56 protein-coding genes (2 of these 56 running past the window's edge) are annotated in these 55,243 nt (G+C 66.9%); 29 read left to right on the top strand and 27 right to left on the bottom strand.

From position 1 onward, the window contains the following. On the top strand, nt 1-846 hold the 3' portion of the coding sequence (locus ACQ3DC_RS12980) for a LacI family DNA-binding transcriptional regulator (protein ID WP_430752419.1). 207 nt of this gene lie to the left of the window's left edge; 846 of the gene's 1,053 nt are visible here — the last part of the coding sequence; its start codon lies off the left edge, out of view; its stop codon occupies nt 844-846. A 47-nt stretch (nt 847-893) separates the two neighbouring features. On the opposite strand, the gene rsgA is transcribed toward ACQ3DC_RS12980, so the two are convergent. Beyond that, nucleotides 894-2,033 carry a ribosome small subunit-dependent GTPase A gene (rsgA, locus tag ACQ3DC_RS12975; RefSeq protein WP_430752418.1) on the bottom strand — a complete coding sequence of 380 codons (1,140 nt, stop codon included), beginning with the start codon at nt 2,031-2,033 and terminating at the stop codon, nt 894-896. Nucleotides 2,034-2,331: 298 nt separating this feature from the next. Further along, nucleotides 2,332-2,568, bottom strand: coding sequence for a zinc-ribbon domain-containing protein (locus tag ACQ3DC_RS12970; RefSeq protein ID WP_430752417.1), 237 nt, complete (start codon nt 2,566-2,568; stop codon nt 2,332-2,334). 143 nt (nt 2,569-2,711) lie between these two features. Here ACQ3DC_RS12970 and ACQ3DC_RS12965 point away from each other — a divergent pair, with 143 nt between their 5' ends. Beyond that, nucleotides 2,712-3,863 (top strand): diguanylate cyclase, encoded by a 1,152-nt coding sequence (locus tag ACQ3DC_RS12965; protein ID WP_321214943.1) that lies wholly within the window; start codon nt 2,712-2,714, stop codon nt 3,861-3,863. 105 nt (nt 3,864-3,968) lie between these two features. Then, nucleotides 3,969-5,567, top strand: a complete 1,599-nt coding sequence (gene mptB, locus ACQ3DC_RS12960) for a polyprenol phosphomannose-dependent alpha 1,6 mannosyltransferase MptB (protein ID WP_430752416.1) — start codon at nt 3,969-3,971, stop codon at nt 5,565-5,567. Here mptB and ACQ3DC_RS12955 read toward each other — a convergent pair. Genes ACQ3DC_RS12955 through acsA form a run of 5 tightly spaced genes read right to left on the bottom strand, consistent with a single transcriptional unit; the run spans nt 5,558 to nt 10,973 of the window. Next, the gene (locus tag ACQ3DC_RS12955) at nt 5,558-5,800 is read right to left on the bottom strand and encodes an acyl carrier protein (RefSeq protein WP_430752415.1); all 243 of its coding nucleotides are present in this window, start codon (nt 5,798-5,800) and stop codon (nt 5,558-5,560) included. The genes mptB and ACQ3DC_RS12955 overlap by 10 nt on opposite strands. Continuing rightward, the gene (locus tag ACQ3DC_RS12950; RefSeq protein WP_430752414.1) at nt 5,797-7,197 is read right to left on the bottom strand and encodes a 2-oxo acid dehydrogenase subunit E2; all 1,401 of its coding nucleotides are present in this window, start codon (nt 7,195-7,197) and stop codon (nt 5,797-5,799) included. The genes ACQ3DC_RS12955 and ACQ3DC_RS12950 overlap by 4 nt, the downstream gene beginning before the upstream one ends. After that, the gene (locus ACQ3DC_RS12945) at nt 7,190-8,170 is read right to left on the bottom strand and encodes an alpha-ketoacid dehydrogenase subunit beta (RefSeq protein ID WP_430752413.1); all 981 of its coding nucleotides are present in this window, start codon (nt 8,168-8,170) and stop codon (nt 7,190-7,192) included. The genes ACQ3DC_RS12950 and ACQ3DC_RS12945 overlap by 8 nt, the downstream gene beginning before the upstream one ends. Next, complete coding sequence (gene pdhA / locus ACQ3DC_RS12940; protein ID WP_430752412.1) at nt 8,167-9,165, bottom strand: pyruvate dehydrogenase (acetyl-transferring) E1 component subunit alpha; 999 nt, start codon at nt 9,163-9,165, stop codon at nt 8,167-8,169. The genes ACQ3DC_RS12945 and pdhA overlap by 4 nt, the downstream gene beginning before the upstream one ends. Further along, nucleotides 9,162-10,973: an acetate--CoA ligase gene (gene acsA, locus ACQ3DC_RS12935; protein ID WP_430752411.1), complete on the bottom strand. Its 1,812-nt coding sequence runs from the start codon at nt 10,971-10,973 to the stop codon at nt 9,162-9,164. The genes pdhA and acsA overlap by 4 nt, the downstream gene beginning before the upstream one ends. Nucleotides 10,974-11,165: 192 nt before the next feature. Here acsA and ACQ3DC_RS12930 point away from each other — a divergent pair, with 192 nt between their 5' ends. Together ACQ3DC_RS12930 and ACQ3DC_RS12925 are read left to right on the top strand one after the other, a co-directional pair. Then, a complete protein-coding gene (locus ACQ3DC_RS12930; RefSeq protein ID WP_157239994.1) occupies nt 11,166-11,498 on the top strand; it encodes a CU044_2847 family protein in 333 nt (110 codons plus the stop codon). A gap of 63 nt (nt 11,499-11,561) precedes the next feature. Further along, nucleotides 11,562-12,878, top strand: a complete 1,317-nt coding sequence (locus tag ACQ3DC_RS12925) for a phosphoribosyltransferase (RefSeq protein ID WP_157239993.1) — start codon at nt 11,562-11,564, stop codon at nt 12,876-12,878. Here the strand turns inward: ACQ3DC_RS12925 and ACQ3DC_RS12920 are convergent. Continuing rightward, complete coding sequence (locus ACQ3DC_RS12920) at nt 12,875-14,131, bottom strand: glycosyltransferase 87 family protein (RefSeq protein WP_321214953.1); 1,257 nt, start codon at nt 14,129-14,131, stop codon at nt 12,875-12,877. The two genes, ACQ3DC_RS12925 and ACQ3DC_RS12920, sit on opposite strands and share 4 nt — an antisense overlap. 28 nt (nt 14,132-14,159) lie before the next feature. Then, a complete protein-coding gene (locus ACQ3DC_RS12915; protein ID WP_430752410.1) occupies nt 14,160-15,551 on the bottom strand; it encodes a glycosyltransferase family 87 protein in 1,392 nt (463 codons plus the stop codon). A 245-nt stretch (nt 15,552-15,796) separates the two neighbouring features. Between ACQ3DC_RS12915 and ACQ3DC_RS12910 the strand changes: the two genes are divergently transcribed. The 5 genes from ACQ3DC_RS12910 to ACQ3DC_RS12890 all read left to right on the top strand — a co-directional run bounded on the left by ACQ3DC_RS12910 (nt 15,797) and on the right by ACQ3DC_RS12890 (nt 19,357). Continuing rightward, complete coding sequence (locus ACQ3DC_RS12910; protein WP_157239990.1) at nt 15,797-16,000, top strand: hypothetical protein; 204 nt, start codon at nt 15,797-15,799, stop codon at nt 15,998-16,000. Between the two features lie 184 nt (nt 16,001-16,184). After that, the gene (locus ACQ3DC_RS12905; RefSeq protein ID WP_157239988.1) at nt 16,185-16,475 is read left to right on the top strand and encodes a hypothetical protein; all 291 of its coding nucleotides are present in this window, start codon (nt 16,185-16,187) and stop codon (nt 16,473-16,475) included. Nucleotides 16,476-16,556: 81 nt separating this feature from the next. After that, nucleotides 16,557-16,826, top strand: a complete 270-nt coding sequence (locus tag ACQ3DC_RS12900) for a hypothetical protein (protein WP_430752409.1) — start codon at nt 16,557-16,559, stop codon at nt 16,824-16,826. 362 nt (nt 16,827-17,188) lie between these two features. Then, nucleotides 17,189-18,706, top strand: a complete 1,518-nt coding sequence (locus ACQ3DC_RS12895) for an FAD-dependent monooxygenase (RefSeq protein ID WP_430752408.1) — start codon at nt 17,189-17,191, stop codon at nt 18,704-18,706. A 132-nt stretch (nt 18,707-18,838) separates the two neighbouring features. Further along, complete coding sequence (locus ACQ3DC_RS12890) at nt 18,839-19,357, top strand: flavin reductase family protein (protein WP_430752407.1); 519 nt, start codon at nt 18,839-18,841, stop codon at nt 19,355-19,357. Nucleotides 19,358-19,395: 38 nt separating this feature from the next. Here ACQ3DC_RS12890 and ACQ3DC_RS12885 read toward each other — a convergent pair whose 3' ends face one another. Both ACQ3DC_RS12885 and ACQ3DC_RS12880 read right to left on the bottom strand, forming a co-directional pair. Then, complete coding sequence (locus ACQ3DC_RS12885; RefSeq protein ID WP_430752406.1) at nt 19,396-20,781, bottom strand: MBL fold metallo-hydrolase RNA specificity domain-containing protein; 1,386 nt, start codon at nt 20,779-20,781, stop codon at nt 19,396-19,398. A gap of 153 nt (nt 20,782-20,934) precedes the next feature. After that, entirely contained in the window at nt 20,935-21,402 is a 468-nt protein-coding gene (locus ACQ3DC_RS12880; RefSeq protein WP_430752405.1) for an Hsp20/alpha crystallin family protein, read from the bottom strand. Between the two features lie 329 nt (nt 21,403-21,731). Between ACQ3DC_RS12880 and ACQ3DC_RS12875 the strand changes: the two genes are divergently transcribed. The 3 genes from ACQ3DC_RS12875 to ACQ3DC_RS12865 all read left to right on the top strand — a co-directional run bounded on the left by ACQ3DC_RS12875 (nt 21,732) and on the right by ACQ3DC_RS12865 (nt 24,160). Further along, entirely contained in the window at nt 21,732-22,199 is a 468-nt protein-coding gene (locus tag ACQ3DC_RS12875) for a DUF4383 domain-containing protein (RefSeq protein WP_157239976.1), read from the top strand. A gap of 105 nt (nt 22,200-22,304) precedes the next feature. Then, a complete protein-coding gene (locus ACQ3DC_RS12870) occupies nt 22,305-23,633 on the top strand; it encodes an erythromycin esterase family protein (RefSeq protein ID WP_430752404.1) in 1,329 nt (442 codons plus the stop codon). Nucleotides 23,634-23,704: 71 nt separating this feature from the next. Then, complete coding sequence (locus tag ACQ3DC_RS12865) at nt 23,705-24,160, top strand: universal stress protein (RefSeq protein ID WP_323057945.1); 456 nt, start codon at nt 23,705-23,707, stop codon at nt 24,158-24,160. Nucleotides 24,161-24,848: 688 nt separating this feature from the next. Here ACQ3DC_RS12865 and ACQ3DC_RS12860 read toward each other — a convergent pair. Next, on the bottom strand, nt 24,849-25,730 hold the full coding sequence (locus ACQ3DC_RS12860) for a F510_1955 family glycosylhydrolase (protein ID WP_430752403.1): 882 nt from the start codon (nt 25,728-25,730) through the stop codon (nt 24,849-24,851). A gap of 392 nt (nt 25,731-26,122) precedes the next feature. Here ACQ3DC_RS12860 and ACQ3DC_RS12855 point away from each other — a divergent pair, with 392 nt between their 5' ends. The 7 genes from ACQ3DC_RS12855 (at nt 26,123) to ACQ3DC_RS12825 (ending at nt 32,808) form a co-directional block, all read left to right on the top strand. Then, on the top strand, nt 26,123-26,563 hold the full coding sequence (locus ACQ3DC_RS12855; RefSeq protein WP_370460497.1) for a hypothetical protein: 441 nt from the start codon (nt 26,123-26,125) through the stop codon (nt 26,561-26,563). Between the two features lie 111 nt (nt 26,564-26,674). Continuing rightward, nucleotides 26,675-26,947 carry a DUF2933 domain-containing protein gene (locus ACQ3DC_RS12850; protein WP_430752402.1) on the top strand — a complete coding sequence of 91 codons (273 nt, stop codon included), beginning with the start codon at nt 26,675-26,677 and terminating at the stop codon, nt 26,945-26,947. After that, nucleotides 26,937-27,608 carry a methyltransferase family protein gene (locus ACQ3DC_RS12845; RefSeq protein WP_157239969.1) on the top strand — a complete coding sequence of 224 codons (672 nt, stop codon included), beginning with the start codon at nt 26,937-26,939 and terminating at the stop codon, nt 27,606-27,608. The genes ACQ3DC_RS12850 and ACQ3DC_RS12845 overlap by 11 nt, the downstream gene beginning before the upstream one ends. Before the next feature lie 37 nt (nt 27,609-27,645). Next, entirely contained in the window at nt 27,646-28,752 is a 1,107-nt protein-coding gene (locus ACQ3DC_RS12840) for an ABC transporter permease (RefSeq protein ID WP_323057941.1), read from the top strand. Next, nucleotides 28,749-29,477, top strand: coding sequence for an ABC transporter ATP-binding protein (locus ACQ3DC_RS12835; RefSeq protein WP_321214965.1), 729 nt, complete (start codon nt 28,749-28,751; stop codon nt 29,475-29,477). Before ACQ3DC_RS12840 ends, ACQ3DC_RS12835 begins: the two co-directional genes overlap by 4 nt. Continuing rightward, a complete protein-coding gene (locus ACQ3DC_RS12830; protein ID WP_321214966.1) occupies nt 29,474-30,151 on the top strand; it encodes a TIGR00730 family Rossman fold protein in 678 nt (225 codons plus the stop codon). Before ACQ3DC_RS12835 ends, ACQ3DC_RS12830 begins: the two co-directional genes overlap by 4 nt. Nucleotides 30,152-30,339: 188 nt before the next feature. After that, nucleotides 30,340-32,808 carry a heavy metal translocating P-type ATPase gene (locus tag ACQ3DC_RS12825; protein WP_430752401.1) on the top strand — a complete coding sequence of 823 codons (2,469 nt, stop codon included), beginning with the start codon at nt 30,340-30,342 and terminating at the stop codon, nt 32,806-32,808. Between the two features lie 17 nt (nt 32,809-32,825). Here ACQ3DC_RS12825 and ACQ3DC_RS12820 read toward each other — a convergent pair whose 3' ends face one another. From ACQ3DC_RS12820 to ACQ3DC_RS12805, 4 genes are all read right to left on the bottom strand, one after another. Continuing rightward, nucleotides 32,826-33,224 (bottom strand): nuclear transport factor 2 family protein, encoded by a 399-nt coding sequence (locus ACQ3DC_RS12820; protein WP_157239960.1) that lies wholly within the window; start codon nt 33,222-33,224, stop codon nt 32,826-32,828. A gap of 73 nt (nt 33,225-33,297) precedes the next feature. Beyond that, nucleotides 33,298-34,566, bottom strand: coding sequence for an alkaline phosphatase family protein (locus tag ACQ3DC_RS12815; RefSeq protein WP_323057937.1), 1,269 nt, complete (start codon nt 34,564-34,566; stop codon nt 33,298-33,300). After that, nucleotides 34,563-36,224: an alkaline phosphatase D family protein gene (locus tag ACQ3DC_RS12810; RefSeq protein ID WP_430752400.1), complete on the bottom strand. Its 1,662-nt coding sequence runs from the start codon at nt 36,222-36,224 to the stop codon at nt 34,563-34,565. Before ACQ3DC_RS12810 ends, ACQ3DC_RS12815 begins: the two co-directional genes overlap by 4 nt. A gap of 124 nt (nt 36,225-36,348) precedes the next feature. Beyond that, complete coding sequence (locus ACQ3DC_RS12805) at nt 36,349-37,152, bottom strand: IclR family transcriptional regulator (protein ID WP_157239956.1); 804 nt, start codon at nt 37,150-37,152, stop codon at nt 36,349-36,351. Between the two features lie 135 nt (nt 37,153-37,287). Here ACQ3DC_RS12805 and ACQ3DC_RS12800 point away from each other — a divergent pair, with 135 nt between their 5' ends. The 8 genes from ACQ3DC_RS12800 to ACQ3DC_RS12765 all read left to right on the top strand — a co-directional run bounded on the left by ACQ3DC_RS12800 (nt 37,288) and on the right by ACQ3DC_RS12765 (nt 44,479). Continuing rightward, nucleotides 37,288-37,791: a tripartite tricarboxylate transporter TctB family protein gene (locus ACQ3DC_RS12800; RefSeq protein WP_430752399.1), complete on the top strand. Its 504-nt coding sequence runs from the start codon at nt 37,288-37,290 to the stop codon at nt 37,789-37,791. Nucleotides 37,792-37,793: 2 nt separating this feature from the next. Beyond that, nucleotides 37,794-39,296: a tripartite tricarboxylate transporter permease gene (locus ACQ3DC_RS12795; protein WP_323057934.1), complete on the top strand. Its 1,503-nt coding sequence runs from the start codon at nt 37,794-37,796 to the stop codon at nt 39,294-39,296. 46 nt (nt 39,297-39,342) lie between these two features. Further along, nucleotides 39,343-40,347 carry a tripartite tricarboxylate transporter substrate binding protein gene (locus ACQ3DC_RS12790; RefSeq protein ID WP_430752398.1) on the top strand — a complete coding sequence of 335 codons (1,005 nt, stop codon included), beginning with the start codon at nt 39,343-39,345 and terminating at the stop codon, nt 40,345-40,347. A gap of 30 nt (nt 40,348-40,377) precedes the next feature. Then, nucleotides 40,378-41,007: a methyltransferase gene (locus tag ACQ3DC_RS12785; protein ID WP_323057932.1), complete on the top strand. Its 630-nt coding sequence runs from the start codon at nt 40,378-40,380 to the stop codon at nt 41,005-41,007. 21 nt (nt 41,008-41,028) lie between these two features. Then, a complete protein-coding gene (locus tag ACQ3DC_RS12780; RefSeq protein ID WP_421093146.1) occupies nt 41,029-41,808 on the top strand; it encodes an NAD(P)-dependent oxidoreductase in 780 nt (259 codons plus the stop codon). A gap of 79 nt (nt 41,809-41,887) precedes the next feature. Then, on the top strand, nt 41,888-43,225 hold the full coding sequence (locus ACQ3DC_RS12775) for a TRAP transporter large permease subunit (RefSeq protein WP_430752397.1): 1,338 nt from the start codon (nt 41,888-41,890) through the stop codon (nt 43,223-43,225). Between the two features lie 13 nt (nt 43,226-43,238). After that, the gene (locus tag ACQ3DC_RS12770; protein WP_157239946.1) at nt 43,239-43,493 is read left to right on the top strand and encodes a hypothetical protein; all 255 of its coding nucleotides are present in this window, start codon (nt 43,239-43,241) and stop codon (nt 43,491-43,493) included. Further along, a complete protein-coding gene (locus ACQ3DC_RS12765; protein ID WP_430752396.1) occupies nt 43,490-44,479 on the top strand; it encodes a cyclase family protein in 990 nt (329 codons plus the stop codon). The genes ACQ3DC_RS12770 and ACQ3DC_RS12765 overlap by 4 nt, the downstream gene beginning before the upstream one ends. A 17-nt stretch (nt 44,480-44,496) precedes the next feature. On the opposite strand, the gene ACQ3DC_RS12760 is transcribed toward ACQ3DC_RS12765, so the two are convergent. From ACQ3DC_RS12760 to ACQ3DC_RS12740, 5 genes are all read right to left on the bottom strand, one after another. Further along, nucleotides 44,497-45,222: an SDR family NAD(P)-dependent oxidoreductase gene (locus ACQ3DC_RS12760; protein ID WP_430752395.1), complete on the bottom strand. Its 726-nt coding sequence runs from the start codon at nt 45,220-45,222 to the stop codon at nt 44,497-44,499. Nucleotides 45,223-45,491: 269 nt separating this feature from the next. Further along, nucleotides 45,492-46,064, bottom strand: a complete 573-nt coding sequence (locus ACQ3DC_RS12755; protein ID WP_321214971.1) for an MOSC domain-containing protein — start codon at nt 46,062-46,064, stop codon at nt 45,492-45,494. Next, entirely contained in the window at nt 46,061-48,472 is a 2,412-nt protein-coding gene (locus ACQ3DC_RS12750; RefSeq protein ID WP_157239942.1) for an ATP-binding cassette domain-containing protein, read from the bottom strand. The genes ACQ3DC_RS12755 and ACQ3DC_RS12750 overlap by 4 nt, the downstream gene beginning before the upstream one ends. A 24-nt stretch (nt 48,473-48,496) precedes the next feature. Then, nucleotides 48,497-48,919: a VOC family protein gene (locus ACQ3DC_RS12745; protein ID WP_157239941.1), complete on the bottom strand. Its 423-nt coding sequence runs from the start codon at nt 48,917-48,919 to the stop codon at nt 48,497-48,499. Beyond that, a complete protein-coding gene (locus ACQ3DC_RS12740; RefSeq protein ID WP_323057924.1) occupies nt 48,907-49,365 on the bottom strand; it encodes a helix-turn-helix transcriptional regulator in 459 nt (152 codons plus the stop codon). The genes ACQ3DC_RS12745 and ACQ3DC_RS12740 overlap by 13 nt, the downstream gene beginning before the upstream one ends. Before the next feature lie 265 nt (nt 49,366-49,630). On the opposite strand from ACQ3DC_RS12740, the gene ACQ3DC_RS12735 reads away from it, so the two are divergent. Then, nucleotides 49,631-50,005 (top strand): CBU_0592 family membrane protein, encoded by a 375-nt coding sequence (locus ACQ3DC_RS12735; protein WP_157239939.1) that lies wholly within the window; start codon nt 49,631-49,633, stop codon nt 50,003-50,005. Nucleotides 50,006-50,043: 38 nt separating this feature from the next. Here the strand turns inward: ACQ3DC_RS12735 and ACQ3DC_RS12730 are convergent, their stop codons facing one another. The 6 genes in view from ACQ3DC_RS12730 to ACQ3DC_RS12705 are tightly spaced (at most 54 nt apart) and all read right to left on the bottom strand, a layout consistent with a single transcriptional unit that may run on beyond the window. Further along, on the bottom strand, nt 50,044-51,171 hold the full coding sequence (locus ACQ3DC_RS12730; protein ID WP_430752394.1) for a Gfo/Idh/MocA family protein: 1,128 nt from the start codon (nt 51,169-51,171) through the stop codon (nt 50,044-50,046). Beyond that, a complete protein-coding gene (locus ACQ3DC_RS12725) occupies nt 51,156-51,854 on the bottom strand; it encodes a ThuA domain-containing protein (RefSeq protein ID WP_430752393.1) in 699 nt (232 codons plus the stop codon). The genes ACQ3DC_RS12730 and ACQ3DC_RS12725 overlap by 16 nt, the downstream gene beginning before the upstream one ends. Before the next feature lie 54 nt (nt 51,855-51,908). Next, entirely contained in the window at nt 51,909-52,913 is a 1,005-nt protein-coding gene (locus tag ACQ3DC_RS12720) for a sugar phosphate isomerase/epimerase family protein (protein WP_430752392.1), read from the bottom strand. Between the two features lie 37 nt (nt 52,914-52,950). Further along, a complete protein-coding gene (locus ACQ3DC_RS12715) occupies nt 52,951-54,141 on the bottom strand; it encodes a Gfo/Idh/MocA family protein (protein ID WP_430752391.1) in 1,191 nt (396 codons plus the stop codon). A 12-nt stretch (nt 54,142-54,153) separates the two neighbouring features. Further along, a complete protein-coding gene (locus ACQ3DC_RS12710; protein ID WP_430752390.1) occupies nt 54,154-55,059 on the bottom strand; it encodes a carbohydrate ABC transporter permease in 906 nt (301 codons plus the stop codon). 1 nt (nt 55,060) lies between these two features. Continuing rightward, nucleotides 55,061-55,243 carry the end of a carbohydrate ABC transporter permease gene (locus ACQ3DC_RS12705; RefSeq protein ID WP_430752389.1) on the bottom strand. It continues 756 nt past the right edge of the window, so the window shows 183 of its 939 coding nt (coding positions 757-939); the start codon falls outside the window, past its right edge; it ends in the stop codon at nt 55,061-55,063.

Below are 55,243 nucleotides of genomic sequence, written 5' to 3'. Positions count from 1 at the left end.
CTGGTGACCAGGCGCACCGGATCCATTGCGCTGGTCATCCCGGAGCCGGACGCACGGGTGATGATGGACCCCTTCTTCGCCGCCGTCATCACCGGCGTCAACGAGGCACTCCGGGGCACCGACATGCAGCTGGTGCTGCTGATGTCCCGGGCGGGGGATGATTCCGCCCGGACCATGCGGTACCTGCGGGGCGGGCACGTGGACGGCGCGATCGTGGTCTCGTTCCACAAGGCGGACGACTGGGCGGAGACCCTTGGCACAACCGGCCTGCCCACTGTCTTCATCGGCAGGCCCTGGGCCGCGGGTTTCGGCGTCCCTTATGTGGACCTGGACAACTTCGAGGGCGGCCGGCTTGCAGCCCGCCACCTGGCCGCCACCGGGTGCACCCGGCTGGGAACCGTGGCAGGACCCGCCGACATGACAGCGGCAGTCGACCGCCTGGACGGATGGACGCAGGGTGTCCGGGAGGCCGGGCTGCAGCCCGGGCCCGTCATCCATGGGGACTTCACGACGGCGGGCGGCGCCGAAGCGGCCAGGAACCTATTCTCCGAGGCGCCGGAGCTCGACGGCGTTTTCGCCGCCTCGGACCTGATGGCCCTGGGTGTAATTGAAACTGTGCGGGGCGGGGGCCGGAGGGTTCCGGAGGACGTTGCTGTTGTGGGATTCGACAACCATTCCCTCCTGGCGGCCAATGGCATGGGCCTGACCACGGTGACGCAGCCGATGGTGGATATGGCCGTGACAGCCGGACAGCTCCTGATCCGCGCGATCGAAAACCCGGACGAGCAGCTGGAACCGGTCATCTACCCGGCCGAACTGGTGGTCCGGGGCAGCACCGCCCGCTGACCCGGACGCCGCCGGGACGCGCATCAGCGCCGCGGAGCCACCGGCCGTCACCGCCGCTTCCGGCCCGGCCGTTCCTTCCTCTCCGCCGTCTCGCGTTCGGCCCAGCGCTGGGACTTCCCTGCCGCCACCACTTTCTGGTGCCACTCCCGCTGGTAGGCACGCTGCGCCGCGGCGTCGCTCCGGCGGGCCAGGGCGGCAAGCTCCCGCTGCAGCTTCAGGTAGTTGTGCCAGCGGCGCTCCTCCAACACGCCTGTGGCAAGAGCCTCCTGAACAGCGCAGCCGGGTTCGCCCTGGTGGGAACAGTCCGAAAACCTGCACCCGGCCGCCAGCGCCTCCACATCGCCGAACATCTCGCCGATGCCGTCCTCGGCGTCGAACAGGCCGAAGCCCCGCACGCCAGGCGTGTCCATCAGCACCGTCCCGTTCGCAAGCGGCACCAGTTCCCGGGAGGTGGTGGTGTGCCTCCCCCTGAAGTCGCCGGAGCGCACCTCGCCGGTGTCCTGGATGTCGCGGCCCACCAGCGCATTGATGAGCGTGGACTTTCCGGCACCCGATGGCCCCAGGAGCACGATTGTTCCGCCCGCCGGGATGTGCGCCAGCAGCTGATCGATGCCGTCGCCGGTTTCCGCGGAGGTGGTGACCACATCCACGCCTGCAGCCTGCAGGATGACTTTCCCGACGACGTCGTCCGCCACGTCCGCGAGGTCCGCCTTGGTGATGATCACCAGGGGAGTAGCCCCCGAGTCCCACGCGGCCACAAGGGTGCGTTCCAACCGGTTGTGAGTCAGGGGCCGGTCGACCGGGACCACCACGCCGACGGTGTCCATGTTGGCGGCCAGGACCTGTGCCTCGGAGGAGGCTTCGAACGCGCGCTTGCGGCTCAGTTCCGAACGGCGCGGCAGGACGCTGAGGATCTGGCGTTCGCCGGCCCGGTTGGGGCCTATCCACACCCAGTCTCCGGTTACTGCAGGTTTTCCGCTCAGCGGATAGGGCAGGTGCAGCAGGTCCGCGCCCGCAGCCACCAGCAGCAGGTTCCTGTCCACGCGGACCACCCGCCCGCGCCCGGTGGCCGCCGGCATCGGATGGTCCTCGAAGTGCTGGGCGACGGCGGGGGTATAGCCATAGGGGAGCGGACCGTCGCTTGGGTGGTTGGTGCTTTCCAGGCCGCTGCCTGACGATGTGTTCACTGTAATACCTCACGGGAGGGCCCCCGCGCACCGGCCTGCGGCCTTGGATGTTCGGCGCCCCGCGGGAGGTCAGGCGGGGCCGGTGCGGAAAAGGGGAAGGGTCCGGATGAAAAGTGCGGGGCGCGCAGGACGCAGGGCTTGAACAGTCATCACAGACACCTCCTTTTGCCACATCAGGACGGACACGTCCCGGGATTTCCCGCCAACTCCTGGAGCAGAGGCTCACAGTCGGGTCCCACTCTAGCCACGGGCGGCACGAACGTCCATGGTTTTCCGCTTTTGTTCCATGGGCGGTTGGCTAGCGCTGCAGTTCCAACGCCCGCTTCTGCCGCGCGGAAATGCTCGAGACGTGCCCGCAATTGGTGCACGTGATCTGGTAGGAACGCGACGTGGTGAACACTGGCATGAAGAAGAGCGTGAACTTGGTGGCCCGCTCCTCAAGGCGGTGGTGGGCGAACGCCCGGCAGTACTGGCAGGTGGCCGGTTTCCCGGGCAAGGCCTTGAGCACGGTCTTGAAACCAAAGAGAAGGAGCATGGGGATTGCCTTCCGGAATAGTCCTGCTGGCTGTCCTGACAACACTAGGCCCTGCGCCAGCCGTAATCCCATCCTGACAACCTCCCGGACCGGTGCGATACTTGGGGTCGGCGCGGTATCGGCAGTGGGGGGACTTCGGAAACATGGCTCTGGATACCACAACCCTCCGGATCGCCTTTGGCCTGATGGCGCTGGTGCTGGTGCTCCTCTTCTACTTCTCCGCCTACCGGACCACGCGCTCGCCCTACAGCGGCTGGTGGTGCCTGGCGCTGCTGTTTTTCCTGTCAGGATCCGGCTGTTTCCTCCTGGATGGAACAGCACACCAGGTCTGGGGGAACCCCTTGGGCAACGTGCTCCTGGTGCTCGGCGGAGTGGCTGTCTGGGCGGGCGCCCGGTCGCTGCGGACCGTGCCGCCGCCAAAGTGGGCGTTCGCCGCCATCCCCCTGGTGACCCTGGTTGCCTCGGTCCTGGACAACCCGGCCACCAACACCTGGTCCGGCGGCCCCGTGTTCCTGGCAGCCATGAGCCTCACCATAGGCCTGGCGTCGCGCGAGCTCTGGCGGCTGGAACCGGGATACTCGCGCGTACGGATCCCCATGGCGGCGGCGGCCGGCGGACTCTCCGTGTTCTATGTGCTGCGCTGGGCGGCGTTCATGCTGGAGGGGCAGGACGGCCCCATCTTCGTCACTGTTTTTGGTTCCGCGGTGACCACACTGGTGACCATGGTCCTCCTGGTGGTGGTTTCCTTCAGCATGGCGGCCCTCAGCAATGAACAGCAGACCAGGGCGCTGCGCATGGTGGCCTCCCGTGATGACCTCACCGGCCTCCTCAACCGCAAGGCCTTCCTGAACCTGGCGGCCGAACAGTTGGCCGACCTGTCCATCGCCAAAGGCACCGGCGCCCTGGTCCTGGCGGACCTGGACCACTTCAAGGCGGTCAACGACACCTACGGCCACGCCGCCGGGGATGTTGCCCTGCAGACGTTCGCGGACGCCTGCGCCGCCACGGTGCGGTCCACCGACCTGGTGGGACGCTACGGCGGGGAGGAATTCGTGATCCTTATCCCGGGTGCCAGCGCGGAACGGGCGGAAATCATCGCTAAGTCGATCAGCCGGCGCCTGGCGGCGGCTGCAACCGTGGACGGGATGGACATGCCGACTGTCAGTTACGGTATTTCCACGTATGACGGTGCCACAACGGATGTGGAACGCCTCATCGCCTCAGCGGACGCCGCCCTTTACCGGGCAAAGTCGCTCGGCCGGAACCGGACCGCCCGCAGCGACCGTATGCTCTAGCCTCGGAAGGGGCGCGGGAAACCCGGCTGATAAAATAGCGGCGTTGCAGGGCGGCCTTATTGCTGGTCCTACCAGCGCCGTAACCAAGTGAGGGACCAGACAAACATGACGGCAGGCGGGTCACACCTCGGGACTTCGGAGACGCAGCCGGCAGCGTCGGCTAAAGCCTCCGGCCCGGCCACCGGCCGCGCCTACCTGGCCACCATCGAGGGCTTTGTCGGGGCCCTGATGATGTTTATCGGTTCCATCGGGACCGGGTGGATCGCCAACGGCTCACCCATGATCCGCCAGCCGGTGGTAATCGCCCTCCGCACCGAGGGCTGGGGAGTGACTGTATCCACCGTGCTCCTGACGGTGGGCGCCATGGTGCTGATGCGGTCCTGGCTCCGGCTGGGCCAGCGCCTGGCGGATTGGGGCAAATCGTCGCTGCGGTCCGTCGTCCTCGCCATCTCTGCCTGGTCCCTGCCGCTGCTTTTCTGTGTCCCCGTCTTTTCCCGCGACGTCTACGCCTACACCGGCCAGGGCCGGCTGGTCATGGAGGGCCAGAACCCTTACCAGGTGGGGATTTCCACGCTCAGCAACTGGTTCTCGCTCGGCGCCGATCCTGCCTGGGCGGAAGCCAGGACCCCCTACGGTCCCTACTTCCTCTGGCTGGCGCGCGGGGTGGTGGGGCTGACCGGCGCGCAGCCGGATGTGTCTGTCCTCCTGTTCCGCCTCCTCGCCGGCGTCGGGGTCCTGCTTTGCGTCATCTATGTGCCCAGGCTGGCGGAGCTGCACGGCATCAACGGGGCGCGTGCACTCTGGATCTCCGTGGCCAACCCGCTGTTCCTGATCAGCTTCATCGCCAGCGCGCACAACGACGCCCTCATGGTGGGCCTCGCCGTCGCAGGCGTCTACCTCGCGGCCACGCGCCGGTACCTGCTCGGAGTGCTGCTGGTGACCGCGTCGATCGGAATCAAGCCGATCACCGTCCTCCTGCTTCCCTTTGTTGGCCTGATGTGGGCGGGCCCGTCGGCTTCCTGGCCCCGCAAGTTCCTGATGTGGGGCGCGACGGCGGGCATCAGCTTCGGCGTGCTGGCCCTCAGCGGCATCCCGTACAACCTGGGGATGGGATGGGTGTGGGCCATCATGGACCCCACGCCGGGCTATACCGGCTACTCGCCATCGGGCTTCCTGGGCCAGCAGGTGGAGTTCCTGGGCAACGTGCTGGGGCTCCCCGGCGGCACGTTCGCCACCCTCCTGCGGACGGGAATGAAATGGGCGGCGATCGCGCTGGTCCTGGTCCTGATGTTCCGCGGTGACTACTCGCGGGCGGTGCGCCGGATGGCGCTGGCGTTTACCGCCGTCGTGATGCTCTCGCCCATCATCCAGCCCTGGTACATCCTCTGGTTCCTGCCTTTCCTGGCCGTTACCGGTATCCGGGACGACTGGCAGATCAGGTCGTTGTACGTGGGCGTGACGTTCTTTGTGGTGTTCGGGGCGCAGGACCAGCTCTCCGTGTGGTCCTTCGTGGCACTGCCCATCGACGCCTCCTCGCTGGCGTTCGTCACAGCCCTTGCCTTCACGTTCTACCTTCTATTCCTCGACCTGCATACACGGCGGCTGCTCATCGAGGCCAGGCCGCTTGACCTGGTAAAACGCGGGTGGCGCTGGGCTGTGGCCGTAATTGAGGCGAGACGCGGGGCTGCCCGGCGTCAGGCGTGACCGGCGATGTACGCGATCAGGCCGCCCACCGTCGCCACCCGGGGGTAGTCGCCTTCCGGAATATTTATGCCTGTTGTGGAATATATGGTCTCCACAAGCCGCAGGAAGTCGAGTGAATCGAGTTCAAGGTCCTGCCGCAGCCGTGCACCGTCCGCAAGGTCCGCCGGCTCCACGTCCGGCGCCACCTGCCCGATCGCCTGGTGCACTGCCGCGCGGGCGTCCTGTTCGTTCATAGTTCCTCCGGTTTTTGCAGCAGTTCGTCCAGCCGCGCCAGATAACGTGCGCCGCGCAGGCCGTCACTCACCCTGTGGTCGGCGGAGAGGGTGGCCGTCACCACGGGACGGACGCCGAGCATTCCCTCGTGCGCCCACGGTTGTTCCATCAGCCGGCCCAGGCCCACCATGGCCACCTGCGGCGGATAGATCACCCCGAACACGCTCTCCACGCCCAGGTCGCCCAGGTTGGTCACGGTGATGGTGGGATCGGCCATTTCTGCCCGCTGCAGCCTGCCTGCCCGGGCACGGGACACGAGGTCCCTCAGCTGCTCCATGAGGGTGTCCACCGGGAGCTGGTCGGCGTCGTGGATTGCCGGGGCCACGATGCCGCCCTTCCGAAGGGCAACGGCGACGCCGAGATGCACTGCCTGGCTGGGCCGGAACTCGTCATCCACATACAGGCCGTTGACCTCGGGCACGTCCCTGGCAGCAAGGGCGGCGGCCTTCAGCAGGAGTGCAGAGGGAACCAGCCGGGAGGAAACAGGGCGCTGGAGGTTAACGGACTGCATCCAGGCCACAGCGGCACCCATGTCCAGCGTGGTGCTGAGGTAGTAGTGCGGGATCGTCTTCTTGGAGCGGGACATCAGCGCCCCGACCGCCCTGCGCAGGCTTGCCTCGCGCTGCCGGTCCTCCGCGGGCCTGGCCGCAGGCTCTTCTGCTGTTGCCGGGACTTCAGGCACAGTCAGCTCCGGTGATGCCGGAGCTTCCGGCGCCGCACCCCCTGGTGGCACCGGTGCGGGGGCGGCAGCGGCCGCGTGGAGGACGTCGCCTTCCGTGACCGCACCGCCGGGCCCGGTCCCGGCCACGGCCGAAAGGTCAACTCCGCGCTCGGCCGCCAGGCGCCGGGCGAGAGGTGACGAGCGCACCCGCCCACGGTTGCCGCCGTCGTCCTCCACGTGAGGCGCCGCGGGCTCCGGAGCTGCCGGTGCGGGTTCCGGAGCTGCCGGCACCGGCACCAGCGCTGCAGCGCGTTCCACGTCGGAACGCGTCACCGCCCCGTGCCTGCCCGTGCCGCGGATGGAGCCCGGATCAACTCCCAGCTGGTGGGCGAGGTGCCGCACCGGGGGCGAGAGGGGCCCGTGGGTTTCCGCCGGCGGCATGGCTCCCGTCCCGTCATCGGGCGTTGCAGTGATCCGCGCGAGCGGGGTGCCGATGGGAACCGTGGTGCCGACGTCCACCAGCAGTTCGGCCACAACCCCCTCTTCGAAGGTCTCGATGTCCATGACCGTCTTCTCGGTGTCCACTACGGCCACCACGTCACCGCGGTGGACGTAGTCGCCCGGCTTGACGAGCCACTCCACCATCTTGCCGTGGTCCATGTCCGCCCCCAGGGACGGCATGCGGAAATCACCCACGCCCGCCCGTCACCTCCCGCGCCGCCGCCACGATCCGTTCAGCCGAGGGAAGCGCGGCAAGCTCCAGGTGCTTGGCGTAGGGCAGCGGGACCTCGGCGCTGCAGACCCGTCCCACCGGGGCGTCGAGGTCGTAGAAGGCCGCCTCCGTGATCCGCGCGCTGATCTCGGCCGAGATGCTGCCGCTGCGCCACCCTTCATCCACCACCACGGCCCGGTGCGTCTTGCCCACCGTGGCCAGGATTGCCGCATCATCGAGCGGGCGCAGGACGCGCAGGTCCAGTACCTCGGCACCGATGCCTTCCGCTGCCAGCTGCCCGGCGGCGTCGAGCACTGCCGGCAGCGTGCCGCCGTAGGTGATGAGCGAGACGTCCGTCCCCGGCCGCCGGACGGCGGCGGCGGTGATGTCCACCGGCCCGGCGCCGTCATCAAGCTCGCCCGGCATGTTGTAGAGCGTCCCGTGCTCGAAAATCAGCACCGGGTCCGGGTCCTCCAGCGCGGTCCAGAGCATGCCGCGTGCATCCTCCAGGGTGGCCGGCGCGAGAATGCGCAGGCCCGGAATGTGGGCGTACCAGCCCTCCAGGCTGTGCGAGTGCTGGGCGCCCAGCTGGCGTCCCGCGCCGGTGGTCATCCTGATCACCAGCGGGACGTTGAACTGCCCGCCGGACATGTGCAGGAGCGTGGCCGCGTTGTTCACGATCTGGTCCAGGGCCAGCAGGCTGAAGTTGACGGTCATGATCTCCACGATGGGCCGCATGCCGCCCAGCGCCGCGCCGATGCCCGCACCGACGAAGCCGGATTCGGACAGGGGAGTGTCGCGGATCCGTTGCGGCCCGAACTCCTCGAACAGTCCCAGGCTGACGGCGAAGCAGCCGCCGTACGCGCCCACGTCCTCGCCCAGGAGGAACACCCGGGGGTCACGGTTCATGGCATCCCGGATCCCGGCCCTGATGGCTTCCCGGTAGGTGGTTTTCATTCCGGTCCCCGCTCGCTGTAGACAAACCGGGCCAGGTCCTCCAGCGGCTCCGGAGTCCCGGCTTCGGCGAACTCGACGGCGGCCGCCACCTCCGCGTCGGCGTCACCCTGGATGCCGGCCAACTGGTCTTCGCTCAGCTGGCCCGCAGCCTCCAGGGCGTTGCGTAGGAGGGTGATGGGGTCCCGCTCGATCCAGTGCGCCACCTCTGCCTTCTCCCGGTAGCGCTCCGGATCAAACATGGAGTGGGCACGGAAGCGGTAGGTCCGCAGCTCCAGGAAGTGCGGACCCGCGCCCGACCGCACGGCATCCACGGCGCGGCGGGCGGCTTCATGGACGGCGAGGACGTCCATCCCGTCCACTGCCCAGGCCGCGAGCTCGTAGCCGGCAGCCTTCAGCGCAATGTCCGTCTGCGACTCGGAGCGGCGCAGTGCCGTGCCCATCGCATACAGGTTGTTCTCGCAGCAGAAGAGCACGGGCAACTGCCACAGTGCCGCCAGGTTCAGGCTTTCGTGGAATTCTCCCTCGGCCACGGCCCCTTCGCCGAAGAAGCAGGCCGTCACGCGCGCGCGGCCGGCCATCTTGTCCGCCAGCGCTAGGCCGACGGCGAGGGGCAGCCCGCCCGCCACGATCGCGTTGCCGCCGTAGAAGCGGGTGGCGGCGTCGAACAGGTGCATGGAGCCGCCCCGCCCGCGGCAGCAGCCCTGGACGTTGCCGTACATTTCGGCGAGGATGGCCCCGGCGGGCACGCCCCGCAGCAGCGCATGGCCGTGTTCCCGGTAGGTTGCCACCACGGCGTCTCCTGCGTCCAGGTTGTCCAGGACGCCCGCAGCCACGGCTTCCTCGCCGATGTAGACGTGCAGGAAGCCCCGGATTTTCGCCTCGCTGTAGAGTTCGACGCACTTTTCCTCCAGCCGGCGCACCCGGAGCATCTGGTGCAGGAGATGCCTCGCGGTGCCGGCCCGGTCCGCGCCGATCCTTTCCGGTGTGCCGGTCATGGTGCCTCCGTGGTGGTTTCGACGGTGGATGTGTCCCCCTCGGGGAGCCCCAGTTCGCGGGCCTTCAGGAGCCTCCGAAGGATCTTTCCGCTGCGGGTTTTCGGCAGCGCCGCGGTGAAGTCCACCATGCGCGGTGCAACTGCGGCGCCGAGCCGCTTGCGCGCGAAGCCGATGATGTCCAGGCGCAGCTCTTCGGAGGGCTCCCATCCGGTCCTGAGCTCGACAAACGCCTTGACCACCTCGCCGGCCACCGGGTCCGGGACGCCGATGACCCCCGCCTGGGCCACGGCCGGGTGCTCCATCAGCGAGTTCTCCACCTCGAAGGGGCCGATGAGGTGGCCGGAGGACTTGATGACGTCGTCGCCGCGGCCCACGAACCAGTAGTACCCGTCCGCATCGCGTTTTGCGACGTCCCCGGTGAGGTACCAGCCTCCGGCGAAGCACCTGCGGTAGCGCTCCTCCTCATTGAGGTAGCCCCTGAACATTGATGGCCAGCCGGCGCGCAGCGCCAGTTCCCCCATGGTGTCCGGTTCCGTGACCAGCACGGGGTCGCCGTCACGGACCACCGGCTTGCCGTCCCCGTCCCGCGCGACGAGCGCCGCCTCCACTCCCGGCAGCGGCCGGCCCATGGAACCGGGCCGGATTTCCGTGGCCGCGAAGTTGGCGATCATGATTCCGCCGGTCTCCGTCTGCCACCAGTTGTCGTGGACGGGCAGGCCGAACGCTTCCTGGCCCCAGACCACCACTTCCGGGTTGAGCGGCTCGCCCACGCTGGCCACGAACCGCAGCGCCGAAAGATCGTGCCCGGCGGCCCTCTCCGCGCCGGCTTTCATCAGCATGCGCAGGGCGGTCGGCGCGGTGTACCAGACGGTAACGCGCTGCTCAGCGAGGATCCGGTACCACCGGTCCGCGTCCATCTCCTCCTCGTCCACCACTGTGGTGACGCCGTGCACCAGCGGGGCGATGACACCGTAGGAGGTGCCCGTGACCCATCCGGGGTCCGCTGTGCACCAGTAGGTGTCGCCGGGGTGCAGGTCCAGCGCGAACCGGCCCGTCGCATAGTGGGCGGTGACGGCCTCGTGGACATGGATGGCGCCTTTCGGGGTGCCCGTGGTGCCGCTGGTGAAGTGCAGCAGCGCCATGTCCTCGCCGGAGGTGGGCGCCATGATGCTGTCTGCCGGGGCGGCCGCCAGGAGCCCCGCGAGGTCGAGGGTCCCCGGTTCCGGAGCGCCGTCCGCGTCAATGAGGAAGACGTGCTTGAGATCCGGGAGGCTATCCCGGATCTGGGCCACTTTCTTGCGGTAGAGAGCCCTGGTGGTGACCAGCGCCCGCCCGTGCCCCAGGTGCAGGCGCTGCCTCACGGGCTCCGGCCCGAAGGCGGAAAACAACGGGCAGAAGACGCTTCCGTTCTTGAGGGCGCCCAGCACCGCAACGTACAGCTCGGGGCTGCGGCCGGTGAGCGAGAAGATCCGCTCCCCGCGGCCGATGCCCAGCTGCCGCAGCACAGCGGCAAAACGGTTGGTCTGGCCGGCAAGCTCCAGATAGGTCAGGGAATGAGCGGATCCGTCGGCGCGCACGAACCGCAAGGCCTCGTGGTGGGCCCGCGGCCCGGCGGCATGGCGGTCCACTGCTTCATGGGCTATGTTCAGGCCGCCGCCCCGGAGTCCGGAAAGAGCCCGGCGGGCATCGTCCCAGGAGAACTGGCGGCAGGCGGTTTCATAGTCCTGCAGGTTGGGCCGGACAGGGAAGCCTTGAACGTCCTTGGGGATTCGCTGCCAGCGCATGGGCCGTTCGGTTCCTGCCGTCATGTTCCTATCCGACGCCCCGCAGCCCATGCGGGCAAGGGTAGAAAGTCCCCCGGGAAAGAGGGCCGGCACCCGGACCGGCGCCGCCCGGCCGGGCCTTTCGGCACTGTCAGCTGCGCTCCGGGCAGGTGTCTACTGGAAGCGCACCGGGACCCGGCAACTGTCCTTCCCCGCCCGTGATTGGAGGCACCCGCCATGACTGAAGTAGTCCGCTATGAAGTGGGGTCCGGGACAATCCTGGTCGAGGTGGATGACAACAGCTACGGCGTGGACCATCCCGGCCGGAACGAGCAGGGGATCCTGGACGCCGGCCGCCGGCTGGAGGACGCGCTCGCTGCCGTCCGCCCCGCTGCCGCCGCTGCCGTGGACGCCATGCGGGAAATCGGGCCTGAACACATCGAAGTGGAGTTCGGCGTGAAACTGGCAGGGACGGCAGGGGCGGTCATTGCCCGGAACACCGCAGACGGCCACTTTGTCCTGAGGCTGTCATGGTCGGCCGCAGCGGAGGTCCTGTTTGAGGAAGAGTAGCGGGCCTGCGGGGGAGGGTTTTCCCGGAACAGATAACTGGGCTCCATGCGAAGGGGTGGCCTGATGTATGAATTCCTGGACAGGGTTGACGCCGGCCGGAAACTGGGGCTCATGTTGGAACGGTTCCGGGCGGAAGATGTGCTGGTCCTGGGGCTGCCCCGCGGAGGGGTTCCGGTGGCGGCCGAAGTTGCGAAGGCCCTGAATGCGCCGCTGGACGTCATCGTGGTGCGGAAACTCGGCCTTCCGTTCCAGCCTGAAGTAGCCATGGGAGCCATAGGTGAAGGCGGCGCGCGGGTCCTCAACCAGCGCGTCATCTCGCTCGCCGGAGTCACGGAGGATGACCTTGAGGCCGTCGAGCGGCGCGAGCGCGTGCGGCTGGAGTCCAGGCTGGAACGCTACCGCCAGGGGAGGCCCCGGAAGGACCTTGCCGGGCGCACTGCCATCGTTGTGGACGACGGCATCGCAACGGGGTCGACGGCGCGTGTTGCCTGCCAGGTTGCACGCCACCTGGGCGCCGCAAAGGTGATCCTGGCAGTTCCTGTGGCCCCGGCGGACGCGATGGGAACACTGTCCGAGCCGGACCAGGTCTATTCCCTGATCAGCGCCCGGAACTTCCAGGCCGTGGGGTACTACTACCGCGACTTCTCGCCCACCACCGACGAAGAGGTGGTGCAGCTGCTCGATGCCGCCGCGCTGCGGGAACGCCTCGCCGGGGCTGGGGCTGCGGGCACCGACCAGGATGTGGAGATCGCGGTGGACGGGGTGGCGCTCCACGGCGATCTGCACCTCCCGGAACCCTGCAATGCAGTGGTGGTGTTCGCCCACGGCAGCGGGAGCAGCCGGCACAGCCCCCGCAACCGCTACGTTGCCTCAGTCCTGCAGGGGGCGGGCCTGGGCACACTGCTGCTGGACCTGCTCACCCCGGCCGAGGAGATGGACCGCGGGAATGTCTTCGACATCGCCCTGCTGGCGGAGCGGCTGGCCGCGGCAACCCGCTGGCTGAACGGCAGGAGTGACACAGCGGGATGCAAGGTGGGCTACTTCGGCGCCAGCACCGGCGCAGGTGCCGCCTTGTGGGCGGCAGCCGACCCTGACACGGAAGTGGACGCCGTCGTTTCCCGCGGCGGCCGCCCGGACCTCGCCGGGCCGCGGCTGGCGGCGGTGCGCGCACCCACCCTGCTGGTGGTAGGGGGCGCCGACACCCAGGTCCTGGCCCTGAACCGCCAGGCAATGGACCGGATGCGGGCGCCGGTCCGGCTGGAAGTGGTCCCGGGGGCAACCCACCTGTTCGAAGAACCCGGAACGCTCACCCAGGCTGCAACCCTCGCCAGGGAATGGTTTGCGCGCTACCTGCTGCCGGGGAGCCAGGCCGGCAACTAGGCGCCGGCAGGCACCGCGGCAGGGGATTTCCGCCCCAGCTCGGCAGTCCGCTTCACCGACCACCACAGCAGCACCACCAGGAGCACATTGCGCGTGGTGAGGATGGCCGCCATCACCGGGTGGGCGTGGATCAGCGGGGTGTAGAACAGGGGATAGATCACGAACGTGGTCATGGCGATGCCCATGAGCAGAGCTGCCGGGACCTTCCACCTGTTCCAGTCGTGGGTAAGCCCGGCGATGATCACCGGCGCCAGCCAGATGATGAACTGCGGCGAACCCACCTTGTTGAACACGATGAACGCCGTGACCATCATGAGGGAACCCTCAAGGAACAGCTCCTCCCGTTCGGCGCCGCGGTTCAGGGCCCGCACCAGCAGGACGGCGGCCACCACCGCGGCCAGGATCAGCAGCGGCTGCATCAGGAAAGCCGCAGTCCCCGCGCCCGGGCCGTAGACCTCGGTGGAGTTGATGGCGGTGTTGTCCGCCATCCTGGAACCGGCGATGTTGAAGACGCTCAGCCACACCCACGGGGTGGAGAAGGTGGCTTCAAGCTGCATGCCGCGCTCGCCCTGGTTCAGGAGGAAGTCCATGATGTGCCGGAGGCCGCCGGACATCCACGTTCCCAGCGCAACGACGGCGGTCACGGCGACGCCTGAGAGGACCACCTGGACCCGCTTCCGGCTGGCTATCACGATGGGTACCAGCACAGCCGCGGGCCATACCTTGATCCAGGTGGCGACGCTGAGCAGGATGCCGGCCACCACAGGACGCTGCGCCGCGTACAGCAGCGCGATCAGCACGATCGGCGCGGTGATGCCTTCCACCCGGGCAAAGCTGAGGTAGCCCATGAAGACGGTGAAGAACAGCCACCACCAGGCGGGCGCAATGCCGCCCGCCTTCCGCGGTCCGCGGGTGAGGAAGGCAAGCCCGACGGCGTTGAGGGCTGTGATGATCAGGAACCAGACGAGGAGGTACAGGTCCGGTCCCGCGATGTTGGCGAGGAAGATGGGGAGCTGCGCCAGTACCGGGTAGACCCAGGGGCTGATCTTCCCGTCCAGGTCCTGCGGGTTGTAGCCGTCCACGGCCCACTGGCGGTACTGCTCGGTGTCGCTGAACGTATCGCCGTGCAGGAAGAAGGACGCCATCCAGCCCAGGAAATAGAGATGGACGACGGCGAAGCCCCACCACACGGAGGACGGGCGGGCGAACCAGTCCACCACCTTGGCGGGGAGGACTTTGGTGCGGACGGTCACCAGCCGGTCAAAGAACTTCGCGGAAATGTCAGGACTCCTTCAGCGCGGGAGCCGCTGCGGGCGTCTTCTTACCCAGCAGGTAGAGGCGGCGGACGCTCCACAGGAACAGGACCACCAGGAGGACGTTGCGGATGGTCAGCACCAGCGCCATCCAGGGGTTGTTGTGGCTCAGGGCGTCGTAGAAGAGCGGGTAGATGAAGTACGTGGCCACGGCGATAACGATCAGCATGGTGGCAGGGACGCGCCATTCCCGCCAGCTGTGGGCCAAACCGACGGCGACGGCGGGGGCGAGCCACACCATGAACTGCGGGGAGCCCACCTTGTTGAAGACAACGAACGCGGTGGCCAGCGTAAGGGCGCCGGCCAGGAGCAGTTCAGTGCGGTCCACGCCGCCGCTGACTTTTCCGTTATGGAGCGCCCAGAACGTCAGGGCCGCCACCAGCAGTGCCGCCAGGACCAGGAGGGGCTGCATCAGCACTGACATCAGCGCCGTGCCGGGGCCGTCCACCTGCATGGAGTTGATGTCCGTGTTCATGTACATCCGGGAACCGCCCACGTTCAGGACGGACAGCCAGAGCCAGGGCGTGGTGAAGGTGGCCTCCAGCTGCATGCCGCGGTCACCCTGCTGGGTGAGGAAGTTCAAGAGCTTGGGGACGCTGCCCACCGCAGCGGCCAGCGCAACCACGCCCGCCGTCGTCGTTATGCCTGCCAGGACCACCAGGATCCGGTTCCGGACGACCGCGAACAGGGCCAGCATGACCGCTGCCGGCCACACCTTGACCCAGGTGCCGATGGCCAGCAGGACGGAGGCGATGAACGGCCGGCCCACGCCGTATGCGAGGGCGACCAGGACCAGCGGGGCGGTGAGCCCGTCCACGCGGGCGAAGCCGAGCCAGCCCATCAGCAACGTGAAGACCAGCCACCACCAGGCGGCGGGGATCGCGTTGCGGTCGCGGCCGCGGTTGGTGAGCTTCAACAGGGCCCAGCCGTTGAGCAGCGTGGTCATCAGCACCCACAGGAAAAAGAACGGTCCGGGGCCGGCGACGCCCGCGATGGCCATGGGGATCAGCGCCAGGATGGGGTAGACCCAGGGGCTGGGGCCGCCGGTCAGGTTGGCGTCGTTGAAGCCTGCCATGGCCCAGTCGCGGTAGATGAAGGTGTCGCTGAAGGCTTCGCCGCGCAGGGACACCGAGGCGGCGAAGACCAGGAAGACCATGTGCACAACGATGAATCCGCCCAGCAGTCCGCGCCCGGTGTTCAGCCGCGCCCGGGCGGGTGCGGGAAGGATGACATTGCGGATCCGGGTGAGTCTGCCGAAGAAAGCGTCCGTGGAAATGGCGGGATCCTTGTCAGGTTGTGGCACGCGTATGGTGCTGCGCTGGTTGCTTGGTTCTGCCGCCTGGCGGTTGTTCAGGGGCATGGGAACCGTCCGAAAACAGCGCCCACTCCTGTCCAACTCTAATTCAACCGCTTGGAGCCCGATGACTGTTGCAAGTCCACGGAAAGCCATATCCCTGTCTGACCTGCGGCTTTTATCTAAAGTTGCTGGCAGTTTAACGTTCGGGAAACATTGGGCGGGGCACACCGATGCCCGCTTCGTCTGCAGCCTTGGGGAGCGCAGGTGCCTGTTCACCCCCCGTCCCTCGACCTACAAAGGCTAGACCCATGAACTTCCCCCTCACCCTGACCGTCGCCGACCGCCACAGCATGGACGCTGAGCTCGACGCCGCCGTGACGGCCGCCAAGGCCCAGGCACTCGCCGGCAAGCGCCACGGCATCCTGGTCACACGCCTCGGCGTCGACAAGTTCACTGTTGCCCTCAGCGAGGCAGTCCCCTTCGGCCTCACCCGCGAACACCAGGCCTGGTAGCCGGGCGGCCGGTCCGCGTTACCGGCGCTGCGGAGCCGTTTCCGGGCCCATCCTGCTCTCTTCGGTTCCTGATGCGCGGCTGTGCATCAGAAGGTTAGCCAACCGTGACCTTCCAATCGTTCCGTCCCGGCGCATCGCCCGTTACTGTCGACAGCACCATCCGGGACAACGGAGAAGAGGCACGATGAGCATCGACATCGAGATTGGTACAAGCCTCAGCAATGAGGACGCAGCGCACTTTGCGGCCAAGACGGAAGCAATCACCTCAGCGATGCAGAGGGTGCGGGAATTGCATGCGGCTTACAGCTGGGTGTGGACGGACGAGATCCGCTGCCGGGGCTGCAACGCCAGCCTGGACATACCGCTGCTGGCCAGCACGAACGTGAGCGCCGACAAGGCCTTCCAGGCACACCAGTCCGCCCAGCTGGATGCCCTCTTGGCTGCTGGCGGACATCAGCGCGGGGAATCCGGCTAGCGGTACCAGCCCACGGAACGGTCGTAACTGGACACCAAGGCTCCCGTGCCTGATGCGCCGCTTCCGCCCGCCGGAAAGTAGATGGCCCCAAACTCGGCGCCTTGGGCTTCGATCCGTTTTGCGTGCCCAGGCCTTGGCGGCTTCGATGTCCGTTTCCGGGATGCTTTCGCGGGTGTTGTTTCCAGCGCTGAGATGGATGTCCAGCTGGTACTCCCCGGGCTGGGAGGCTCCGGCATGGTGGCCTGGATCCCGCTCATCGCGCCTGCTGACCATCACCTGCGCCAAGGCATGGAGGACGGACGGGTCCTTGGCGGTGCTGCCGTGCTGCTGTTGTTCCATCCGCAGCGCTGAAACCACGTTCTCCACGGTGTCCCCGTCGCTGACCACGTACGACGCTCCGGCGACGTCCGCCTCCGAGCCCCCAACGCTTTCCAAGTACTGCATAAATTGCTCGGAGCTGGACTGTCTGGAGTTCATGCACCCTCCCTGAGGGCTATTCGCGGCGAATGCCGACCCGCCCAACACTAGACCCATATGGGTCCCCTGAACGGGTGCTCCCGGGACCGATTTGGACGCAACGGGCGGCCGGCCCGCGCGGAGGCCTGTGCACACCTTCCATTTCCACTGTATCCCCGCAGGTGGGGCTTGCGGCAAGGCCCGGGCGCGGCCGGATAATCGCAGGGCCGGAAACCGGGAGAACTGGAGCAAGCGGAATGACAGGGCATGCGGTAGTGATTGTGGGCGGCGGCCCGACGGGGCTGATGCTGGCAGGGGAGTTGGCGCTGGCGGAGGTTGATGTGGCCGTTGTGGAGCGGCGCCCCAACCAGGACCTCGCCGGAGCGCGGGCGGGCGGGCTTCATGCGCGGACCCTTGAAGTCCTGGACCAGCGAGGCATCGCGGGGCGGTTCCTCGCCGAGGGCCAGGTGGCCCAGGTGGCGGGCTTCGCCGGCACCCGCCTGGACATCAGCGACTTTCCCACCCGCCATCCCTACGGGCTGGGCCTGTGGCAGAACCACATCGAACGCATCCTGGCCGGCTGGGTGGCGGAGCTGGCCGTAACGTTCTACCGCGGATGCGAGGTGACCGGCCTGGCGCAGGATGGCACCGGCGTCGGCCTCCACCTCAAGGACGGCAGGAAGCTGCGGGGGGACTACGTGGTGGGGTGCGACGGCGGCAGGAGCCTCGTCCGTAAGGCTGCGGGCATCGGGTTCCCCGGCTGGGAACCCACCACCAGTGCGCTGATTGCCGAGGTGGAGATGACAGGCCAGCCGGAGTTCGGCGTGCACCGGAACGCTTTTGGCATCCACTCCTTTGGCCGGCGGGAGTACAAGATCGTGGACGGCAAGGTGGTTTACGCGGACAGCGGGCCGGTGGGGGTGATGGTGACCGAGGAACACGTGGGTCCCGCTACGGAACCCACGCTGGCTGATCTCAGCGCGGCCCTGATTGCCGCCTGCGGCACGGACTACGGGGCCCACAGCCCCACCTGGATTTCCCGGTTCACGGACATGACGCGCCAGGCCGCTGCCTACCGTTCGGGGCGGATCCTCCTCGCGGGCGACGCGGCGCACGTGCATGCCCCGGACGGCGGGCAGGGCCTGAACATCGGGGTGCAGGACGCGGTGAACCTGGGCTGGAAGCTGGGGCAGGTGGTCCATGGAACAGCCCCGGACGGGCTCCTGGATACCTACCATGCCGAGCGCCACCCGGTGGCTGCCCGCGTGCTGCGCAACACCATGGCGCAGAGCGCACTGCGCCGCCCGGACCCGCGGATCGAGGCGGCAGGGGAAGTTGTTGCCGAGCTCCTGGGCATGGAGGAACCGCGCCGGCGTTTCGCGGCAAAGCAGTCCGGCCTGGACGTTCACTACGACGTCGGCGAGGGACACCCGCTGCTCGGGCGGCGGATGCCCGACGTCGAGCTCGCCGCCCGGGAAGGACCCCGCACGGTCTATTCGCTGCTGCATGACGCCCGGCCCGTGCTCCTGAACTTCGGGGTGCCGGGCGCCTTCGACAATCTTCCGCGGCCGCCACGGGTGAAGCTGGTGGATGCCGAGTACGGCGGGGCATGGGAGCTGCCCGCGCTCGGGGAGGTTCCGGCGCCTGCCGCAGTCCTTGTCCGGCCGGACGGGCATGTGGCCTGGGTGGGTGGCGGAAGCGACGCCGGCCTCAGGGAGGCGCTGGCCAGATGGTTCGGACCCGCTATGCCGCCGGCTTCGGTGCCAAGCCTTTGACCCCCCTTTTCGTTACGTCATGCTTCGGGCCGTGACCCCGTATTGCCCAGGGAGTCAGTGCGTTTCACCCCCGATTGAACAGCACGCTTACGGGTGGTTGGTTTGAACCACCGGCCTCGAAAGGAAAGAACAATGACGGAACACTTTGACCTCACGCCGCAGCGCCTGCGCCACGTCCTGGGCCATTTCGCCTCCGGACTGACCGTCATCACCGCCGCCACGGACAACGGCCCCGTTGGCTTCACCTGCCAGTCGTTTTCGTCGCTCTCCCTGGACCCCGCCCTGGTCACCTTCAGCCCTGCACGAAGCTCCAGCACCTGGCCGCGGCTGCGCGACGCGGGCCGGTTCACCGTGAACATCCTGCCCGCGGAACACCAGCACCTGGCAGCCCGGTTTGCCCGCTCCGGCACCGACAAATACGCCGGCGTCAACCACTCTGCGTCACCCCTGGGCAATCCCGTACTGGACCAGGCGCTCGCCTGGGTGGACTGCGAACTGCATGAGGAGTACGACGGCGGCGACCACACCATTGTGGTGGGTGCTGTCCGCGCACTGGGGGCGCGGGACGGCGCCGAGCCGCTCCTCTTCTTCAAGGGCGGCTACTTTGAAGGAGTGGAACCCCGTGCCAATCGGCAGGAGAAGGTGGCATGACGGGGCCAGGTCCCGGCAGCCCCTTGACCGCGTTTTCTTCAGCGCGGGTTTTCGAGTGAGATGGCTTCCAGGTGCTCGGGAATGCGGGCTTTCCATCCCAGTTGGCGTTTGATGCGGGCCCGGAGGGCGTCGGAGGCGTCCGGCTCTCCATGCGTGACGTAGGTCATCGACGGGGCCTGAGGTGCGGTCCTCATCCATTGGATCAGTTCGCTGGAGTCGGCGTGGGCGGATAGTCCTTCCATCTGGATGACTTCTGCTTCGATCCTGACGTCCTGTCCGTAGATCCGGAGGCATTTTTCGCCTGCGGCGAGTGATGCGCCCCGTGTTCCCCCGGCCTGGTATCCGCTGAGGATAATGGCGTTGCGCCGGTCCGGCCCGTAGGCCGTGAGGTGGTGCAGGATCCTGCCGCCGGTGAGCATGCCGCTGGCGGAGATGATGATCATGGGTCCGCCGCGCAGGTTGAGCAGTTTTGACTCGTCGGGGCTGCGGACGGGGGTGGCCACTTTGTACATGGCTTCGAATTCGTCCTGCTTGAGCCTGTGTTCTTCGCGATGGCGCTGATACATGCCGGATGCGTCGATTGCCATTGGGCTGTTGAGGTAGACGGGGATGGAGGGGATCGCATGTTTGGCGAGGAGCCGCGACAGGTGCAGCAGGACCGTTTCGGCCCGGCCGACGGCGAACGCGGCGATCATGATGACGCCGTTTCGCTTGGCCACCCGGGTGATGATGTCGCCGAGTTCAGTTTCCGGGTTGCCCTGCGGGTGTGTCCGGTTGCCGTAGGTGGATTCGGTGACCAGTACATTGACGCGCCCCAGCGCTCTCGGCGCGTACATCAGGGGGTCATCGGCCCGCCCCAGGTCTCCAGTGAAGTGGATAGTCCGGCCGGCAAGTTGGAGGTGCACCTGGGCCGCGCCGAGGATGTGGCCGGCAGGAAGGAACGTTGCTTCAATGCCCCCGGGCAGGGGGAACGGAGAGTCGAAGTCCCGGGTTTTGAAACTGTCGAGCGATCGGACGGCGTCCTGGGCTGTGTAGAGGGGCACGGGAGGGTGATGGGTTGATGATGCCCTGTGGTCTGCGTAGCGGGCTTCCTCTTCCTGGAGGTATCCGCTGTCGGGAAGCAGCAGCTTGCACAGTTCGGCCGTGCCCGGTGTGGCATAGACGGGGCCGTGGAATCCGTCGCGCACCAATGCAGGGATGTATCCGCTGTGATCCAGATGGGCATGGGTGAGGACAACGGCATCGATGTTCGCGGGACTGACCTGGAAAGGTACGCGGTTACGGTCGCGAAGGTGTTTATAGCCCTGGAACAGGCCGCACTCTACAAGGACCCGGTGGCCTTGCGACCGGATCAGGTATCTGGAACCTGTCACTGTGTCGGCTGCGCCGAGAAACCGCAGCGTCGGGGGATGCTGTTCTCTCATAGCAGCTCCTTCGGACACCTCACTCAGCTCAGAAGCTTCCTGGTGTCAGCCGTGGGAATCCTGGGAAGCGGCTGGCCGACGACCCCGCAAAGCTCGGCGGTGATTTTGCGGGGCACAACGGTGGTGCCGGTGTGGTTGTGGGGCGCTGCCAGGTTACCCGCGGGTGATGGGGAGCTTCTTCGGCTCCGCGGGCAGGCCCTGCTCGGGCAGCGGGGCACGGACTTCCAGGACCCCGTTGACGTAGGTGGCCTTGATGTCTTCTTCCTTAACCCCTTCAGGGAGCGGGATGTTCCGGCTGAATGACCCGTAGCGGAACTCCGACCGGTAGCGTCCTTTGTCTTTGTGCTCTTCTTTTTCCTGGCGCTCGGCGCGAATCCGCAGGAACCCGTCGTCCATGGTCACTTCGACGTCTTTGTCCGGATCGACGCCGGGCATCTCAGCACGCACCACAAGCGTTTTACCGTCGACGAACTCTTCGACCCGGATGGGGGCGGCGCCTGTTGCCGAGTCGAACATGCGCTCTACGGAGTCCAGCAGCTCGGCCGGGGATCGCAATACGGTGTTGAAGGGGGAGGTCCACCGGGTCGATGCAAAAGGGGACCATTTGAGCAGATCAGACATGACGGGTTCTCCAGATTCCATGCAGGCAAAGGGCCGCGTGAGGGGCCGGTGTCAATCCAGTTAACACCTGCGGATGTGGTCCAGATAGGGACAAAAGACCCTCCTCCCGGGAGCCTTCGCACACGGTCTGCGTTCATGCCCGGAGCCCGGAAAATAGCGGTTTTCGCACTTCATCCCTAACCTTCACTGACCTAAGGACTTAAGCCTCTGAAAGCCAGGCAACCGTAGCTTGAAGCTGGAAGCATAACCAGCGTGGCGCTGCACCACTCCCCGCTGGCGGCCGCACTCGAGCACCAAAGATTCCACCCCTTCAAACAAGGAAGAAAGCCATGTCGGCATCATCAGCACATCCGGGAATCGGCGCACGCCACCACCGCACGCCCCTCGAAATCACAGCCCTGGGCGCTGGAGCAGTTTTCGCTCTGGTGGGCGTCCTCGGTTTCATCCCCGGGGTCACCACGAACTATGCGGAAATGACCTTTGCCGGCACTGAGTCCGGCGCGATGCTCCTCGGCATTTTCCAGGTGTCCATCCTGCACAACATTGTTCACCTGCTCTTCGGAGCCGCCGGCCTGCTCATGGGCAGGTCCGCACTCCAGTCGAAGTACTACCTCATCGGTGCGGGCGCCCTCTATCTGGTGATCTGGCTCTACGGGCTGCTGATTGACCAGGCGTCGTCTGCCAACTTCATCCCGGTGAACACGGCAGATAACTGGCTCCACGTCGTTCTGGGAGTCGTCATGCTCGCCGTGGGGATCTTGCTTGGCCGCGGTACCGGCCAAGCGAAAGCGCGCTGATCCGCCCGGCTGCTGATCCGCCCGTCTGTCCTGCGGATCCCGATGCACCCGGGAAGCAGCCGGCTTGCCAGGGAAACAGTCCAATGACGTGCGAGGGATGATGTTGTGAACCGCGGGACCGGGGACCGGCACCATCCCCACGGGCTGGAACTGGACGAGATCCGGGCCCTGGCCCGGCCGCTGCAAACGGCTTCCCGACACCTGGACGGCCTGGTGGATTTATGTGCCCGGGCACGCTTCGTCTGCCTGGGCGAGGCTTCACACGGCACGCAGGAGTATTACCAGTGGCGGGCAGCCCTCAGCCGTCGTCTCATCGAGGAACACCAATTCAGCTGGATTGGGGTGGAGGGCGACTGGCCGGACTGTTGGCGCATCAACCGCTGGGTCCGCGGCCAAACCGACCAGAACCTCGATGCCCGGCAACTATTGGCCGGCTTCGAGCGGTGGCCCACCTGGATGTGGGCCAACCAGGAAGTGGCAGAGTTCCTCACCTGGCTGCGCGAATGGAATCTGGCCCGACCGGAAGAACAGCGCACCGGCTTCTACGGACTGGATGTCTATTCCCTCTGGGATTCCCTGAGGGAAATCTTCGGCTGGCTCAACGCCAACGCACCCGAGGCTATGCCGGCAGCAATGAAGGCCTGGCAGTGCTTTGTACCGTTCCGGGAAGACCCCCAGCGGTATGCCTCGGACACCCGCCTGGTACCACGATCCTGCGAGGCGGACGTGGTGATGCTTCTGGCCGAGGTGCACCGGCAGACCTTCGGCCGGGTGGAGGACGATGCTGCAGCTTTTGACGCAGTGCAGAACGCCATCGTGGCGGCAAACGCCGAACGCTACTACCGGACCATGATCCGCGGTGACCGGCAATCCTGGAACATCCGGGACCACCACATGAGCGACACCATAGACCGGCTGGCACGCCACCACGGCCCCGGCTCCAAGGGACTGGTCTGGGCGCACAACACGCATATAGGCGACGCCAGGGCAACGGATATGGCGCTGGACGGCATGGTCAACATCGGCCAACTCATGCGCCTGCGCCATCACGGATCAGTAGTCCTTGTCGGCTTCGCGTCCTATGGGGGATCCGTCACTGCCGCGCCGGCCTGGGGTCTCCCGGAAGAGGTCATGAACGTCCCGGCAGCCGTACCCGGAAGCCACGAAGACCTCCTCCACGCGGCACTCGAAAGCCCGTCCACTCTCGTGTTCGGACCGGACCGGGCGGGCCACTGGCTCTCCTCCTGGCGCGGCCACCGCGCCATCGGGGTTGTCTACAACCCCGACCGCGAGAAAGGCAACTACGTCCCCACGACCATGGGCCACCGCTACGACGCATTGCTGTGGTTCCCGCAAACAACAGCGCTGCGGCCGCTCCACCATGAACACCTGCCCAGCGAACCTGAGCTCGAAACCGAACCGACAGGCTTCTAAGCGATGCCTCGAGACAGAAGCGTAACCCTGATTGCGGTAGGGCCCGGCGGGGCGATCGAAAGGAAAGACAAGTGACCAGCACCGGTTCGTTCTTGATTATTGTTGGTTTTGACGGTTCCGGGCATTCCCGGGCAGCACTGGACTGGGCCATGGATGAGGCCCGCCAGCGCCACGGCCAGCTCCGCCTCGTCACAGCCTGGAACAAGGCTCCGTTGGCGTGGTATCCGGCTGTCCTGGAAACGGCGGCAGGCGAAATTGCCGCCGAAGAGTCTCCAGAGCAAGCCGCGCGGACGCTTCAGGGTGAGGCGCTGAAGACCGCTGCAGACGGAGGCGTGACCGCCGCAGGACACCTCGTCAATACCAATTCACCCGCTTCGGCAATACTCGACGCCGCCAAGGACGCGGACCTTATCGTCGTCGGTTCCCGGGGTCATGGCGGTTTTCCCGGGTTGCACCTGGGCTCGGTTTCGACGCAGGTCGTCAACCACGCACAATGTCCTGTTCTGGTGGTCCACTCCAAGGCGTGACCTCCCCGGAGCTTCCCTTCACTGGTCCCAATGGACATGCCCCTTCCAGCCGGCACAAAGATGCAGTTCCCGCGGGATGCGATGCGGACCGTGCCCTGTTGCAGGGCGCAGTCCGGGCGTAGACTTAAATCGCCTGCAGGTAACCATCAGATGACGCCGGGTCGTTCAGGACATGAGAATGTCCGGGCCTTCTCTTAGCGAGATCGCGAAGGTACCTGCAGGTTCTGCGCTTAAGGACTTGCGCGGCGCTTGCAAGCAGAATCCCTGCGTTCGAGCGATGCGCAGGTGTCGTCGGGAACGCCCGAAATCCACTGGAATTGCCCTTGCGGTACCGGAAAGTAGGCGAGAAACTAGTTATACGTTCTTCGAAAGAAGGACGGGAACGAACAACCAGGGAACCTTGGAACACGCTGTGGATCTGATCCATGGTGGTCTGCCGGTGACGAGGCAGGAAGCGCCGGGATTCCCGCAAGTTCGGGAGATGATGTTCGTCATAACGGAATCAAAACAGTCGAAGCCCCTTCAGCCTGGCTGATGGGGCTTCCCCTTATTCGGCGCCAGGCCACGCCCCCTGCTCAGAGCAGCCGTTCCCGGCCGTTTACCCTCACCCCAAACCCCGTAGCGCAGTCGTGGTCATCAGCGCCGGCCGGCCATCCTTAAGGCAACGAAGCCGGCAGAGCCTGGCGGCTCAGGAGGAATCGGCGGCCCGGAAGCTGGCTCCGCCGTCGGTGGATACGACGAGCCTTTCGGCGGTCGCGGCCCAGATCCGTGGCTTGCCTTCAGCGCCGGTTACAGCTGTCATTGCCTGGACCTGACCCTCGATTTGGCCGGTGCGTGTCCAGGTTCTTCCGGCGTCGGCGGAGTAATGCACGGTCCCGCCGGGTTCGACGCCGATGACCTCCGTGGCGTCGGCGAAGGCGACGAACTGGACAATGGGGGCTGTGGCATTTAGTTCCCAGGTTTTCCCGCCGTCGGTGGAGCGCCGGACCCCTTCGCGGGTGGTGGCCAGAACGGTGTCGCTCTCCGGGGTGCCTGCCAGGACGGCCGGAACGAAGCCCGCCCTTGCCGGGGTCCAGGTTTTTCCGTCCGGGCTGGTTTGAAGCGTCCCGTCGTAGGCGACGATGCCGGACGCGGTGGCGGCGAGGGCGTGAAAATCAGATTCGCCCTGTCGGGAGAGCTGTTCCCATGTCTTGCCGCCATCGACGGACCTGATCAGGCCCATGGGGTCGGGCAGATCGGAGCCGGGGCCGGGATGTCCGGATGCGTAGAAGACACCTTGGTCAGCCGCGGCGGTAAAGCCCATCAGATCGTTGGTGGCGCCAATTTTGGTGCCCGGTAGTTTGGTGACGTCAAACAGGCCTTCATGGGTGGCAAGCAGCACCTGGTCCGTTTTGCGGTTTACGGTCAGGCCGTGGACATGGGAGCTGGGCAGCCCGGCGGTGGCGGTTGCCGGGACAGGGCCGGCGCCCGGACTACCGGGTGTAGCGCCTGGGACGCAGGCGGAGAGGGTAAGCAGGAGGGCAGCGGCGGTGAACGCGGCCGAGGACCTGCCGGTGGTCAGAACACGCATGCCGAGGATCCGGTCATCGGGGCCGGAACAGCCGCGGGGAGTCCTGCGCGGCGAAGCGTGGCAACCGCAGGGGCGCAGGCCGGCTCGGTCATGGGTCCTCCTTCGCGGACAACGTTTATGTTCAAGACTATCGGCCCAATGGCAGGACGCTGTCCGGTACAACGAGCCTGCGGCGGGTTCCGTTTCGCCCCGGTCAGCCGGCCGGGGCGGGTAGGGAGTTTCGGCCCTTGCGGTGTACTTGAGGTTGGCATCACACTGGGGGGCAACAGTGGCAGGCACCTCCTGAAGGGCATAAGTCATAGGCGGTGAAGTGTTCAGGATCGCGGCGGGCTTGGATGGTTCTGCACCGTCCGGGCACAGCTCCCGGGATGCCCGGGGTGAGCAGGATAGCCGTGACCGCTGACCATTCCTCCCACCACATGCACCGGGGAGCGGGGGCGCGGGGCGGAGCGGTTCCTGCCGGACCGGGCATCCGGGGCAGGATCCAGGCGCTATGGCACACTGTGGTCGGCGCCGTCGGCCTGATCATGGGGCTGTTGCCGCACGTTCTGCACCACATCGGCCTGCTCGCCGGGACTGCCCTGGTGGCAGGGTCCGGCGGCACGGCACTTTTCGGCGCGCTGGGGCTTCTGGCATCGGTTCCCCTGCTGGTCCGGCTTTACCGGCGGTTTGGCAGCTGGATCGCACCGGTGCTGGGACTGCTGGTTTTCGCCGCCATGTTTTCCCTGTCCGCGTTTGTCATAGGTCCCGCGATCAGCGGCACCGGGACGGACATAACCCCCGGACCGGTGCCCACCGTGGATCACTCCGGAGGGCATACCGGCGGCCACTGAACGCCCGGGTTCGTGTGAGCGCGCCAGGTCGTGGGGCATCCGGGAAACATCTGTTTTCCTCGGGCCGTTTGACCCTTTCCCCGTGCCGTGGTGCGGCCAATACTTTCCGGTATGAGCACTAGCCCGGAGCCGCAGCTCCCCATACCCAGGCCGTCGGGGCCTTGGACGCAGGGGCTGCTGACGGTCCTTATCGCGGCCACCGCGGTGTACCTGGTCACGAACCACTGGCTGCATGTCCTGGACGCGTTGCCGTACCTGTGGGTGGTGCTGATGATGTCGATGCATCTCTTCATGCATGGCGGCCACGGCCATGCCGGTCACGGTGGCGCTGGCCGTGGTGCGGGCCGGCGGCACTCCGGAGGGGGTGCCGGGCATGCCCACTGACTACGGGTATGACCTGTGGTGGCTGGTTATCCTCAATTCGGCCGTGTTCATCATTTTCGCGTTCAGTTTTGTCCGGCCCAGGACGAAGCTGGACTGGCGCGCCCTGGGCGGTTTCTCTGCTTTCATCGTGGCGCTCTTTACCGAGATGTACGGTTTTCCCCTGACCATCTATCTGCTGTCGGGCTGGCTGGGGAACCGGGTCCCGGGCCTGGACCTGCTGAGCCATAACACGGGTCATTTGTGGCAGGACCTCACGGGCTGGCAGGGGGACCCACACCTGAGCCCGCTGCACCTCCTCAGCAATGTGCTGATCGCAGCCGGTTTCATGTTGCTTTACCTGTCCTGGCAGGTCCTGTTCGCCGCGCAGCGCGAGCACCGGCTGGCCACGTCGGGCCCCTACGCAAAGGTGCGGCATCCGCAGTACATGGGGTTTTTGACGATCATGGCCGGGTTCCTGCTGCAGTGGCCCACGCTGCTGACACTGCTGATGTTCCCGGTCCTGGTCATCGTGTACCTTCGCCTGGCCCGGAAGGAGGAGCGGATGATGGAGGCCGAGTTCGGCGAAGCCTATGCCGCGTACCGCCGGGAGGTCCCCGGCTTCGTCCCCCGGTCCGGTCGGGGCCGTGCCGGGACCGGGCAGAAGTTGCAGGAAGGCCCGTGACAGCCATGCGGGCAACGACGGCCTGAAGGGTGGCATCATGCTGTTCTTGGCGGTAAAGAACCTCGTCCAGGAGAAAACCCGGCTGCTGATCAGCGTGGGCGGGGTCGCGTTCAGCGTGCTGCTGATCATGAGCATCCAGGGCCTGTATCAGGGCTGGAGCAACAAGATCGGTGAGTACATCCGCACTGTCCCTGCCGATTATTGGATCACCCAGACGGGCGCGACGGACATGTTCCACACCCCCTCCGTGCTGCCCCTGACCGTCAGGGATTTCCTGAGCGGGGTTGACGGTGTCGCCAGCGCCAAGCCCTTCAGCGGCCGCCGGGTGGCGTTCGCGCATAACGGCAAGGACATCAACCTCTACGTCATTGCCGATGACACGGAGAATAATGTCGGCGCACCCGCCCGGGTGGTCGAGGGCAAAACCGTGCCCGATAAGGGCGAAATCATCATCGACCGGGTGGTAGGGCGCAGCCAGGACATCAGGATCGGGGACACCATCCCCGTCGCAGGCAGGACGCTGAAGGTCGCCGGCTACTCCGAGGGCGGATACATCCTCAGCTTCTCCTTCGCGTTCACCACCAAGGAAGACGCCGAAAGGATCCTGCAGCTCCCCGGAGCCACCAACTTCTTCCTTGTCACCGTCAAGGACGGCACCGACGCCGGCGCGGTCGCATCCCGGATCGAAGCGGACCCCGCGGTGGACGCGATCACCAAGGACAGGTTCGTGGAGAACAACACAAACATCGTCCGGGACACCTTCCTGCCCATCATCCTGGTGCTGCTCTTAATCGGGATTGCCGTGGGCATGACCGTGATCGGCCTGACCATCTTCACGTCAACCATCGAAAAAGCGCGCGAATACGGTGTCCTGAAAGCCATCGGGGTAAGCAACCGCCAGCTCTACACCGTTGTGATCGAACAGGCCATCACCGCCGCCGTGCTCGGGTACCTCGTCGGGGCAGGCCTTGCCTTGGCCGTCAGCGGGGCCGCGGGAATCTATGTCCCGGAGTTCATCACGGAAATCCGCTGGCTGGACGCCGCCTGGATCCTCGCGGTCACACTGGTGATGGCCGTGGTGGCTTCACTGCTGCCGGTGCGCCGGCTGTCACGGATCGACCCGGCGGAGGTGTTCCGGGCATGAGAATTGTCGACGTCCAGGACGTGTCCAAGACCTTCGGGTCCGGGCACACCGCCGTGACCGCGGTGGAGCACGTGTCCCTGAGCGTTGACCCCGGGGACATCGTGCTCGTCATGGGCCCCTCCGGATCCGGGAAAACAACCCTGCTGTCCATGATCGGCACCCTCATGTCCCCTTCCGGCGGCCGGATCCTCATTGCCGGGCAGGACACCTCCAACCTTTCACCTGCGCAACTGTCCCGGCTGCGGCTGCGCGAATTCGGTTTCGTCTTCCAGACCTTTAACCTGCTCTCGGCCCTGACTGCCGAGGAAAACGTCATGCTGCCACTGATCACGGCGGGAACACCGAGGAAAGCGGCGCGGACAAAAGCCCGGGCCGCGCTGGAACAACTCCAGCTCGGACACCGGCTGCGGAACCTGCCCCGGGACCTCTCCGGCGGCGAGAAGCAACGCGTGGCCATCGCACGGTCCCTGGCGAACGACCCGCGGCTGATCCTCGCCGACGAACCCACCGCCAACCTGGACGCGAAAACAGGCCAGGACGTGACCCTGCTCCTGTGCGGGACGGCCTGCCGGGAAAATCGGGCCGTCATCATCGTCAGCCACGACCAGCGGCTGCGGACCGCGGCCAAACGTGTCCTCACCATTGAAGACGGCCGGCTCACCGCCGAAGAAGCCGGGGAACACAACCGCTACTGCAGCATGCACCCGGAAGCGGCACCGGCATGAAAATGACCGATGAAGAACTGCTCGCAGTCCTCGCCGACCCGGCCGATGACCCGGCCCGGATGGAACGGATCAGCACCGAAATCGACGCCGGATTCAGCCTCCTCTCACACCGGCTCGGCAAAGCAGTCGCCGTCTTCGGATCAGCACGCCCCGGCCCCCAGGATCCCCGCTACGCGGTGGCCCGGACCTTGGGCGCCCGGTGCGCAAAGGCCGGGTTCGCCGTGATTACCGGGGGCGGGCCGGGACTGATGGAAGCTGCCAACCGCGGCGCCACGGAAGCCGGCGGCACCTCGGTCGGACTGGGTATCGAACTTCCGAGGGAACAGGTGTTGAACCCTTATGTCGATGTGTCCATGACTTTCCGGTACTTCTTCGCCCGAAAACTCATGTTCGTGCGCTACGCCTCGGCCTTTGTTGTCCTTCCCGGCGGGTTCGGCACACTTGATGAACTCTTTGAAGCCCTCACCCTCGTCCAGACCGGCAAAATCCACGAGTTTCCCGTCGTCCTGATCGGGACCAGGCACTGGACCGGACTGACCGACTGGATCCGGGAGCAGCTCCAAAGCCAGGGATTCATTGCAGCCCAGGACATCCGCCTGCTGCGGTGCACCGACGACATCGACGAAGCCGTGGAATTGATCCAGCACTGCCACCTGCGCCAGCTCGCCCGGTGATCCGGGACGCGATGAATGTGCCGCCCGCCGAACAGCCCCGGACGCCGGGGACCAAAGACTCTGACGCTTCCCGGCGCCAAGGACGATAGTGAACGTAGGGCAGTGGTGCATTGCTCCCACGCGGTGAAGGTCCGGCAACGGGTGAAACGCCCGCTGCCTTCCCGGACAACCCTGCGAAAGGACCCGCGATGACTGCTGACAGGAAGGCCACCGCCGACGGAGCAGTAGACGCTCCTTTGAAGAGCACCGTCGTGGAGGTGCGGGGCCTGCACTGGGCGACCTCCAAAGCGGTCATCGAACGCGTGCTGCTGCAGCGGCCCGGAGTCACCGCCGTCGATGCGAACCCCGTCGCCCAGACCGCCACCGTGAAGTTCGACCCGTCACTGACGTCCGTGAAGCAGATCTCCGGATGGGTCCGGGACTGCGGATACCACTGCCGGGGCGAATCGGTCCCGGATCACGTGTGCTACCCCATGGACGAGCCCCTGCACGCCCCGGCCAGGACCCAGGGTGCCGGGCATGCCCATCCGGCGGCCGGCGAACATGCAGGCCACGGCCCCGCCGGCCACGGGGCGATGCACGGAACCCCGCAGGAGATGATGGGCCACGGCGGACACCACGCCGGGATGTCGATGGATGACATGGTCAGGGACATGCGCAACCGGTTCCTGGTGGCCGCCGTCCTGTCCATCGGTGTGACGCTCTGGTCCCCGATGGGCCGGGACATGCTCGGCTTCACCGCCCCGACACCGTTCGGGCTCCGCGATGACGTCATGGCCCTGATCCTGTCCCTGCCCGTCATCTTTTACTCCGCCTGGATCTTCTTCGACGGCGCCTACCGGGCACTGAAGGCCCGCACCCTGGACATGATGGTCCTGGTCGCGATTGCCGTCGGCACCGGCTGGCTCTACAGCGTGTGGGTTACACTCACCGGCGGCGGGGAAGTGTTCTACGAAGCCGCCACCGTCCTGGCCGCCTTCGTGCTGCTGGGCCATTGGTTTGAAATGCGCGCCCGCGGCGGGGCGAATGAGGCCATCCGGATCCTGCTCGAACTCGCACCTCCGGTCGCGGTCGTCATCCGCGAGGGCGGGACAGTGGAGATCCCCACCTCCGAAGTCCTGGTGGGGGACCTGCTGCTGATCCGGCCAGGATCCAAAATCCCCGTCGACGGGCAGGTCGAAGAGGGCCAATCGGAGGTTGATGAGTCCATGGTCACCGGGGAGAGCCTCCCGGTCGCCAAGACCACCGGCTCCGAGGTGATTGGCGCGTCCATCAACACCAGCGGCACCCTGAGGGTCCGGGCCACCAAGGTCGGGGCCGACACCGCCCTGGCCCAGATCGTCGCCCTCGTCCAGGAAGCCCAGAACTCCAAGGCCCCCGGCCAGCGGCTGGCCGACCGGGCCGCGTTCTGGCTGGTCCTGGTCGCCCTGGTCGGCGGAACCGTGACGTTCGCGGCCTGGCTCGCCCTCGGCGCGGGGGTCCAAACCGCGCTGCTGTTCGCCATCACCGTCGTCGTCATCACCTGCCCGGACGCCCTGGGCCTGGCCACACCGACAGCCATCATGGTCGGAACCGGCCTCGGGGCCAAACGCGGCGTACTGTTCAAGAACGCCACTGCCCTGGAGGTTTCCGCCCGGATCGATACTGTCGTGATGGACAAGACCGGAACTCTCACCAAGGGCGAACCGGAAGTCACCGACGTCGTCGTTGAGGGCATTGACCAAGGAGAACTGCTGGCCCTGGTCGCCGCCGTGGAAAAGGAATCCGAACATCCCCTCGCCGCGGCAGTGGTTCGGCACGCCGAGGAACACGGCGCCGCCCCCCTGGACGCCAGCGACTTCCTGAACGTTCCCGGCCACGGGGCCGGCGCAACCGTCGGGGGGCGCAAGGTCCTGGTGGGCAACCGAAAACTCATGGCAGACGAGAACATCGAACTGGGGCCGCTGGCTGCGGTGCGCAGCGAGCTGGCAGGAACCGGACGGACCGCCGTGCTCGTCGCCGTCGACGGCCGTGCCGCGGCCGTGGTGGCCCTGGCGGACGCCGCCCGGGAAACCGCGCCGGCGGCGATAGCTGCCCTGCACGAGGCCGGGATCGAAGTCGTCATGCTCACGGGCGATAACGAAGCCACCGCCCAAAGGATCGCCGGCCAGCTCGGCATCGACACCGTCATCGCGGAAGTGCTCCCGGGGGACAAATCAGCGAAGATTGCCGAACTGCAACAGGAGGGCAGGAAAGTCGCCATGGTCGGCGACGGCGTCAACGACGCCCCAGCCCTGGCCCAGGCTGACCTTGGCATCGCCATCGGTGCCGGCACCGACGTGGCCATCGAAACGGCCGACGTCGTGCTGATGCGCTCGGACCCGCTGGACGTGCCCATCGCCCTGCGCATCGGCAAAGGAACCCTGCGGAAGATGCGCCAAAACCTGGGCTGGGCTGTCGGATACAACGCAATAGCCCTGCCCATCGCGGCAGGGGTGTTCGCGTTCGCCGGGATCGTCCTCAGCCCCGAGATCGCGGCCCTGTCGATGTCAGGTTCCAGCTTCCTGGTCGCCGTCAACGCCCTGCTGCTCAAAAGGCTCCGGCTGCCCCGGCCCGAAACGCCCGAGGCCACCACCGCCCGCCCGGCCCGGCCGCTGGCCCCGGCCGGCAACCGTTAGCCGCCCGGGCCAAGACCTCAGCCGGTTACTGTGTCGCCGTGCCGGTGGGCGACCTTCCATGCACCGTCCTCGCGGCGGTAAATCTGGGTTGCCCGGAGCACGTAGCTGCGCGGTTCGCCGTCGACTGAGGCTGAAGTGTGTTCCAGGCCCGCCGTATATGCCATGTCGCCCACGATGTCGTAGGCCTGCAACTCGAATCTGTACGAAGTGCAGTTGGAGAACTGCCTGGCAAGGCCCGTGAACAAGTCGTCCAGTTCCTGCTGTCCGAAGGCATTGCGCCATGCGCCAAGGACGCTCACGGGTTCGTTGCGGGACCAAAGTGCCCTGCGCGGGGCGGCATTACCGTTATGAATGGCGAGTTCCGCAGCGTGCAGCTCGGTCCTCACCCAGTCCAGGAAATCGGCGCGATCGCTCATGCCACCAGTATGATCCCGGCACCTCGGCCGCTGCGACCCCTTCCTCCGGTCCGGCTGCGGCCCACACGCCCCCTCAGCCGCTGAACGCCGTCGTCCTGGCAACGCCGTCGTAGCCGCCCGAAGGCGCCTTGAGCCCGTAAAGGGCACCGACGGTCGGGGCCACGTCCACCGTCCGCGCAGGATCAGAGGACGTCCGGCCGCGGAGCACCCGGGGGCTGCCGCCGGAGATGAAGAACGGGATGGGTTCGGTGGCGGGATGCCCGTGGTTGCCGGGTATGGGATTCGAGACGATGTAGGGGTCCGAGAACCGCCAGCCGGCACGGCAGAAGGCCACCAGGTCGCCGGCCTCCGCCCCCAGCCGCAGCTCGGCAGGTGCCTGCACCGACAGCACGCCGGGGTGTGATTCGACCAGGGAACGCACGGCCTGGAGGCCGGCCGCCTTCTGCTCCGAGGGGCCGGTCCAGTACAACAGGTCCGCACCGCCGTTCTGGGCCACGGTGATGGAGGACCGGAGGTCCGGCCGGGCCTGGAGGATCAGGTCCACCGAAACCACATTGGTGGGCAGTGACCAGTCCATGGAGTGGTCCGCAAGCACCACCAGGACACTGGACTCCCACTTGCCCGTATCAACCAGGTGGTCCACCAGCCGGCCCACCTGCAGGTCGGTGTCCGCGAGGGCAGCCGTGCGCGCGGCCTGCAGCGTGGTCCCGGTCAGGTCCGAGTGCCCCATCCGGTCAACGTCGCCGAGGTTGGTGAACGTGAAGTCCGGGTCGGGGCCGCTAACGATGGCCAGCAGGGCGTCCATGGTCGCGGCGTCCGGCGCGTGTCCTGTCACGGGCAGCAGGGGATAAGGCTCCCAGCGGTAGCTTGCCCGCGTGCCGAAGATTCCGTAGAGGTACTTCTTGCTCAGGACGGAGGCGGTGGTGAAGCCGGAGTCGCGCAGGCGTTCAAGCAGCGTGGGAAAGCGGAGGTCGGTTTCGCGGTCCATGTCCCTGGCTGCCCCCTCGGCGGGATCGTAAACCGAGTTGGCGGGGACTCCGGACCTGTCCGGCCGGACGCCGGTCATCATCATGACGTGGTTCGGGATCGTCTCCATCACCGGCAGCGACCTGGCGGCAGGGAAGTTGGTGCCCTGCGTCCGCAGCGCGGCGAGCCGCGGGGTCAGCTCAGGGGTGATCTCGTCCGGCCGGCAGCCGTCCACCACAAGGACATAGGTGCGCGTCCGGGCGGTGCCGGGATTCGTCGCCGGGCCGGCCCACGACGTGCCGGGCGCCGCTGAAAGGACGACGGCGGCACTTCCGGCGCCGGCGAGGCGCAGGAACTGGCGGCGGTCCGGGTTCACAGCGCGCCGCCGGTTGCCGCGACGACTTTGCCGGTGCCGGCACCGACCCTGAAGGAGGTGGACAGCGTGGCCGCCGAGGCCTGCGCAGTCCGGTCGGCAAGGACGTACCAGTCCATCCGGACTCCCGCAGGAGTGACATCCAGGACGGAGTAGCCGTGCGAGTCGAAGTCGAGGTACTTCACGTGGGGGTTGGCCGTCCTGATGGCCGCCTCCACCGCCAGGGAGGAGGTCCGCGGTGGAGCGTTCAGTATGTCGTCGAGGTTGTCGCTGGTCACCGACGTGCAGACCAGTTCCGCCGCCACCGAATCGCCGGTGGTGGGGTAGGTCAGGGGATCGGCGGGGAGGTCGCAGGCCCACCCGGAGTGGATATCGCCGGTGAGGAAAACGGTGTCCTTGATTGCCTGGTCCCGCAGGTGCCGGACCACCCGGCTCCGGTCCGCCTCGTAGCCGTCCCACTGGTCCACGTTGTAGGGGACGCCGTCGACGGTGGTGCCGCCCATGAGCTTCTGGACCCCCGCCAGTTCGGCCAGGCTGAGCGTCGAGGGAACCCGGACGGGGGCAATCATCACCGGGTTGCCCACCAGCTTCCACTGGGGGCCGCCGGAGGTGAGGTTGCCCAGCAGCCAGTCCATCTGCGCAGCTCCCGTGATGGTGCGGTCCGGGCTGTCCACGGCGGGGTCGAGGCCGTTGGCGGCCTGCTGGCTCCGGTAGGAGCGGAGGTCCAGCATGGACAGGCTGGCCAGCGAACCGAAGTCAAGGCGGCGGTACAGCGGACCTCCGGGCTGGTAGCGCACGGGCATCCACTCCGCGTAGGCCTGGTTGGCAGCCGCGCGGCGTTCGGCCCAGGGCCCCTCTGCGCCCTCGGTGTGGTTTTCCGCTCCTCCGCTCCAGGCATCGTTGGCCGCTTCATGGTCGTCCCAGGTGACGATGAAGGGTGCAGCCGAATGCAGGGCCTGCAGGTCGGCGTCTGTTTTGTACTGGGCGTGCCGGCGCCGGTAATGCGAGAGGGTGGTCATTTCGACGGCGGGATCGTGCGGGCGTACGACGACGTCCCTCGCCTGGTATTCCCCGGGTGCGTACTCGTAGAGGTAATCGCCGAGGTGGAGCACGGCGTCGAGGTCCCCGCGCTGGGCGAGGTGGCGGTAGGAGCTGAAGTAGCCTGCCTGATAGTTGGCGCAGGAGACCACGCCGAAGCGGAGCTGCTCCACCTGGGCCCCGGCCGCCGGTGCCGTCTTGGTCCGGCCTGTGGCGGACATCCCGCGGCCCACTGTGAAGCGGTACCAGTACGGGGTGCCCGGCTGCAGGCGATCGGCGACCACCTTCACGGTGTGGTCACGCTCCGGCCCGGTCTTCACCGAGCCCTTCGAGACGATCCTGGTGAAGGCGGGGTCGGCCGCCACTTCCCAGTTCACTGTTGCGGCGGGGCCGAGTCCCGAGCCGGGTGTGGCTTCCGGGCTGGGGGTCACCCGGGTCCAGAGCACCACGCTGTCCGGGTGCGGATCGCCGGAGGCAACCCCATGCGCGAACAGCGGATCAGCCGCCTGGGCAGGGCTCGAGACGAGGGGCGCCACTCCGGCGACGGCCGCGGTAAGGCCGCCTGCGCGGAGGACCTGGCGTCGAGTGGGCGATTGTCCGTACTGGCGGGTAACAAAAGGCATGTACTCCAGTATCAACGCCCCGTGCGGCGCAATTGGCGGATTTTGCCGGATGTTCACCAAACGTCCCACCGAGGTTCGCCTGCAGTTTCGCCCCCTTCAGGCCCTGGGGCCGGTTGCAAGCCTCCTAATAGACGGAGCCCTCGAGCAGTTCCGACAGCCTGCGGGCGGCGCGTCGCAGCTCCGGGACATTGGCCTTGATTTTCTCTTCGGTCGTCGCCTCTGCCGGGCAGTTCAGCGCCATGGCCTCGTTGGCGCGGCCTGCCCTGTTGGTCAAGGCAACCCCGACGGAGAGCACGCCCACGACGCGCTCGTTCGCGGAATACGCGTAGTCCAGGCCTGGCCCGGGCAGCCGCGACCGCAGTTCCTCAACCGTGAATCCCGGCTCCTCATGGCCGGCGGCGATCGCGGCCGCCACGACCTGTTCGAGCTCTGCGTCAGAAGCGTCTGCAATCAGGATTTTCCCTGCCGCGCCGCGGGTCAGTGGCAGGCGTTTACCCAAGGGAAGGTCGTACTGCATGGGCGCCTTGCCTTGAACCCGCGCCACCAGGATCCGCTCGTTCCCGAGCCGGGTATGGAGAGAAACGGACATGCCGGTCTGCGTTGCCAGCTGTTGCAGGACCGGACGTCCGGCAACCGCCAAGGGATCGTTCTCAAGGAAGCTCTTTGCCGCCGGTAGCACGGCCGGCCCGATCCGGTAGGACTTGTCTGTCTGGCTCACCATGCCGAAATCCTGCAGCACCCGCAGGATCCGGAGCGTGGTGGGCAGGCTCATGCCGCAGTTCCTGGCAAGGTCGCTAAGCCGCTGGGGGCGCTCGGCGCGCTGCAGTTCCGCGAAGACCTCCATGGCGCGGGAGAGGGAACGCATGTTCGAGGCCTTGGGGCCCTCGTCTGCCGGGCTGCCCGCGGGCGTGGGTGTCGTCGTAGCCATCCTTTCATTCTATGTAAGTTCCTTGCGCTTGACAGCGCGTGTGTCTGCTGTCACTATTTCTCTGTACGCAATATAGTTTCATTCTGTGGAATGCAATGACGCAGCGTGAAAACGACGCACAGTAAGAAGGAACCAATGACAACGGAGTCAGTGATGACCAAACCAACGAGCACCCGCCGGGTGGCCCCCTCCGTGCTCGTGGGGATCGGCGCTTTCGCCGCCGTCGGCGTCTACGTCCTGGTCAGCTCGCTCGGCATCGGCCTCTGGACTTCCCTGGGACCAGGCCCTGGCCTGTTCCCCTTCGCGATGGGCGCGGTCCTCGCCGCCATGGCCGTGTTGTGGCTGCTCCAGGAACTCCGCAGTCCCAGCGAAACGGCGGAAGGCGTTGACCGCGGACTGGTGGCCGCCGTCGTCCTGAGCCTAGCGATCCTAGCGGCCGTCATGGACCTGATCGGCTTCCAGCTCAGCATGTTCTTCTTCCTCCTGTACCACCTGAAGCTGCGCGGCCGCCGGGGCTGGGTCTCCTCCCTGGTCACAGCGCTCGCTGGCAGCGTGGGCGCGTTCTACGCCTTCAACTACGGCTTGAACGTGTCATTGCCCGTCTCGGCCTTCCCCCTGCTGAACACGATCGGACTTTAGTCGTGGATATCTTCAACGAACTTATGGGCGGCTTTGCCGCCGCCATGACCTGGCAGAACCTGCTCTTTGCCTTCCTGGGCTGCCTCCTGGGCACCATCATCGGGGTCCTGCCCGGAATCGGTCCCGTCGCCGGCGTTGCACTGCTCATCCCGCTCACCCTGAACCTGGATGCCACCGGTGCCATCATCATGCTCTGTGCCATCTTCTACGGCACCGCCTACGGGGGAACCATCACCAGCGTGCTGCTGAATACTCCCGGCGAAGCCGCCTCCGCCATCACCACCATTGACGGCTACGCAATGACCAAGATCGGCAAGGCCGGAGCCGCCCTGACCATCGCCGCCGTCGGATCGTTTGTGGGTGGAACTGTGGCCACCATCGGCCTGGTGGCGGCGGCCAAGCCGCTCGGGGAACTGGGCCTGCTTGTGGGGCCGCCGGAATTCTTCGCGCTGATGGTGGTGGGCATATCCCTGCTTGTTGCGCTCGCCGGCAAATCGATGGTCAAGGCGGTGATCTCAGGTGCCCTCGGCCTGCTGATCGCCATGGTGGGCATCGACCCCGTCGCCGGTGCCCCCCGGTTCACCTTCGGCATGGACCGTTTGCTGGACGGCGTCAGCTTCGTTGCCGTGATTGTGGGCGTCTTCGGTCTCTCCGAACTCCTGTCCTATCGCAAGGGCACGGCAACGCCCACTGTGCACGCCCCGAACTTCCGCTCGTTGCTTCCCACCGGCAAGGAATGGCGCCGGAGTGCACCGGCCATGGCCCGCGGCACCGGGATCGGCTTCGGCCTGGGACTCATCCCGGGCATGACCGGCTCCGTTTCGTCCCTGCTGGCCTACGGCGCGGAGAAGAAGTTCTCCCGCCACCGCAGCGAACTGGGCAAGGGCGCCATCGAAGGTGTTGCCGGCCCTGAAACGGCCAACAACTCCCATGCCAACGCCGCCCTGATCCCGCTGTTCACCCTCGGCATTCCGGCGTCGCCCACCATCGCTGTCCTGATGGGCGCCTTCCTCCAGCAGGGCCTCACCCCAGGCCCCACCCTGTTCACCGAACATTCCGAAATCGCCTGGGCCATCATCGCCAGCCTCTTCATCGGAAACCTCCTCCTCCTGGTCCTCAACGTTCCGCTGGTGGGCCTCTGGACCTCCATCCTCCGTGTCCCGTCGTCGATCCTGACCGCGCTGATCCTGCTCTTCATGGTGATCGGCGCCTACACCATCAACTTCAGCGTCTTCGATGTCTTCGTGATGATCGGCTTCGGGCTCCTGGGCCTCGCCCTCCGGCACCTGGACATCCCGCTGGCACCCATGGTGCTGACCCTGGTCCTCGGCCCGCTGATGGAACGCTCCTTGCGCGAATCCCTCGAAATTTCGCAGGGCGACTTCAGTATCTTCACCAGCCGCCCCATCTCAGCAGTCCTGATCGGCCTGGGATTGCTGATCGTCTTCAGCCCAATGCTCAAGCTCCGCAAGCCGAAAGCGCTCAATGAAGACCCCGAAACCTAAACCCCTTCCGGTACTGCCCCCAACACCCCTTCAAAGGAGAAGAACCATGAAAACCCGTTCCCGCATCGCCGCCGCCCTCGCGGCAGCATCCCTGATTGCACTCACCGGCTGTGGCGCCAACGCCGGAGCCACCAACGCCTCCGCCGGCGACTTCCCGAAGAAGGGCAAGACGATCGACCTCGTGGTCGCCTTCTCGTCGGGCGGTGCCGTGGACACGGCCGCCCGGCTCATCCAGCCCATCCTGGAAAAAGAACTCGGCACCAACGTGGAGGTCATCAACAAGCCCGGCGCCGGCGGCCAGATCGGTTACACCCAGCTGACCAGCGCGGCGCCGGACGGCTACACCATCGGCGCCACCGGTTCCCCGTCCGTCGTCGTATCACCCCTGGATCCCGCCCGCGGCGCCAAGTACACCCGCGACAGCTTCCAGCCGCTGGGCCGCCAGGTCATCGACCCCGCCGTCATTGCGGTCCAGCCGGACAGCCCGTACCAGACGCTCACGGAGCTCCTGGATGCAGCCAAGGCAAACCCGAAGTCCATGACCGCGAGCACCACCGGCCTGCAGACCGGCGAGCACTTCGCCATGGCGCAGATCCAGCAGGTGACCGGTGCGGAGTTCGCACCCGTTCACTTCTCTGAAGGCGCATCACAGGCAACCACGGCATTCCTGGGCAAGCACGTTGACATCCTGGTGGCGAACGTCAGCGACGTGACGGACCTGACCAAGCAGGGCAAGGCCCGCGTCCTGGGTGTCATGACGTCCGAGCGGTCCCCTTCACTGCCGGACGTTCCCACGTTCAAGGAAGCTGGCTACGAAGTTGAAGCGGGGACCGCCCGTGGCTACTCCGCCCCCGCCGGACTGCCTGAAGCCGTAGCAACGAAGCTTGAGGCTGCCATCCAGAAGGCCATCGAAGATCCGTCCGTCGTGCAGAAGATGAACGACCTCGGCCTGCAGACCAGCTACCTCTCCGGCAACGACTACAAGCAGTTCTGGGCCGGGCAGGAAGAGGACTTCAAGAAGGTCCTCCCGCTGGTCCAGAAAACCGACTGACCCTCCCGCAACCACCGGACGGAAGCCATCATGACAACACCAGCAATCGACATCATCGACGCCGATTTCCCCCGCCCCGCCAGGGACGTTGTGGAACGCCTCGCCAAACTGCCGGCCGCCAACATCGGCGACGCCATGGACCGGCTCGGCGTCGCCGACTCCGCCATCCAGGCGATCTGGCCAGGTGCCAACCTGGCCGGGCCTGCCTTCACGGTGTGGACCCGGCCGGGGGACAACCAGGGCATCCACAAGGCGCTGGAGCTGGCCCGGCCCGGCGATGTCATTGTGGTGGCCGGCGGCGGCGACTCCTCCCGCGCACTGCTCGGTGAACTCATTGGTGAACGTGCCATCAACCTTGGCATCGCGGGTTTCGCGCTCGACGGAGCAGCGCGCGACGCCGAGGCGCTGGGTGAGATCGGCATGCCCGTCTTCGCCCGGGCTACTTCCCCCGCCGGCCCCTACAAGAACGGCCCCTACCGCCTGGGGACGCCGCTCGCTTTCGGCGGCGTCCCCGTCCTGCCGGGCGACGTCATCGTCGGCGACTCAGACGGCGTCGTGGTGATTCCCCGGGAGCAGGCAGCCGCCGTCGCCGAAGCCGCCGAAGCAGTCTTCGCCGATGAAACCAGCCGCCGCCAAACCATCGTCGCTGCCCGCCACTAACGCAAGAAAGACAGAGAAACCATGACAGCGGTAACCGTTATTGGCCTCGGCGAAGCCGGCGCCACCTACGCCGCGGCACTCCACGCCGCCGGCCACAAGGTCACGGGCTTTGATCCCGTTGCGCCCACCGCCCCCGCCGGCGTCACCCGCGCGGCGACTGCCGCCGAAGCCTGCATCGGAGCAGACATTGTCCTGGTGATGACGGGTGCCGCCGCGGCGCGCAGCGTCGCCGGGGAGTGCCTTCCGGTCCTCGAAACAGGCAGCTGCTACGCGGACTTCACCTCATCCTCCCCCGGAGTCATGAAGGAACTCGGACAGCTGCCAAGCAAAGCCGCCTTCGCCGACGTCGCCATCCTGGGACCGGTTTCCGCACTGGGCGAAAGGACGCCCCTGATGGTCAGCGGAAAGGGTGCCCAGGCGGTGGCCCGGCTGCTCAGCCCCCTTGGCGTCGACGTCGAAATTGCTGACGGGGAACCCGGGGCGGCCATGGCGCACAAACTCCTCCGGAGCGTCCTGATGAAGGGCCTGGCCTCCGTGGTGGTCGAGGCAGTCACCGCGGGCCGGGCGGCCGGGCTCGAAGAATGGATCCGTGCGCAGATTGCGAACCAGTTGGCCGGTGACGGGCAGGCAGTGATTGACCGGTTCCTCACCGGGACTGCCAAGCACGCCGTCCGCCGCTCGAAGGAGATGCGGGACACCGCCGGCTACCTCGGCGACCTTGGAGTGCCCGCCGAGATGACCACCGCGTCCGCTGCCGCCCTTGGCCGCATCGCCCAGGAATCAGCGCCGGCCTTGCGCTGAGCCCGGAGTCGGGCAGAATCAGGAACGGGTATTACGTGACTCACCACCTAACCGGCGTACCGCCGTCAGGAGCAGCAGCATGATCGGCATTTGGGCACTCGGCGCCTACCTTGCCGTCATCCTGCTGTGGACCACCGTGCTCAAGCGCAGCGTCGGGGAAGCCATGATCCTCGGGTTCCTGGCCGTGCTTCCGTTCACCGGGGCGGCTGCGGCGCAAATCGGCTTGGCGGCGCTGTACTCGGCCATCACGGACGAGATCGTCTACGCCACCATGGCGTTCGTGTTCATGGGCTACCTGCTGGACAGGACCGGCGTGCTGGACCGGCTGATCGACCTGCTGAACTCCCTGATCGGCGGCGTCAAAGGCGGGCCGGCCTGGGTTTCCACCGTGGCATCAGCGGGACTGGGCAGCGTGGTCCACAACCAGGCCGCCATCGCCGCAACGGTGGGATCGGTGACCATCCCGTGGATGGAAAAGTCCCGGCTGGACAAGCCCTCGGCGGCCACGCTTGTGGCGGGGAACGCTGGAATGGGCATCACGTTTCCGTTCAGTGCCTCGATGTTCGTCCTGGTGGGTTCCGCCACGGTGGGGCCCCTGCTGGACATCAATGCGCTGGTCCTTCCGCTGCTGTTCGGCGGCCTGTGGTGCTTCCTGCACCGGCTGATCGTCACCTGGCTCCTGGTCCGCAAGAGCGGCATGGCACCGCTTGACGCCGCGCACCGGCTATCTGTCCGGGCCGCGTTCGGCCGCGGCTGGGCCACCCTGCTGCTGTTCGTTGTGGTGGCCATCCCGCTGGTCATCACCTCCGGCGCCATCGCCAAGGGACTGTCGGACTGGACCGGCGGAGACGTCACCAGATCGGTCAGCGTGATTGTCTGGATCCCCGTGGTCCTCATCATCACCGGCGTCCTGCTGGGCCGGAAGAAGCTGCCCGCCGATGGCCGGGCCTGGTGGGCGCTGCTGGAGGAGTCCGCGCCGCGCTTCGGCATCGTGGGCGTCACCGTGGTGTTCGCCTTCGCCGGTGCCAACGCCCTCGCCGCCACCGGCCTGCCCAAGCAGATGACCGCACTGCTCAACGGGATGAACCTGCCGCTGTGGATCCTGGCCATCCTGATCGGCTTGATCGTCATCGCCGTGGCTGCGCCCCTTTCGGCGACAGCGACCATGGCGGCCGTCGGAACCGTCGGTGTGGCCGCCCTGGTGGCAGCAGGTGTCCCGGCCACCACGGCGGCCGTGGCCGTCCTTGTCTTCTCCTCCTGCGAGGCGGCGGTCCCGCCGGGAGGGGCCCCGCTGTACGTGGCGTGCGGCATTGCGGACGTGGACCCGATCACCACATTCCTCCGGCTGCTGACCCACTACGCCCTGCCGCTGCTGGGCATCGGCGTCCTGATCATCCTCGGCATCCTGCCCATCTAAAGGAAAAAGACACATGCAACCGATCCGAAGGGCCATCGAAGTCCTCTTCGTCCTGACCCTGGCAGTGCTGCTGGCCGGCGGCGTCGTGTTCGTGGCCGGGCAGGCCATCGCCCTGGCGGCCGGCAAAGGCGAGTGGCTGACACTGCTCAACGGCACCATCAAGGCGCCCATCTGCATCGCCGCCTCCATCTGTGCCGTCGCCGGGTTCCTGCTCAGTTACAAACGCCGCCAGGACCAGGATCAGCCCCAGGAAGCGGGGGCACGGTGAGTCCTGCTGCCGAAGACGGACGGCACCCGACGTTCGCTGAACTCCTCCGCCGGGAGGGCGCATTGGCCGGGACCTCCTGGGGCCTGTTTCCGGACCCAACCCGGGGGACGCCGTCGTTCATTACTCCCCAAACGGTGCGGGACGCGCGGGACTGCATCCGGACCGGAACTGCCTTTGGCCTGGACTATCCGGCCGATGCCTTCGACCCGGGCATGTCCCTTAAGCGCAGCGCCCCCCGGCACACCATCTACTCCTCGCACCCGGCCCACCGCGACGATTATCTTGACGGGTACTACCTGCAGGGATCCAGCCAGATCGACGGGCTGCGCCACCGCCGGGCGGACGACGCCGGCTTCTACAACGGCACGCCCGATGACCGCATCAGCGAGGGCACGCCGGACCTCGGCATCCAGGAATGGGCGGACAGTCCCATTGTGGGGAGGGGAGTGCTGGTGGACCTGGCCGGGTACCGCGCCGGGCAGGGCGCCCCGATCGACCATGCCGCCGGGGAACCCCTGGGCCTTGACCTGATCGAGGGGGCGATGGCCGCCCAGTCCATAGACCTCCGGCAGGGCGACATCCTCATGCTGCATACGGGCTGGTGCGAATGGTTCCTTGGCCTGCAGCCGGAGGAGAAGCAGCGCATGCGGGACAGCAGGCGGGCAACGGGCGTGGCCCAGTCCGAGGAGTTCGTTGCGTGGGCATGGGACCGCCGGCTCGCGCTCCTGGCGGCGGACAATTTTGCCCTCGAATGCCTGCCCGCACTGCCCGCCAGCCCTTACCGCGATTCAGCACCGAACGACCACGGCATGATGCACCAGCAGCTGCTGGCCAAGCTGGGCTTGCCGCTGGGGGAACTGTGGCGGCTGGGTCCGCTGACCCGGCACATGCGGGCTGCCGGCCAGTGGGACGCCTTCATCACCGTCAAGCCACTGAACATCACCGGCGGAACCGGATCACCCGCGAACGCCACTGCGGTGATGTGATCCCGGCGGGCCTTGGGTCAGGCCAGGCGCTCCCCGGTGATCCGGGCCAGGTGGTCCAGGAGTTTGTTCTGGAACGCCTCGTCGTGGACGGCCGGGTGCGGGTCTTGCCGGTGCTGGTGGAACCAGCACCCGCCATTCGTGAGCGCCGCCGGATCCTCGCTGGTGGCCAGCCACTCCTGCGTCAAGTGACCGAGCCGGAGATCGTCCGGGGCGCCGGCGCCGCCCATCCGGGTGGGCACCCAGCCGGGGTCCACGGCGTTGCTGAGGACGTCCGGCCATAAACGGGCGACGGCGGCCGCCAGGGCCGTGAGGTAAAGCTTGCTGTCCGAGTAGGTCACCGTCCGGGCGCCCCGGTCGAGTTTCCCGAGCTCGGCGCGGCCGCCGCGGTGCATGCCGCTGCTGACATATATCAGCCGGCGCGGGCGGTGGATGAGTGCGGTGAGGAGGTAGGGGGCCACGACATTGACGTTGAAGACGTCCGGGCCGTGCAGCACTCCCGCGTTATGGATGACGGCGTCCACCGGCCCCACCCGGTTGACTTGTTCGGCGACGTCCCGCGACTGCCCCAGGTCGGCCAAGTCGCCAACAACGGCGACGGCGCCGTGGCCCAGGAGGTCCTGGACTGCGCCAAGGCGGGCAGCGCTGCGCACATGCACGACGACGTCGTGGCCCTCGTCCAGCAGCGCCCCGGCAGTGTGCCGCCCCAGCCCGTCAGCTGAACCGGTGATGAATATGCGCGGCACTATCCCTCCAGCAGTTGTTCATTGTTCCGACGGCGATGTTCCCGCGTCCGTGGAATGCGGGCATGTTCCAAGGCTATGACGGTTGCTGCGGGCAAGGGGTGCCCTGCCAGGACCCGTTGTGCAATCAGATGTGCTGCGCTGGCCACCTGTCAGGGCGTCACGCAAAACACGCTTTTGGGGAAAAGGCGGGGGCGGCGGCGCGGGTTTCCGCGGCCCCGAGGCCGTGGTGGGCCAAAAGCGTGCCGTGTGTGACGCCGTCGGAAGTCCAGCTACGGCAGCCGGCCGGGCCGCAGCAGGCTCGGCACGCCAGCCTGCCCGGGGTCCAGCGGAACGGGGCTGACCAGGACCGCCGGGCCCCGGTACAGGGTGCCACTCGACAGGGCGCGGCAACGGATCCCGCCCCTGCCTCGCATGGCGGCATGGCCTCCCGGCGCCAGCACCTCGTTCATCCAGGCGCAGGGGTGTGCGGGACGCCCGCCGTGGAGCCCAACCCGGGAACCGCCGGACTCCAGGGTGAAGTCCTGCCCCAGCAGCGGAGCGAGGTGCGCTCCGCGGAGGATCACGTTCCGGCGGGTGGCCAGGGGATCAAACGGTCCGGCCCCAAGTTCCGCGGCCATGGCTTCCAGGGCCTCGACGGCGAACAGCGTCACTGCGGCGTCCATGTGGGCGGCTTTTCCGAAGAACCGGTCGCCCGCGATGCCCTTGCCCGCCACCACTTCGGCGGCCTGGGCGTCGAACGTCGGCACCTCCGCGGCGCCGTCCCGGGCCCGTCCGAAGTAGGCGTGCCCCGGTGACACCAGCAGGTGCAGGATCTGGACGTCGTACCGGTAGGTCTCCGTCATGCCACCTGCGAACCAACGTAAGCGGCCAAATGCTTGCCGGTGAGCGTCGAGGCGTCGGCCACCAGCCCAGCCGGCGTGCCCTCGAAAACGATCCGGCCGCCGTCGTGCCCTGCTCCCGGACCCAGGTCGATGAGCCAGTCGGCGTGCGCCATCACCGCCTGGTGGTGCTCGATGACAATCACGGACTTGCCGGAGTCCACCAGCCGGTCCAGCAGGCCCAGCAGGTTCTCCACGTCGGCGAGGTGCAGGCCGGTGGTGGGCTCGTCCAGCACGTAGACGTCGCCTTTCTCCGCCATCTGCGTGGCGAGCTTGAGCCGCTGGCGCTCGCCGCCGGAAAGGGTGGTGAGCGGCTGGCCGAGGCTGAGGTAGCCCAGCCCCACGTCGTCGAGCCGGTCCAGGATGGTCCGGGCCGCCGGCGTTTTGGCCTCGCCCTCCGCGAAGAAGGCGGCGGCCTCCGTCACGGACATGGCCAGCACGTCGGCAATGTTCCGGCCGCCGAGGGTGTATTCAAGGACGGAAGCCTGGAACCGGCGGCCTTCGCAGTCCTCGCACGGTGACTCGACCGTGGCCATGACCCCCAGCTCGGTGAAGATAACGCCGGCGCCGTTGCAGGTGGGGCACGCGCCCTCGGAGTTGGAGCTGAACAGCGCGGGCTTCACGCCGTTGGCCTTCGCGAACGCCTTGCGGATGGGCTCCAGCATGCCGGTGTAGGTGGCGGGGTTGCTGCGCCGGGAGCCGCGGATGGCACCCTGGTCGATGACCACCACGCCCTCGCGCTTGGCCACCGAGCCGTGGATCAGCGAACTCTTGCCCGAGCCGGCCACACCCGTAACTACCGTCAGGACGCCCAGGGGGATGTCGACGTCGACCGCCTGCAGGTTGTGCGTGGACGCGCCGCGGACCTCCAGCGCCCCCGAAGCCTTCCGGACGGCGTCCTTCAAGGACGCGCGGTCCCCGAGGTGCCGGCCGGTAATGGTGTCGCTGGACCGCAGGCCCTCCACGCTGCCCTCGTAACAGACCTCGCCGCCTTGGGTGCCGGCGCCGGGACCGAGGTCGACGACGTGGTCCGCGATGGTGATCATTTCCGGCTTGTGCTCCACCACCAGGACGGTGTTGCCTTTGTCCCGCAGCTGGAGCAGCAGCTGGTTCATGCGCTCGATGTCGTGGGGATGGAGGCCGATGGAGGGCTCATCGAAGACGTACGTGACGTCCGTGAGCGAAGAGCCCAGGTGCCGGATCATCTTGGTGCGCTGGGCCTCACCGCCGGAGAGGGTGCCGGCGGGCCGGTCCAGGCTGAGGTAGCCCAGGCCGATGTCGGAAAAGGAGTCGAGCAGGTGCTGGAGGCCCTTGAGCAGGGGAGCCACGGAGGGGTCCTTCAGGTCCCGGATCCACCCGGCCAGGTCGCTGATCTGCATCTGGCACAGCTCGGCAATGTTCTTGCCGTTGATCTTCGAGGACAGCGCCTGCCGGGTCAGCCGGGTCCCGTGGCACTCCGGGCAGGTCTGGAAGGTCACCGCGCGTTCCACGAACCGGCGCACGTGCGGCTGCATCGCCTCCGGGTCCTTGGACAGCATGGACTTCTGGATCTTGGGGATGATCCCCTCGAAGGTCAGGTTGACGCCCTCCACCTTGATCTTGGTGGGCTCCGCGTAGAGCATCGTGTCCAGCTGCTTCTTGGTGAACTTGGAAATCGGTTTGTCCATGGGGAGCGCCATGCCCTCGAACAGGCGCCCGTACCAGCCGTCCATGGAGTAGCCCGGAACAAGCAGGGCGCCCTCGCTCAGGGACTTTTCGTCGTCGTACAGCGCTGTCCGGTCAATGTCGCTGACGTTGCCCATCCCCTCGCACCGCGGGCACATGCCGCCGAGGTAGACGGCCTGCTGGACCACGGCCTTTTCCACCCGCCCGCCCTTCTCCGTGGACATCACGCCGCTGGCCTTGCGCGTGGGCACGTTGAAGGAGTAGGCGGTGGGCGGGCCGACGTACGGGGAGCCGAGCCGGCTGAAAAGGATGCGGAGCATCGCATGGGCGTCCGTGGCCGTCCCAACGGTGGAGCGCGGGTTGGCGCCCATCCGCTCCTGGTCCACGATGATCGCCGTCGTGAGCCCTTCCAGGAAGTCCACCTCGGGCCGGGCCAGCGAAGGCATGAAGCCCTGGACGAACGCGCTGTAGGTTTCGTTGATCAGGCGCTGCGACTCTGCGGCGATGGTGGCGAACACCAGCGAGCTCTTGCCGGAACCGGAGACACCGGTGAACACGGTCAGCCGGCGCTTGGGCAGCTCGACGCTGATGTCCTTGAGGTTGTTTTCCCGCGCGCCCTGCACGCGGATGAGGCCGTGGGTGTCCGCGATGTGCACGCCATTTCTTTCGGTATGGGCTTGGGTATGGGTCCCGGTGTCGGTGCTCATGCGTCTCCCTGGGCTCGCTGCGGCTTACTGCTGCTGGTTGATGCGGACGGTGTTTCCGGCCGGGTCGCGGAACGCGCAGTCGCGGATTCCGTACGGCTGGTCCACCGGCTCCTGGACCACGTCCGCCCCGGTCGCCTCCACTTTTGCGAAGGCTTCGTCCACGTTCGGTGCGGACAGGATGACGGTGGCGTAGGTGCCCTTGGCCATCATCTCCGCGATGGTCCGGCGCTCGTCATCGGTGATGCCGGGGTCCACGGCCGGCGGGTGCAGGACGATGGACACGTCCGGCTGGCCGGCGGGTCCCACGGTGATCCAGCGCATGGTGCCGCGCCCAACGTCGTTGCGGACCTCGAAGCCCAGGGCGTCGCGGTAGAACGCCAGCGAGGCGTCCGGATCGGTGTGCGGAAGGAAGCTAGAGGAAATGCTGATGTTGTTCATGGCAGCCATGCTAGTTGCGGCTCCGGCGCGGACGCTTCTCGATTCCTGACCGGTTTGGTGACCTGTTTCGCCACGCACGCGGGGATGCCCGCCGTCGACATCGCCGCCTCCTGTTTGTACACGCTGGGCGGCATTCCCACGAGTTCCGTGAAGCGTGTGCTGAACGTCCCCAGCGAGGAACAGCCGACGGCGAAGCAGGCCTCCGTGACGGAAACGTCGCCACGGCGAAGGAGCGCCATGGCCCGTTCAATGCGCCGGGTCATCAGATAGCTGTAGGGGCTTTCCTGGTAGGCGAGCTTGAACCTGCGGCTCAGGTGCCCGGCCGACATGTGGACCCCCCGGGCCAGGGATTCGACGTCCAGCGGCTGCGCATACTCCCGGTCGATCCGGTCCTTGACGCGGCGGAGGTCCCTGAGTTCGCGCAGGCGGGCATCGGAGAGGGGGCTGGTGGTCACCTTTCAGATGGTGCTACGCGGCGGGGGAGTTGTCCAGAGCGCGAAAAACCGGGCTTCGGGCGATAAAAGCACGCCCCCTCCGCAGAGTATGATTATCCCGCCGACCAACAAATGAGGTCCTCGCCCGCTTGCGGGCTCGAGTAAACGGTTTGTCCGGCAACGCCTGATCCAGCCAGCAGTGGCCTCCGGCAAAAGACACCCCGAAAACCCCGTCAACAACCTTGCCCGGCCTCTGCCTGCCGGGCACCGCCCTTGAGAGGTCTCCATGGAACTGCTGTGGGAAATTGCCGGCTGGGCCGGTGCGGTTGCCATCCTCAGTGCCTACCTTGCCGTTTCCATGGGCTGGATGAAGGCCGGCAGGGGTTTCCAGACGGCGAATCTCCTGGGTGCCGTGGCCTTCATCATCAACGGATCCGTCCACGAAGCATGGCCATCCGTGGTCACGAACGTGGCCTGGTTCCTCATTTCCGCCATTGCGCTTCTGCGCATGCGCCAGGCGGACCGGCCGCCGGTGACGCCCGAAGACGCTCCGCAGGTCCAATTCCCCGGCGTCCCGGACACCACCGGCCAGCTCGCTGTTGTTGAGGTTCTTACCGGCTCCGTCCACGGCGACGACGACGGGCACCGCCCCCTTCGCTGACCGCACGACACTCGCCGCCCGATGAACAACGGAAAGGCCTAGGGAGCAGCTTCCTGGGCCTGGAGGACGTCCACGTCAGTGGCCAGGACGGCCAGTTCCACGCTTGCCGGCCGCTCAACCGTGCTGTTGATGCGTACTGCCGTGCCGCTGTGCGCTGACTCGAGCACGGATTCCATGACATCGAGGGCGTGGTAGGCCATGGCCCCGCCCGCGCGTGGCTCGGAGCCTTCAGGGGTGGAGGCGAGGTCGGCGATGCCGAAGCCTCTGCCGGAATCGACGTAGCCGGCGGACACGGGAAGGGTCTCCCAGTCCTCTGCCCCGAGGGAAAACAGCTGGACGTCGCCGTCGAAGTGGTTCGGGTCCGGCACCACCAGCGATCCGCGCTCCCCGTGGATCTCGATGTTCGGGGACTGGGACTTGACGGCGTCAAAACTCATGAAGAGCGTGGACAGCGCGCCGGAGGCGTGCACCAGGACACCGGTGACATGGGAATCGATGTTAACGGGGACCTTTTCGCCCTGGCGCGGTCCCGAACCGATGATGCGTTCGTTGCGCGTATGGCTCGCCGCGCCGATGACCGAGACCACGGGACCCAGCAGGGTGACCAGGGCGGTGACGTAGTAGGGGCCCATGTCCAGCAGCGGGCCGCCGCCGGGCTGGTAGTAGAAGTCCGGGTTGGGGTGCCAGCGCTCATGGCCCGGGGTCACCATGGTTGCCGACGCCGAGATGGGGGCGCCGATCAGCCCGTCGTCGATCGCCTTGCGGGCGGTCTGGATGCCGGTGCCCAGTACGGTGTCAGGAGCACAGCCGACGGCGACGCCCGCCTCGCGCGCCGCGTCCAGCACCTGGCGCGCCTCCGCAGTGGTGGCGGCGAGGGGCTTCTCGCCGTAGACGCTCTTTCCGGCCGCGATGGCCTTCAGCGCCACCTCCGCGTGCGCGGCGGGGATGGTCAGGTTCAGGACCAGTTCGACGTCGTCCGCAGCGAGGAGCTCGTCCACGGAGATGGCGCGGACACCCTCGTACTGCTCCGCCACGGCTTGGGCGCGTGCGGGATCCAGGTCCGCCACGGCCACCAGGTCGATCTGTCCGAGTTTGCGGAAGTTGGTGAGGTACTGCGCGATGATGGCTCCGCAGCCAATGATTCCGACTTTCAACGGCTTGCCCACAGCAGGCCCCTTTCGATGATGGTGCGGACGTTGGCGTCCTGGAGGATTTCGACCCGGTGGCCGGGGGTGGCAACGAAGATGCGGCCTTTGCCCCACTGGCGGGTCCAGATGGCGGGGGAGGTGACTTCGCGGTTCCAGGGGTCCCACTCCCGGACCTTCTGGGTGGTGGTGGCCAGGACGTCGATGTAGTCGTCGGAGAGCACCCAGTACTGCTCGGTGACCAGGTCGAAGTCGGAGATGCCCTTGGTGATCGGGTGTTCCGCGGCGGCCGGGAGCATGTTGACCGTGTAGGGGACGTAGTTGTCCGACTGCTCGCCGACGCATTCGTCCGGGTGTTTGCCGGGGTGGCAGGCGAACTGGCCGCCGATCAGGTGCAGGTAGTCGGAGTTGTTGCGGTAGGAATCGGCGATGCCGCCGTGCCAGCCGGCCAGGCCCGTGCCGTTTTCGACGGCGGCCCGCAGCCCGGCGAACTCGTCCTTTTCGATGGTGGTCATGGTCATGCACTGCATGATCAGATCCACCCCTGCCATGTACTCGGCATCGGCGTACACCTTGGGGGATTCCTCCACGCGGACGTCGTAGCCGTTGTCCTTGAGGTAGGGGATGAAGAGCTCGGTGGCCTCGTACGGCTGGTGGCCGTCCCAGCCGCCGCGGACCACCAGGGCGTTCTTGCGATCTGTCATGTCGGGGTTTCCTTTTGTTTGGCTTCCGGCCCCGGAGGGCCGGCGAAAAATGGGTCAGCGGCTGGCGAAGGCGGCGTCGAAAGCGGCTGCCGGCGGGGCGATGCGGGCGAGTTCCTTGACCATGGCCAGCGCCTGCGGTGCGCCGACGAGCCGGTCCATGCCGGCGTCCTCCCACTCGATGCTGGTGGGGCCGTCATAGCCGATGGCGTTCAGGGTACGGAAGATCCTGTTCCACTGGACGTCACCGTGCCCTGCGGTGACGAAGTCCCAGCCCCGGCGGGGGTCAGCCCATGCCAGGTGGGAGCCCAGGCGCCCGTTGCGGCCATCGAGCTGGCGGACCGATTCCTTGACGTGCACGTGGAGGATGTGGTCGGCGAAGTCCTGGAGGAACATCACCGGATCCAGGTCCTGCCAGATGAAGTGGGACGGGTCGAAGTTCAGGCCGAAGCCCTTGCGGTGCCCGATCGCCTCCAGGGTGCGCTTGGCGGTCCAGTAGTCGTAGGCAATTTCGGACGGGTGGACCTCCAGCGCGAAACGGACGCCCACCTCGTCGAAGACATCCAGGATGGGGTTCCAGCGGTCCGCGAAGTCCTGGTAGCCGGCGTCGATCATTGCCTCGGAGGCGGGCGGGAACATGGCCACCGCCTTCCAGATGGACGATCCGGTAAAGCCCGTTACCGTCTTGACGCCCAGGCGCGCGGCGGCCCGTGCGGTGTCCTTCATGGACTCCGCGGCGCGGCGCCGGACACCTTCGGGGTCGCCGTCGCCCCAGATCCCAGCGGACAGGATGCCCTGGTGGCGCTCGTCGATGGGGTCGTCGCACACGGCCTGTCCGGTGAGATGGTTGGCGATGGCGAAGACCTGCAGGTTGTTCTTCTTGAGGATGTCCAGCCGGCCCTGGAGGTAGTTGTCGTCCTCAGCCGCCCGGCGGGGGTCCAGGTGGTCGCCCCAGCAGGCGATCTCCAGCCCGTCGAAGCCCCACTCGCCGGCCAGCCGGGCCACCTCCTCGAAGGGCAGGTCGGCCCACTGGCCGGTAAAAAGCGTGATTGGTCGTGTCATCAGGGTTCCTTGGTTGTACTGTCGCTTGCGGCGATGCTCAGACTTTTTGCCACTGGCTGGAATTGGCGGCGCTGGACTCCACGGCCGCGAGGACCCGCTGAACCTGCAGGGCATCGGCAAAGGACGGTTCGGGCTGGCGGCCTTCACCGATGGCGGTGACGAGGTCCACCACCTGGTGGGTGAAGCCGTGCTCGTAGCCGAGGCCGTGGCCGGTGGGCCACCAGTTGCCCACGTACGGGTGCTCGGGTTCGGTGACGAAGATTTTCCGGAAGCCGGCGTCCGGGGACTCGGCCGCGTCGTAGAAGGACAGGACGTTCATGTCCTCGAAATCGAAGGCGAGGGAGCCTTTGGTGCCGTTCAGTTCCAAGCGCATGGCGTTCTTCCGGCCCAGCGCGTACCGCGTCGCCTCGAAGACCCCTATGGCACCTGCGGAGGCGCCGCCGTCGAACTTTGCGCTGAAGATGGCCGCATCATCCACGGTGACCTTCCCGCGGGGCGCGTCGCCGCTGAGGTCGCCGTGGCCGCCCAGGCCCACGAGGTCGCCGGCCAGCGGGCGCTCGGGAACGAACGTTTCGAGCAGCGCCGAGACGCCGGTGATGTCCTGTCCGGTGACCCACTGGGCCGCATCGATGCTGTGCGCCCCGATGTCGCCGAGGGATCCTGATCCGGACTTGCTCTTGTCCAGCCGCCAGGTCATGGGGGCATTGGCGTCGGAGAGCCAGTCCTGCAGGTACTGGGCCCGGACGTGGCGGATCTCGCCCAGCCTGCCCTGCTCCACGAACCGTTTGGCCAGCGCCAGGGCAGGGGTGCGGCGGTAGCTGAAGCCGCACATGGACATGACTCCCTGCTTGGCGGCGGTCTCCGCGGCGAGGGTCATCCGCTCGGCCTCCTCCACGGAGTTGGCCAGCGGCTTCTCGCACAGCACGTGCTTGCCGGCCTCAAGGGCGGCGGTGGCGATCTCGGCGTGCGTGTCGCCGGGGGTGCAGATGTCGATCAGGTCGATGTCGTCGCGTTCGATCAGGCGGCGCCAGTCCGTCTCCACCGAGTCCCAGCCAAGCTTGTCCGCTGCGGCCCGCACGCCGTCGGCGTTCCGGCCGGCGACGGCGGTGAGCCGGGGCTGCAGCGGCAGGTCGAAAAACCGGGGAGCGGTGCGCCAGGCGTGGGAGTGGGCTGCACCCATGAAGGCGTACCCCACCATGCCGACGCGAAGGGGCTTGGGTTGTGTCATCGGAAGTCCTTTCTATTTGCTGAAGCCGGCGGTCAGGCCGCTGAGCAGCTGCCGGCGGCCCACCACGTAAAGCACCAGGATTGGCAAGGTGCTGAGCACCACCGAGGCAAGCACAGCCGGGATGTTGACGCTGTATTCGCCCTGGAAGGTCCACAACGCCAGGGGAAGGACGCGCAGTCCCGGGCTCTGGGTGAGGACCAGCGGAAGCAGGAATCCATTCCAGACGTGCAGGCCGTTGTAGATGGCGACGGTCACGATCGCGGGGCGGGTCAGCGGCAGGGCAAGCCGCCACATGGTCTGCCATTCACTGCAGCCATCAAGCCGCATCGACTCGAACAGTTCGTTCGGGACGTCGCGGATGAAGTTGGACAGGATCAGTACGGTCAGCGGGATGGCAAAGGCAATGGAGGGAAGCATGAGCGCCAGCAGGCTGTCGTAAAGGTTCAGCCGGATGATCATCAGGTAGATGGGGATGATCGTTGCCTGCAGCGGGATCGCCAGTCCCATCAGGAACACACCGTTGACCAGCTTGAGGAACCGGCCCTTGCCCCGGACAATCGCGAACGCGGCCATAAAGGAGACCAGTACCGTCGGAATGACAGCACCCAGCGTGACGATGGTGCTGTTCATGAAGTACTTCGCGAAATCCGCCTCGAGGACCAGCTGGTAGTTTTCCAGCGTCGGGGCGGTGGGAAGCGCCAGCGGATTCTGGCCGAAGTACCCTTCCTGGGTCTTCAGGCTGGTGATTACCACGTAGTAGACCGGAATGATGATGATGGCCAGCCAGAGCCAGCCGCCGAGGCCTGCCGGGAGGTTCAGCCTCCTCATCCGGGATCCCAGCCCCCGCTTTGGCGCGGTGGAGTTGGTCCGGGAACCGGCGGGAACTTCCTCGGTGCTGCTTTTCAGGACGATGCTCACCCTACATACCTTCCAATTGGCTGCCCTGCTTGTCCTTGCCTCCAAGGCGCTGGAGGAACAGGGCGAGTGCAAGGCCGATGAGTACGAGAATGACGGCGATGACGCTGGCCGGCCCCATGAGGTTGGCCCGGAAGCCCCGCAGGTACATGTCCAGGGCCAGGATCCGCGTGGAGTTGCCCGGGCC

Origin of the sequence: Paenarthrobacter sp. NEAU-H11, from assembly GCF_050573415.1 — a bacterium.
GTDB lineage: Bacteria > Actinomycetota > Actinomycetes > Actinomycetales > Micrococcaceae > Arthrobacter.
This window is presented reverse-complemented; position numbering and strand designations above follow the sequence as displayed.

What these genes read in the sequence shown, in the direction of transcription:
- ACQ3DC_RS12895 (WP_430752408.1), top strand. Translation starts at nt 17,189, where the DNA reads ATGACAGGGCATGCGGTAGTGATTGTGGGCGGCGGCCCGACGGGGCTG.
- ACQ3DC_RS12910 (WP_157239990.1), top strand. Translation starts at nt 15,797, where the DNA reads ATGAACTTCCCCCTCACCCTGACCGTCGCCGACCGCCACAGCATGGAC.
- ACQ3DC_RS12915 (WP_430752410.1), bottom strand. Translation starts at nt 15,551, where the DNA reads ATGCCCCTGAACAACCGCCAGGCGGCAGAACCAAGCAACCAGCGCAGC.
- ACQ3DC_RS12905 (WP_157239988.1), top strand. Translation starts at nt 16,185, where the DNA reads ATGAGCATCGACATCGAGATTGGTACAAGCCTCAGCAATGAGGACGCA.
- ACQ3DC_RS12875 (WP_157239976.1), top strand. Translation starts at nt 21,732, where the DNA reads ATGTCGGCATCATCAGCACATCCGGGAATCGGCGCACGCCACCACCGC.
- ACQ3DC_RS12945 (WP_430752413.1), bottom strand. Translation starts at nt 8,170, where the DNA reads ATGAAAACCACCTACCGGGAAGCCATCAGGGCCGGGATCCGGGATGCC.
- ACQ3DC_RS12840 (WP_323057941.1), top strand. Translation starts at nt 27,646, where the DNA reads ATGCTGTTCTTGGCGGTAAAGAACCTCGTCCAGGAGAAAACCCGGCTG.
- ACQ3DC_RS12770 (WP_157239946.1), top strand. Translation starts at nt 43,239, where the DNA reads ATGCAACCGATCCGAAGGGCCATCGAAGTCCTCTTCGTCCTGACCCTG.
- ACQ3DC_RS12835 (WP_321214965.1), top strand. Translation starts at nt 28,749, where the DNA reads ATGAGAATTGTCGACGTCCAGGACGTGTCCAAGACCTTCGGGTCCGGG.
- ACQ3DC_RS12880 (WP_430752405.1), bottom strand. Translation starts at nt 21,402, where the DNA reads ATGTCTGATCTGCTCAAATGGTCCCCTTTTGCATCGACCCGGTGGACC.
- ACQ3DC_RS12805 (WP_157239956.1), bottom strand. Translation starts at nt 37,152, where the DNA reads ATGGCTACGACGACACCCACGCCCGCGGGCAGCCCGGCAGACGAGGGC.
- ACQ3DC_RS12970 (WP_430752417.1), bottom strand. Translation starts at nt 2,568, where the DNA reads ATGCTCCTTCTCTTTGGTTTCAAGACCGTGCTCAAGGCCTTGCCCGGG.
- ACQ3DC_RS12725 (WP_430752393.1), bottom strand. Translation starts at nt 51,854, where the DNA reads ATGACAGATCGCAAGAACGCCCTGGTGGTCCGCGGCGGCTGGGACGGC.
- acsA (WP_430752411.1), bottom strand. Translation starts at nt 10,973, where the DNA reads ATGACGGCAGGAACCGAACGGCCCATGCGCTGGCAGCGAATCCCCAAG.
- ACQ3DC_RS12885 (WP_430752406.1), bottom strand. Translation starts at nt 20,781, where the DNA reads ATGAGAGAACAGCATCCCCCGACGCTGCGGTTTCTCGGCGCAGCCGAC.
- ACQ3DC_RS12845 (WP_157239969.1), top strand. Translation starts at nt 26,937, where the DNA reads ATGCCCACTGACTACGGGTATGACCTGTGGTGGCTGGTTATCCTCAAT.
- pdhA (WP_430752412.1), bottom strand. Translation starts at nt 9,165, where the DNA reads ATGACCGGCACACCGGAAAGGATCGGCGCGGACCGGGCCGGCACCGCG.
- ACQ3DC_RS12860 (WP_430752403.1), bottom strand. Translation starts at nt 25,730, where the DNA reads ATGCGTGTTCTGACCACCGGCAGGTCCTCGGCCGCGTTCACCGCCGCT.
- ACQ3DC_RS12790 (WP_430752398.1), top strand. Translation starts at nt 39,343, where the DNA reads ATGAAAACCCGTTCCCGCATCGCCGCCGCCCTCGCGGCAGCATCCCTG.
- ACQ3DC_RS12785 (WP_323057932.1), top strand. Translation starts at nt 40,378, where the DNA reads ATGACAACACCAGCAATCGACATCATCGACGCCGATTTCCCCCGCCCC.
- ACQ3DC_RS12775 (WP_430752397.1), top strand. Translation starts at nt 41,888, where the DNA reads ATGATCGGCATTTGGGCACTCGGCGCCTACCTTGCCGTCATCCTGCTG.
- ACQ3DC_RS12955 (WP_430752415.1), bottom strand. Translation starts at nt 5,800, where the DNA reads ATGAACGAACAGGACGCCCGCGCGGCAGTGCACCAGGCGATCGGGCAG.
- ACQ3DC_RS12810 (WP_430752400.1), bottom strand. Translation starts at nt 36,224, where the DNA reads ATGCCTTTTGTTACCCGCCAGTACGGACAATCGCCCACTCGACGCCAG.
- ACQ3DC_RS12820 (WP_157239960.1), bottom strand. Translation starts at nt 33,224, where the DNA reads ATGAGCGATCGCGCCGATTTCCTGGACTGGGTGAGGACCGAGCTGCAC.
- ACQ3DC_RS12930 (WP_157239994.1), top strand. Translation starts at nt 11,166, where the DNA reads ATGACTGAAGTAGTCCGCTATGAAGTGGGGTCCGGGACAATCCTGGTC.
- ACQ3DC_RS12715 (WP_430752391.1), bottom strand. Translation starts at nt 54,141, where the DNA reads ATGACACAACCCAAGCCCCTTCGCGTCGGCATGGTGGGGTACGCCTTC.
- ACQ3DC_RS12735 (WP_157239939.1), top strand. Translation starts at nt 49,631, where the DNA reads ATGGAACTGCTGTGGGAAATTGCCGGCTGGGCCGGTGCGGTTGCCATC.
- ACQ3DC_RS12925 (WP_157239993.1), top strand. Translation starts at nt 11,562, where the DNA reads ATGTATGAATTCCTGGACAGGGTTGACGCCGGCCGGAAACTGGGGCTC.
- ACQ3DC_RS12900 (WP_430752409.1), top strand. Translation starts at nt 16,557, where the DNA reads ATGGCCCCAAACTCGGCGCCTTGGGCTTCGATCCGTTTTGCGTGCCCA.
- ACQ3DC_RS12750 (WP_157239942.1), bottom strand. Translation starts at nt 48,472, where the DNA reads ATGAGCACCGACACCGGGACCCATACCCAAGCCCATACCGAAAGAAAT.
- ACQ3DC_RS12800 (WP_430752399.1), top strand. Translation starts at nt 37,288, where the DNA reads ATGACAACGGAGTCAGTGATGACCAAACCAACGAGCACCCGCCGGGTG.
- ACQ3DC_RS12745 (WP_157239941.1), bottom strand. Translation starts at nt 48,919, where the DNA reads ATGGCTGCCATGAACAACATCAGCATTTCCTCTAGCTTCCTTCCGCAC.
- mptB (WP_430752416.1), top strand. Translation starts at nt 3,969, where the DNA reads ATGACGGCAGGCGGGTCACACCTCGGGACTTCGGAGACGCAGCCGGCA.
- ACQ3DC_RS12755 (WP_321214971.1), bottom strand. Translation starts at nt 46,064, where the DNA reads ATGACGGAGACCTACCGGTACGACGTCCAGATCCTGCACCTGCTGGTG.
- ACQ3DC_RS12780 (WP_421093146.1), top strand. Translation starts at nt 41,029, where the DNA reads ATGACAGCGGTAACCGTTATTGGCCTCGGCGAAGCCGGCGCCACCTAC.
- ACQ3DC_RS12850 (WP_430752402.1), top strand. Translation starts at nt 26,675, where the DNA reads ATGAGCACTAGCCCGGAGCCGCAGCTCCCCATACCCAGGCCGTCGGGG.
- ACQ3DC_RS12825 (WP_430752401.1), top strand. Translation starts at nt 30,340, where the DNA reads ATGACTGCTGACAGGAAGGCCACCGCCGACGGAGCAGTAGACGCTCCT.
- ACQ3DC_RS12965 (WP_321214943.1), top strand. Translation starts at nt 2,712, where the DNA reads ATGGCTCTGGATACCACAACCCTCCGGATCGCCTTTGGCCTGATGGCG.
- ACQ3DC_RS12720 (WP_430752392.1), bottom strand. Translation starts at nt 52,913, where the DNA reads ATGACACGACCAATCACGCTTTTTACCGGCCAGTGGGCCGACCTGCCC.
- ACQ3DC_RS12830 (WP_321214966.1), top strand. Translation starts at nt 29,474, where the DNA reads ATGAAAATGACCGATGAAGAACTGCTCGCAGTCCTCGCCGACCCGGCC.
- ACQ3DC_RS12890 (WP_430752407.1), top strand. Translation starts at nt 18,839, where the DNA reads ATGACGGAACACTTTGACCTCACGCCGCAGCGCCTGCGCCACGTCCTG.